This window comes from Amycolatopsis sp. NPDC023774 (assembly GCF_040639695.1).
GTDB lineage: Bacteria > Actinomycetota > Actinomycetes > Mycobacteriales > Pseudonocardiaceae > Amycolatopsis.
This window is the reverse complement of record NZ_JBFAAJ010000037.1, coordinates 1-55,554: the sequence shown is the minus strand read 5'-3', so window position 1 is coordinate 55,554 and position 55,554 is coordinate 1. Positions and strand designations below refer to the sequence as shown.

56 protein-coding genes and 2 pseudogenes (1 of these 58 only partly in view) are annotated in these 55,554 nt (G+C 71.3%); 27 read left to right on the top strand and 31 right to left on the bottom strand.

Annotated elements, in window-relative coordinates:
• Positions 1-1,288: the 5' portion of an L-aspartate oxidase gene (locus tag AB0F91_RS41020; RefSeq protein ID WP_360606869.1), read on the bottom strand. The gene continues 353 nt to the left of window position 1, outside the view; the window shows 1,288 of its 1,641 coding nt (coding positions 1-1,288); it begins with the start codon at positions 1,286-1,288; its stop codon lies off the left edge, out of view.
• A complete protein-coding gene (nadA, locus tag AB0F91_RS41015) occupies positions 1,285-2,325 on the bottom strand; it encodes a quinolinate synthase NadA (RefSeq protein ID WP_360606867.1) in 1,041 nt (346 codons plus the stop codon). Before nadA ends, AB0F91_RS41020 begins: the two co-directional genes overlap by 4 nt.
• 113 nt (positions 2,326-2,438) lie before the next feature.
• On the opposite strand from nadA, the gene AB0F91_RS41010 reads away from it, so the two are divergent.
• Together AB0F91_RS41010 and AB0F91_RS41005 are read left to right on the top strand one after the other, a co-directional pair.
• On the top strand, positions 2,439-3,074 hold the full coding sequence (locus tag AB0F91_RS41010) for an NUDIX domain-containing protein (protein ID WP_360606895.1): 636 nt from the start codon (positions 2,439-2,441) through the stop codon (positions 3,072-3,074).
• 39 nt (positions 3,075-3,113) lie between these two features.
• Positions 3,114-3,836, top strand: coding sequence for an LON peptidase substrate-binding domain-containing protein (locus AB0F91_RS41005; protein ID WP_360606865.1), 723 nt, complete (start codon positions 3,114-3,116; stop codon positions 3,834-3,836).
• A 4-nt stretch (positions 3,837-3,840) separates the two neighbouring features.
• On the opposite strand, the gene AB0F91_RS41000 is transcribed toward AB0F91_RS41005, so the two are convergent.
• From AB0F91_RS41000 to AB0F91_RS40965, 8 genes and pseudogenes are all read right to left on the bottom strand, one after another.
• On the bottom strand, positions 3,841-4,446 hold the full coding sequence (locus AB0F91_RS41000; RefSeq protein ID WP_360606863.1) for a DUF2567 domain-containing protein: 606 nt from the start codon (positions 4,444-4,446) through the stop codon (positions 3,841-3,843).
• A 56-nt stretch (positions 4,447-4,502) separates the two neighbouring features.
• Positions 4,503-4,721: a hypothetical protein gene (locus AB0F91_RS40995; protein ID WP_360606861.1), complete on the bottom strand. Its 219-nt coding sequence runs from the start codon at positions 4,719-4,721 to the stop codon at positions 4,503-4,505.
• Positions 4,708-5,739, bottom strand: a complete 1,032-nt coding sequence (gene bioB, locus AB0F91_RS40990) for a biotin synthase BioB (protein WP_360606859.1) — start codon at positions 5,737-5,739, stop codon at positions 4,708-4,710. The genes AB0F91_RS40995 and bioB overlap by 14 nt, the downstream gene beginning before the upstream one ends.
• Before the next feature lie 85 nt (positions 5,740-5,824).
• Positions 5,825-6,544 (bottom strand): dethiobiotin synthase, encoded by a 720-nt coding sequence (bioD, locus tag AB0F91_RS40985; protein ID WP_360606893.1) that lies wholly within the window; start codon positions 6,542-6,544, stop codon positions 5,825-5,827.
• Between the two features lie 97 nt (positions 6,545-6,641).
• Positions 6,642-7,771 (bottom strand): annotated as a pseudogene (locus AB0F91_RS40980) (SulP family inorganic anion transporter); the annotation flags it as partial.
• Positions 7,772-8,034: 263 nt separating this feature from the next.
• Positions 8,035-10,284: a bifunctional SulP family inorganic anion transporter/carbonic anhydrase gene (locus AB0F91_RS40975; protein WP_360606857.1), complete on the bottom strand. Its 2,250-nt coding sequence runs from the start codon at positions 10,282-10,284 to the stop codon at positions 8,035-8,037.
• 229 nt (positions 10,285-10,513) lie between these two features.
• Complete coding sequence (locus AB0F91_RS40970; RefSeq protein ID WP_360606855.1) at positions 10,514-11,800, bottom strand: adenosylmethionine--8-amino-7-oxononanoate transaminase; 1,287 nt, start codon at positions 11,798-11,800, stop codon at positions 10,514-10,516.
• A gap of 25 nt (positions 11,801-11,825) precedes the next feature.
• Complete coding sequence (locus AB0F91_RS40965; protein WP_360606891.1) at positions 11,826-12,995, bottom strand: cytochrome P450; 1,170 nt, start codon at positions 12,993-12,995, stop codon at positions 11,826-11,828.
• 132 nt (positions 12,996-13,127) lie between these two features.
• On the opposite strand from AB0F91_RS40965, the gene AB0F91_RS40960 reads away from it, so the two are divergent.
• Positions 13,128-13,754, top strand: coding sequence for a uridine kinase (locus tag AB0F91_RS40960; protein WP_360606853.1), 627 nt, complete (start codon positions 13,128-13,130; stop codon positions 13,752-13,754).
• On the opposite strand, the gene AB0F91_RS40955 is transcribed toward AB0F91_RS40960, so the two are convergent.
• The 4 genes from AB0F91_RS40955 to AB0F91_RS40940 all read right to left on the bottom strand — a co-directional run bounded on the left by AB0F91_RS40955 (position 13,755) and on the right by AB0F91_RS40940 (position 18,341).
• Positions 13,755-14,912: a glycosyltransferase family 4 protein gene (locus tag AB0F91_RS40955; RefSeq protein WP_360606851.1), complete on the bottom strand. Its 1,158-nt coding sequence runs from the start codon at positions 14,910-14,912 to the stop codon at positions 13,755-13,757.
• A 104-nt stretch (positions 14,913-15,016) separates the two neighbouring features.
• Entirely contained in the window at positions 15,017-16,078 is a 1,062-nt protein-coding gene (locus AB0F91_RS40950; protein WP_360606849.1) for an NlpC/P60 family protein, read from the bottom strand.
• Between the two features lie 425 nt (positions 16,079-16,503).
• Entirely contained in the window at positions 16,504-16,695 is a 192-nt protein-coding gene (locus AB0F91_RS40945; protein ID WP_360606889.1) for a hypothetical protein, read from the bottom strand.
• Positions 16,696-16,916: 221 nt separating this feature from the next.
• A complete protein-coding gene (locus tag AB0F91_RS40940) occupies positions 16,917-18,341 on the bottom strand; it encodes an NYN domain-containing protein (RefSeq protein ID WP_360606847.1) in 1,425 nt (474 codons plus the stop codon).
• A gap of 141 nt (positions 18,342-18,482) precedes the next feature.
• Here AB0F91_RS40940 and AB0F91_RS40935 point away from each other — a divergent pair, with 141 nt between their 5' ends.
• The gene (locus AB0F91_RS40935; protein ID WP_360606845.1) at positions 18,483-20,201 is read left to right on the top strand and encodes a DEDD exonuclease domain-containing protein; all 1,719 of its coding nucleotides are present in this window, start codon (positions 18,483-18,485) and stop codon (positions 20,199-20,201) included.
• A gap of 52 nt (positions 20,202-20,253) precedes the next feature.
• Positions 20,254-20,538 carry an Lrp/AsnC ligand binding domain-containing protein gene (locus AB0F91_RS40930; RefSeq protein ID WP_204090534.1) on the top strand — a complete coding sequence of 95 codons (285 nt, stop codon included), beginning with the start codon at positions 20,254-20,256 and terminating at the stop codon, positions 20,536-20,538.
• A gap of 69 nt (positions 20,539-20,607) precedes the next feature.
• Here the strand turns inward: AB0F91_RS40930 and AB0F91_RS40925 are convergent, their stop codons facing one another.
• The 4 genes from AB0F91_RS40925 to AB0F91_RS40910 are packed head-to-tail and all read right to left on the bottom strand — an operon-like array spanning position 20,608 to position 24,949.
• A complete protein-coding gene (locus AB0F91_RS40925; RefSeq protein WP_360606843.1) occupies positions 20,608-22,305 on the bottom strand; it encodes a cytochrome bc complex cytochrome b subunit in 1,698 nt (565 codons plus the stop codon).
• Positions 22,302-23,453, bottom strand: a complete 1,152-nt coding sequence (locus tag AB0F91_RS40920) for a ubiquinol-cytochrome c reductase iron-sulfur subunit (protein WP_360606841.1) — start codon at positions 23,451-23,453, stop codon at positions 22,302-22,304. The genes AB0F91_RS40925 and AB0F91_RS40920 overlap by 4 nt, the downstream gene beginning before the upstream one ends.
• Complete coding sequence (locus tag AB0F91_RS40915) at positions 23,450-24,268, bottom strand: c-type cytochrome (protein WP_360606839.1); 819 nt, start codon at positions 24,266-24,268, stop codon at positions 23,450-23,452. Before AB0F91_RS40915 ends, AB0F91_RS40920 begins: the two co-directional genes overlap by 4 nt.
• A gap of 54 nt (positions 24,269-24,322) precedes the next feature.
• Entirely contained in the window at positions 24,323-24,949 is a 627-nt protein-coding gene (locus tag AB0F91_RS40910) for a heme-copper oxidase subunit III (RefSeq protein ID WP_360606837.1), read from the bottom strand.
• Between the two features lie 95 nt (positions 24,950-25,044).
• On the opposite strand from AB0F91_RS40910, the gene AB0F91_RS40905 reads away from it, so the two are divergent.
• Genes AB0F91_RS40905 through trpD form a run of 3 tightly spaced genes read left to right on the top strand, consistent with a single transcriptional unit; the run spans position 25,045 to position 26,998 of the window.
• Positions 25,045-25,470, top strand: coding sequence for a hypothetical protein (locus AB0F91_RS40905; RefSeq protein WP_360606835.1), 426 nt, complete (start codon positions 25,045-25,047; stop codon positions 25,468-25,470).
• 60 nt (positions 25,471-25,530) lie between these two features.
• Positions 25,531-25,941, top strand: coding sequence for a hypothetical protein (locus AB0F91_RS40900; RefSeq protein WP_354863944.1), 411 nt, complete (start codon positions 25,531-25,533; stop codon positions 25,939-25,941).
• 7 nt (positions 25,942-25,948) lie between these two features.
• Positions 25,949-26,998 carry an anthranilate phosphoribosyltransferase gene (gene trpD / locus AB0F91_RS40895; RefSeq protein ID WP_360606833.1) on the top strand — a complete coding sequence of 350 codons (1,050 nt, stop codon included), beginning with the start codon at positions 25,949-25,951 and terminating at the stop codon, positions 26,996-26,998.
• A 34-nt stretch (positions 26,999-27,032) separates the two neighbouring features.
• Here the strand turns inward: trpD and AB0F91_RS40890 are convergent, their stop codons facing one another.
• Positions 27,033-28,004 carry a helix-turn-helix domain-containing protein gene (locus AB0F91_RS40890; RefSeq protein WP_360606831.1) on the bottom strand — a complete coding sequence of 324 codons (972 nt, stop codon included), beginning with the start codon at positions 28,002-28,004 and terminating at the stop codon, positions 27,033-27,035.
• An 82-nt stretch (positions 28,005-28,086) separates the two neighbouring features.
• Between AB0F91_RS40890 and AB0F91_RS40885 the strand changes: the two genes are divergently transcribed.
• Positions 28,087-29,031, top strand: a complete 945-nt coding sequence (locus tag AB0F91_RS40885) for a DMT family transporter (protein WP_360606829.1) — start codon at positions 28,087-28,089, stop codon at positions 29,029-29,031.
• On the opposite strand, the gene AB0F91_RS40880 is transcribed toward AB0F91_RS40885, so the two are convergent.
• Both AB0F91_RS40880 and AB0F91_RS40875 read right to left on the bottom strand, forming a co-directional pair.
• Positions 28,976-29,398, bottom strand: a complete 423-nt coding sequence (locus tag AB0F91_RS40880) for a cytochrome c oxidase subunit 4 (RefSeq protein ID WP_220237945.1) — start codon at positions 29,396-29,398, stop codon at positions 28,976-28,978. The genes AB0F91_RS40885 and AB0F91_RS40880 overlap by 56 nt on opposite strands.
• A 39-nt stretch (positions 29,399-29,437) precedes the next feature.
• On the bottom strand, positions 29,438-30,385 hold the full coding sequence (locus tag AB0F91_RS40875) for a cytochrome c oxidase subunit II (RefSeq protein WP_360606828.1): 948 nt from the start codon (positions 30,383-30,385) through the stop codon (positions 29,438-29,440).
• Between the two features lie 196 nt (positions 30,386-30,581).
• On the opposite strand from AB0F91_RS40875, the gene asnB reads away from it, so the two are divergent.
• The 3 genes from asnB (at position 30,582) to AB0F91_RS40860 (ending at position 33,275) form a co-directional block, all read left to right on the top strand.
• A complete protein-coding gene (gene asnB / locus AB0F91_RS40870) occupies positions 30,582-32,516 on the top strand; it encodes an asparagine synthase (glutamine-hydrolyzing) (protein WP_360606826.1) in 1,935 nt (644 codons plus the stop codon).
• Between the two features lie 100 nt (positions 32,517-32,616).
• Positions 32,617-32,859 carry a hypothetical protein gene (locus AB0F91_RS40865; RefSeq protein ID WP_360606824.1) on the top strand — a complete coding sequence of 81 codons (243 nt, stop codon included), beginning with the start codon at positions 32,617-32,619 and terminating at the stop codon, positions 32,857-32,859.
• Positions 32,856-33,275 (top strand): alpha/beta fold hydrolase, encoded by a 420-nt coding sequence (locus tag AB0F91_RS40860; RefSeq protein WP_360606823.1) that lies wholly within the window; start codon positions 32,856-32,858, stop codon positions 33,273-33,275. The genes AB0F91_RS40865 and AB0F91_RS40860 overlap by 4 nt, the downstream gene beginning before the upstream one ends.
• Positions 33,276-33,312: 37 nt before the next feature.
• Here AB0F91_RS40860 and AB0F91_RS40855 read toward each other — a convergent pair whose 3' ends face one another.
• Positions 33,313-34,305 carry a carbohydrate kinase family protein gene (locus AB0F91_RS40855; RefSeq protein WP_360606821.1) on the bottom strand — a complete coding sequence of 331 codons (993 nt, stop codon included), beginning with the start codon at positions 34,303-34,305 and terminating at the stop codon, positions 33,313-33,315.
• A gap of 144 nt (positions 34,306-34,449) precedes the next feature.
• Here AB0F91_RS40855 and AB0F91_RS40850 point away from each other — a divergent pair, with 144 nt between their 5' ends.
• On the top strand, positions 34,450-34,632 hold the full coding sequence (locus AB0F91_RS40850) for a hypothetical protein (RefSeq protein WP_360606819.1): 183 nt from the start codon (positions 34,450-34,452) through the stop codon (positions 34,630-34,632).
• Between the two features lie 96 nt (positions 34,633-34,728).
• On the opposite strand, the gene AB0F91_RS40845 is transcribed toward AB0F91_RS40850, so the two are convergent.
• Positions 34,729-35,106: an iron-sulfur cluster assembly accessory protein gene (locus AB0F91_RS40845; RefSeq protein WP_360606817.1), complete on the bottom strand. Its 378-nt coding sequence runs from the start codon at positions 35,104-35,106 to the stop codon at positions 34,729-34,731.
• A gap of 145 nt (positions 35,107-35,251) precedes the next feature.
• Between AB0F91_RS40845 and AB0F91_RS40840 the strand changes: the two genes are divergently transcribed.
• Positions 35,252-35,899, top strand: coding sequence for a DUF3043 domain-containing protein (locus AB0F91_RS40840; protein WP_360606815.1), 648 nt, complete (start codon positions 35,252-35,254; stop codon positions 35,897-35,899).
• 415 nt (positions 35,900-36,314) lie between these two features.
• Positions 36,315-37,310 carry an aldo/keto reductase family protein gene (locus AB0F91_RS40835; protein WP_360606813.1) on the top strand — a complete coding sequence of 332 codons (996 nt, stop codon included), beginning with the start codon at positions 36,315-36,317 and terminating at the stop codon, positions 37,308-37,310.
• 39 nt (positions 37,311-37,349) lie between these two features.
• Here AB0F91_RS40835 and AB0F91_RS40830 read toward each other — a convergent pair whose 3' ends face one another.
• Together AB0F91_RS40830 and AB0F91_RS40825 are read right to left on the bottom strand one after the other, a co-directional pair.
• The gene (locus AB0F91_RS40830) at positions 37,350-38,039 is read right to left on the bottom strand and encodes an IspD/TarI family cytidylyltransferase (protein ID WP_360606811.1); all 690 of its coding nucleotides are present in this window, start codon (positions 38,037-38,039) and stop codon (positions 37,350-37,352) included.
• An 11-nt stretch (positions 38,040-38,050) separates the two neighbouring features.
• Positions 38,051-38,620, bottom strand: a complete 570-nt coding sequence (locus AB0F91_RS40825; protein ID WP_360606809.1) for a dihydrofolate reductase family protein — start codon at positions 38,618-38,620, stop codon at positions 38,051-38,053.
• 152 nt (positions 38,621-38,772) lie between these two features.
• Here AB0F91_RS40825 and cobT point away from each other — a divergent pair, with 152 nt between their 5' ends.
• Positions 38,773-39,852, top strand: a complete 1,080-nt coding sequence (gene cobT / locus AB0F91_RS40820) for a nicotinate-nucleotide--dimethylbenzimidazole phosphoribosyltransferase (RefSeq protein WP_360606807.1) — start codon at positions 38,773-38,775, stop codon at positions 39,850-39,852.
• Positions 39,853-39,927: 75 nt separating this feature from the next.
• On the opposite strand, the gene AB0F91_RS40815 is transcribed toward cobT, so the two are convergent.
• Complete coding sequence (locus tag AB0F91_RS40815) at positions 39,928-41,031, bottom strand: branched-chain amino acid aminotransferase (protein ID WP_360606805.1); 1,104 nt, start codon at positions 41,029-41,031, stop codon at positions 39,928-39,930.
• Positions 41,032-41,143: 112 nt separating this feature from the next.
• Here AB0F91_RS40815 and AB0F91_RS40810 point away from each other — a divergent pair, with 112 nt between their 5' ends.
• The gene (locus AB0F91_RS40810; RefSeq protein WP_360606803.1) at positions 41,144-41,449 is read left to right on the top strand and encodes a hypothetical protein; all 306 of its coding nucleotides are present in this window, start codon (positions 41,144-41,146) and stop codon (positions 41,447-41,449) included.
• Positions 41,450-41,488: 39 nt separating this feature from the next.
• On the opposite strand, the gene AB0F91_RS40805 is transcribed toward AB0F91_RS40810, so the two are convergent.
• Together AB0F91_RS40805 and AB0F91_RS40800 are read right to left on the bottom strand one after the other, a co-directional pair.
• On the bottom strand, positions 41,489-42,121 hold the full coding sequence (locus tag AB0F91_RS40805) for a DUF402 domain-containing protein (RefSeq protein WP_360606801.1): 633 nt from the start codon (positions 42,119-42,121) through the stop codon (positions 41,489-41,491).
• Positions 42,108-42,965, bottom strand: a complete 858-nt coding sequence (locus tag AB0F91_RS40800; RefSeq protein WP_360606799.1) for a sulfatase — start codon at positions 42,963-42,965, stop codon at positions 42,108-42,110. The genes AB0F91_RS40805 and AB0F91_RS40800 overlap by 14 nt, the downstream gene beginning before the upstream one ends.
• A gap of 102 nt (positions 42,966-43,067) precedes the next feature.
• Here AB0F91_RS40800 and AB0F91_RS40795 point away from each other — a divergent pair, with 102 nt between their 5' ends.
• Both AB0F91_RS40795 and AB0F91_RS40790 read left to right on the top strand, forming a co-directional pair.
• The gene (locus AB0F91_RS40795) at positions 43,068-44,570 is read left to right on the top strand and encodes a leucyl aminopeptidase (RefSeq protein ID WP_360606797.1); all 1,503 of its coding nucleotides are present in this window, start codon (positions 43,068-43,070) and stop codon (positions 44,568-44,570) included.
• Between the two features lie 273 nt (positions 44,571-44,843).
• Positions 44,844-45,818 (top strand): SMI1/KNR4 family protein, encoded by a 975-nt coding sequence (locus AB0F91_RS40790; RefSeq protein WP_360606795.1) that lies wholly within the window; start codon positions 44,844-44,846, stop codon positions 45,816-45,818.
• Between the two features lie 12 nt (positions 45,819-45,830).
• Here AB0F91_RS40790 and AB0F91_RS40785 read toward each other — a convergent pair whose 3' ends face one another.
• Positions 45,831-46,175, bottom strand: coding sequence for an oxidoreductase (locus tag AB0F91_RS40785; protein WP_360606793.1), 345 nt, complete (start codon positions 46,173-46,175; stop codon positions 45,831-45,833).
• 182 nt (positions 46,176-46,357) lie between these two features.
• Between AB0F91_RS40785 and lpdA the strand changes: the two genes are divergently transcribed.
• The 5 genes from lpdA to lipB all read left to right on the top strand — a co-directional run bounded on the left by lpdA (position 46,358) and on the right by lipB (position 52,096).
• Entirely contained in the window at positions 46,358-47,731 is a 1,374-nt protein-coding gene (lpdA, locus tag AB0F91_RS40780; protein ID WP_360606791.1) for a dihydrolipoyl dehydrogenase, read from the top strand.
• Positions 47,732-47,787: 56 nt separating this feature from the next.
• Entirely contained in the window at positions 47,788-49,605 is a 1,818-nt protein-coding gene (gene sucB / locus AB0F91_RS40775; RefSeq protein ID WP_360606789.1) for a 2-oxoglutarate dehydrogenase, E2 component, dihydrolipoamide succinyltransferase, read from the top strand.
• Between the two features lie 240 nt (positions 49,606-49,845).
• Entirely contained in the window at positions 49,846-50,730 is an 885-nt protein-coding gene (locus AB0F91_RS40770; protein ID WP_360606787.1) for a TIGR01777 family oxidoreductase, read from the top strand.
• A complete protein-coding gene (locus AB0F91_RS40765; protein ID WP_360606785.1) occupies positions 50,727-51,356 on the top strand; it encodes a phosphatase PAP2 family protein in 630 nt (209 codons plus the stop codon). The genes AB0F91_RS40770 and AB0F91_RS40765 overlap by 4 nt, the downstream gene beginning before the upstream one ends.
• On the top strand, positions 51,353-52,096 hold the full coding sequence (lipB, locus tag AB0F91_RS40760) for a lipoyl(octanoyl) transferase LipB (protein ID WP_360606783.1): 744 nt from the start codon (positions 51,353-51,355) through the stop codon (positions 52,094-52,096). The genes AB0F91_RS40765 and lipB overlap by 4 nt, the downstream gene beginning before the upstream one ends.
• 53 nt (positions 52,097-52,149) lie before the next feature.
• Here the strand turns inward: lipB and AB0F91_RS40755 are convergent, their stop codons facing one another.
• Positions 52,150-53,082, bottom strand: a complete 933-nt coding sequence (locus AB0F91_RS40755; protein ID WP_360606781.1) for an LLM class F420-dependent oxidoreductase — start codon at positions 53,080-53,082, stop codon at positions 52,150-52,152.
• A 37-nt stretch (positions 53,083-53,119) separates the two neighbouring features.
• Positions 53,120-53,740: a TetR/AcrR family transcriptional regulator gene (locus tag AB0F91_RS40750; RefSeq protein WP_360606779.1), complete on the bottom strand. Its 621-nt coding sequence runs from the start codon at positions 53,738-53,740 to the stop codon at positions 53,120-53,122.
• A gap of 132 nt (positions 53,741-53,872) precedes the next feature.
• On the opposite strand from AB0F91_RS40750, the gene AB0F91_RS40745 reads away from it, so the two are divergent.
• The 3 genes and pseudogenes from AB0F91_RS40745 to AB0F91_RS40735 all read left to right on the top strand — a co-directional run.
• Positions 53,873-54,418, top strand: a complete 546-nt coding sequence (locus tag AB0F91_RS40745; RefSeq protein ID WP_360606777.1) for a hypothetical protein — start codon at positions 53,873-53,875, stop codon at positions 54,416-54,418.
• 35 nt (positions 54,419-54,453) lie between these two features.
• The gene (locus tag AB0F91_RS40740) at positions 54,454-55,404 is read left to right on the top strand and encodes an oxidoreductase (RefSeq protein WP_360606775.1); all 951 of its coding nucleotides are present in this window, start codon (positions 54,454-54,456) and stop codon (positions 55,402-55,404) included.
• Positions 55,405-55,441: 37 nt separating this feature from the next.
• A pseudogene (locus tag AB0F91_RS40735) lies at positions 55,442-55,554 on the top strand (lipoyl synthase); the annotation flags it as partial.

The following is a 55,554-nucleotide window of genomic DNA, read 5'->3' as shown; positions in this document are numbered from 1 at the left end:
GCAACCGCCCACGCGACGGATCCGGCAGCAACCCAGCGGCGAGGTCGGCGGCCACGGCCTGCGCCACGCGGTGCCCCACCACGAGGCCCTCCAGCAGGCTGTTGGACGCCAGGCGGTTGGCCCCGTGCAGCCCGGTGCGGGCCACCTCGCCTGCCGCATACAGCCCGGCAACGCTCGATCGTCCGTCCACAGTGGTCACCACGCCGCCGCACGCGAAATGCGCCGCAGGTGTCACCGGGATCGCGTCCACGGCCGGGTCGAGCCCCAGCGCCGCGCACGCCGCGTGCACGGTCGGGAACCGCTTCGCGAAGCCGGAAATGCCGGTGGCGTCAAGGAAAACGTGGTCGTCGACGCCGCCTGGTGCCAGCCCCATCCGGCGCGTGATCGCGGCCGACACGACGTCACGCGGAGCCAGGTCGCCCAGCGGGTGCACGCCGGCCATCACCGGCCGACCGGCGCCGTCGACGAGTGTGGCTCCCTCACCGCGCACGGCCTCGGTGACGAGCGGGCGCCGGCCACGCGCGCCCGGCGTGTAGAGCACGGTGGGGTGGAACTGCACGAACTCGACGTCGGCCACGGTCGCACCCGCCCGCAAGGCAAGGGCAAGACCGTCGCCGGTCGCGATCTCCGGGTTGGACGTCGCCTGGTAGAGCTGGCCGAACCCGCCGCTCGCCAGCAGCACGGCCGAGGACCGCACCACGCCGGGCACTCCGTGGCGGTCGAGCACGGTCACGCCCGCCACCTCACCCACGGGCGTGAGCAACGCGTCGACCGCGATGTGGTGCTGCAGCACCGGCACGCGCCGGTCGCCCGCCTGCGCCACCAGCGTGCGCTCCACCTCGGCACCCGTGGCGTCGCCACCCGCGTGGATCACACGGAACGCGCTGTGGCCGCCTTCTCGCGCCCGAGCCAATCCCTCGGCACCGGCGTCGAACTGCGCGCCACTGTCCCGCAGCCACGCCACGGCCGCCGGCCCGCCGTCGAGGATCGACCGTGCCGCGTCCTCGTCGCACAGGCCGGCGCCCGCGGTGAAGGTGTCTTCGGCGTGCTTCGCGACCGAGTCGTCGCGGTCGTGCTCGCCCTCCAGCACCACCGCGACGCCGCCCTGTGCCCAGCGCGTGTTGCCGTCGGACACCGCCGCCTTGGTCACCACGAGCACGTGCAACCCGAGCTCCTGAGCCCGCAGCGCGGCCGTCAGCCCGGCCACCCCGCTGCCCACGACGACGAGGTCCGCACGGGCTTCCCACACCGGGGTTTTCGCCTGCGAGGCGTTAACTGGGCTGGTCATTCGCCGCCGCCGGGCTTCCCGATTTCGATCATCCGCTGCACCGACGCCCGCGCCCGGGCGGCGGTCTCGAGGTCCACGTGGACCTCGTCCGCGCCTTCGCGCAGGCTCCGCAGCAGCGCGGCGGGGGTGATCATCTTCATGTACCGGCACGACGCCCGGTCGTTCACCGCGCGGAAGTCGATCTCCGGCGCGGCCTTGCGCAGCTGGTGGATCATGCCGATCTCGGTCGCCACCAGCACCGAGCGCGCCTTGGTGTCCCGAGCCGCGTGCACCATGTCGCCGGTGGACAGGATCTTCACGCGCTCCGGAGCCACCGCGCCCTCGCCCGCGAGGTAGAGCGCCGACGTCGCGCAGCCGCATTCGGGGTGGATGAACAGGTCGGCGTCGGGGCTCTCCTCGGCCCGCGCGGCGAGCTCGGCCCCGTTGATGCCGGCGTGCACGTGGCACTCGCCGGCCCAGATGTGCATGTTCTGCCGGCCCGTCACGCGCTTCACGTGCGCACCGAGGAACTGGTCGGGCAGGAAGAGGACTTCCTGGTCAGCGGGGATCGAAGCCACCACGTCGACCGCGTTCGACGACGTGCAGCAGATGTCCGTCTCCGCCTTCACCTCGGCGGTGGTGTTCACGTACGACACCACGACCGCGCCAGGGTGCTCGGCCTTCCAGGCCCGCAGCTCGGCGCCGGAGATGGAGTCGGCGAGCGAGCAGCCGGCCCGCGCGTCGGGGATGAGCACCGTCTTCTGCGGCGCCAGGATCTTCGCGGTCTCGGCCATGAAATGCACGCCGCAGAAGACGATCGTGGACGCGTCGCTGCTCGCCGCGATGCGGCTCAGCGCCAGCGAGTCGCCGGTGAAGTCGGCGATGTCCTGGATCTCGGGGACCTGGTAGTTGTGCGCCAGCAGCACCGCGTCGCGCTTGCGAGCGAGCTCGCGCACCTCCTCCGCCCAGTCCGCGTTCGCCTCCACCCCGCCGTACGGGGTCAGGTCCGGCTCACCGGCGTCCTGTCCGAGCGTGTCCTGGTCAACCGTAGTGGTCATGTGTGGCCCTCCTGGACCGTCGACGGGTTTTCGCCTTATAATCGAAAACCGTGCGGAGTCATCTTAACACCCAGACCCCTCTGGCCCACGAGGTTCTGTGCGCCGTCCTGCAAGTGCGCTCGGACACACTGCGCGTGCTCCTGTGGCGGCGCGCGCTCGATCCGCACCTGGGCCGGTGGTCGCTCCCGGGCGGGCGGCTGCGCCCCGACGAGGACGTCGAAACGTCCATCCGCCGGCAGCTCGCGGAGAAGGTGGACGTGCGCCAGCTCAAGCACGTTGAGCAGCTCTCGGTCTTCAGCGCGCCCGACCGCGTGCCGGGTCCGCGAGTGGTAGCCACGGCGTTCCTGGGCCTCGTGCCGTCGGACGTCGACCCGGAGGTGCCGGAGGACACGCAGTGGCACGACGTGACCGCACTGCCGCGCACCGCGTTCGACCACGAGGCGATCGTGCTGCGCGCCCGCGACCGGCTGCGCTCGAAACTCAGCTACACCAACCTCGGCTTCGCGCTGGCGCCCGAGCAGTTCACGATCTCCGCTCTGCGCGGGCTCTACTCCGCCGCCTTGGGCTACCGGGTGTCGGCGACCAACCTGCAACGCGTGCTCTCGCGTCGAGGACTCCTCGTGCCCACCGGGGACACCGCGTCACCCGGCCGGGCCGGCGGGCGTCCGGCGGCACTGTTCTCCTTCGCAGGCAAAGGGATGCAGATCACGGACCCGTTCGCAGTCCTCAAGCCGCCGCCGAAAAGGTGACGGACTGCGAGCGTGCCCGGGTACCCGTACGGTGGACGCGTGACCGAGCCGGAGCAGGAGCAGAACCCCAGCGGGACGGCGACACTGCCGTTGTTCCCGCTGCAGACCGTGCTGCTGCCCGGTACGCATCTGCCGTTGCACATCTTCGAACCGCGTTACCGGCAGCTCACCGCGGATCTCGTGGGCGGCACCGTGCCGGGGCGCGAGTTCGGTGTGGTCGCGCTGCGCGCCCCGCTCGTACGTGAGGTACGTGGTCTGGACCATGTGTACGACGTGGGCTGCAGCACCGTGCTGCGCGAAGCGAAGCGGCTGCCGGACGGGCGCTACGACGTGGTCACCAAGGCCGCCCGCCGCTTCCGCCTCCGCGAGCTCGACTGCACGTCGGCGCCTTACCTGATGGGTGTGGTCGACTGGCTGCCCGACGACGCCGTGCCCGCGAGCGCGGCCGAACCCGCGCAGCGCCTCGGCGAGGTCGCGCGCGCCGCCCACCGTCGGTACTGCGAGGCCGCCTGGCACGACGACGACTGGAGCACACCGGACGACGACGCCGACGTCAACGAACTCGCCTACCAGCTCGCCGCCGACTGCCTGCTGCCGCTGGAGGACCGCCAGCTGCTGCTGGAGGAGACGCACCCGTTGCGGCGCCTGCGCATCGTCTGCCGGCTGCTCACGCGCGAGGCGTGGTTTCTGGACACGCTCAGCGCCGTACCGCTGCCGCCGACCGAGTTCGCCGATTTCTCGAAGCCGGCGAACCTCAACTAATGCCTCAGCCGAGGCGACGGCCCAGGTCCTCGCGGCCGTTCCACGCCGCGAGCAGCGCGTAGACGAGCGAGGTCACCAACGGGGCCGCCAGCCAGATCCATCCGGACTCCAGCTGCGGCGCCGCCGAGATCACCGCGCCCAGCGCGGGCGCCGTGTCGATGGCGTACTTCGAGTTCACGAACGCCACGCCGATCTGCGTGCCGAGCCAGCCGGCGAGCGCGGCGCCCCCGGCGGCGGCCACGAAGACCACCGGGCCACGGCGTTCGCGCATCAGCCACGCGATCACGCCGATCAGCAGTCCCGTGGCCAGTGCCAGGAAGCCGTAGATGGCGAGGTCGTCGAAGCGGTGCCAGCTCTCCAGCTCCAGCGGCACGCGCTGGCCGTCGGCAGTGACCACGCGCTCACGCTGCGGCGGCGCCATCAGCGACCACAGCCAGCCGAGCGGGATGCCGAGCAGGCCCGCCGTCGACAGCACGCTCACGGCCGGCAGCAGGTCGGCCTTCACCACGACCTTGGGCCGCGCGCGGTGCGGTGGGAAGAGGTTCGGCACCGACCAGGCGTCGGCCACGGCGGACGACCGGTGTGCTGCCTTGCCCGCGGAATCGACCACCCCGGACTCCCTCCCTGCGTTTGTGCGGACCGAGCGTAACCGGTCAGCACCCGCGGTCAACCACTGGCGGTCTCGCCGTGCCTGCTGCACCGCGCCGTCCAGCCGACGGGCGTCACCTGCACCACCATCCGGCGGGCGCAGAACACGCAGAACCGCGGCGGTTCGAGCGCCGTGCGCGGGTTGTGGCAGACGTCGTGATCGGCGCCCCCGGGCGACGCCTGTCCACAGTGGACGCAGAAGGCGGGTACGTCGGGGTCTGGTTCAGAGGCTGTCACTGAGGGCCTTGACCGGCATTTTCAGCTCGTCGAGCATCTTCAGGTCCGCGCTCGCGGGCCGGCCGAGGTTCGTCAGGTAGTTGCCGACGATGATCGCGTTGATCCCGCCGAGCATGCCCTGCTCCGCGCCCAGGTCGCCCAGGGTCAGCTCGCGGCCGCCGGCGAAGCGCAGCATCGTGCGCGGCATGGCGAGGCGGAACGCGGCGACGGTGCGCAGCGCGTCCTTGCCCTCGACGATCTCGAAGTTCTCGTACGGTGTGCCCGGCTGCGGGATGAGGAAGTTCATCGGCACCTCGTGCGGGCTCAGCTCGGCGAGCTGCACGGCGAACTCCGCGCGCTGCTCGACCGTCTCCCCCATGCCGATGATCCCGCCGCAGCAGACCTCCATGCCGGCCTCGGCGACCATCCGCAGGGTGTCCCAGCGCTCTTCCCACGAGTGCGTGGTCACGACGTCGGGGAAGTGCGAGCGCGCCGTCTCGAGGTTGTGGTTGTAGCGGTGCACGCCCATTTCGACGAGCTCGTCGACCTGCTCCTGCGTGAGCATGCCCAGCGAGCACGCGATCTGGATGTCGTTGCCGTCGGCGCGGATCGCCTGTACGCCCTCGCGGACCTGCGAGAGCAGCCGCTTGTCCGGACCGCGCACGGCCGCGACGATGCAGAACTCGGTCGCGCCCGTCTCGGCGGTCTGGCGCGCGGCCTTGACCAGACCGGGGATATCGAGCCACGCCGAACGCACCGGCGACGGGAAGCGGCCCGACTGCGAGCAGAAGTGACAGTCCTCGGGGCAGCCGCCGGTCTTGAGGCTCACGATGCCCTCGACCTCGACCTCCGGGCCGCACCAGCGCATGCGCACCTCGTGCGCGAGCTGCAGCGCCTCGCCGAGCCGTTCGTCGGGCAGCCGGAGCACGGCCAGCACCTGTTCTTCAGACAATCCGACACCGCGCTCGAGCACCTGCTCACGCGCAACGGCCAGCACGTCCGAAATGTCCTGGGCCGGCTTTCCCGCCACTGCGGTCACGACGTCTCCTGTCTGTCGAACTTCTGCACGGGCGCGCTCTCCGCTCATGGTGCCGGAGAGCCCGCCGCACGGGCTGCGACGCCCGTCACTTGTTCACGGAAGCGGCCCGGGTGAAAGCCTCGGGATCGAACTCCCCGCCGAACCACGGCGAGAGCCCGGCGCGCGCCCGTTCCACGAACGTATCGTGATCCGTCGCCGCCAGCCCTCCGGGCAGCACCCCGAGCAGGGGTGCCCCGGCCGCGTTGGGCAGGTCGCGGAGGTTCTCCACGGACGCGAGGTCCGGCTCGGCCGGCCACGCGCCGACCACCACACCCGCGACGTTGAGGCCGCGCCGCGTGGCGACCTCCGCGGTGAGCGCCGTCGCGTTGAGCGTGCCGAGGCCCGGCTGGGCGACGATCACGATCGGCGCGCCCAGCGCCCACGCGACGTCGGCCAGCCCGCTGCCGTCGGCGTCGAAGCGCACCAGCAGGCCGCCGGCACCCTCCACGAGCGTGAGGTCGTGCTCGGCGTCGAGTGCGGAGGCGGCGGCCGCGATCTCGCCCGGGGCCAGCGTCGGCAGGCCGCTGCGCCGCGCCGCCGCCTCCGGGGAGAGCGGATCGGGGTACCGCCGCAGCTCACGCGTGGTCACGCCCTTGCCGGCCAGGCGCACGACCTCGTCGAGGTCACCCGCCTCGCCCGGCGCGACCCCGGTCTGGGCCGGCTTGAGCACCGCGACGCGCTGTCCTTGCCCGAGCGCCAGCGCCGCGATCGCCGCCGTGGTGATCGTCTTGCCGACCTCGGTCCCGGTCCCCGTCATCACCAGCATGGTCACGGGCCATCAACTTAGTCACCCGCACCCGGTGCGCACCATGTCCGGGTGGGATCACCCACGGTGTGGGGTGACAGGCGTCCCCGCCGCCACGGGCGGCGTGGTCGAGGTAGTCGGCCACGAGTTCGAGCGTCACGACCGTGCCGGGGCGGGACGGCGCCGAGCACCTTCGACAGGCGCGGCACGGACAGAAACGTGAGCACACCCTCCACGACCACGCGCCATTCGTCGCCGTCGCGCTCGGCGTGGACGCCGGACCACACCGTGCGGCGCAGCAAGAGGGCCACGGCCAGCACGATCCCGGCGAGCACGCCCGTGAGCAGGTCGAACACCACCACTCCCGCGAGGGTCACGAGGTAGAGCGCGAGATCGCCGTGGCGCAGGACTTGCCTGAGGTGGCCGGGGTTCACGAGCTTCAGGCCGACGTGCACGAGCAGGCCGGCGAGCGCGGCCAGGGGGATGTTCTCGATCAGGCCGGCGAGCGCGACCACGTACACCAGCACCCACACGCCGTGCAGGACGGCGGACGCGCGGGTCTGGGCGCCCGCGGCGACGTTGGTGGAGCTGCGCACGATCACGCCCGTCACGGGCAGTCCGCCGAGCGCGCCGGACACCAGGTTGGCCGCGCCCTGGCCCACGAGCTCGCCGTCGAGGGTTCGCGCGCGGACCGGTGTGCAGCTTGCCCACGGCGACGGCCGAGAGCAGGCTCTCGACGCTCGCGATCAACGCGATGGTCACCGCCGCGAGCACGACCTCGGTCCAGCCGTCGCCGGGCAACTGCGGCGCGAAGCGGATCTGCAGCAGGTCGCCGGGCAGCTCCACCCGCGGCAACGTCATGCCCGCGACGAGCGAGATCACCGTGGCCACCGCGATCGCGGCGAGCGGCCCCGGCACCTTGCGCACGGCGGCGGACAGGCCCGGCCAGACCACGAGGATCACGATGATGAGCAGCCCGATCACGGCCGCCGCGTCGTGGTGGGCCACGACCTGCGCGGGCAGCTCGACGATGTTCTCCAGGGCGGAGCTCTGCGCCTGCCCGCCGAGCACGACGTGGAGCTGGCCCAGCACGATCGTCACGCCGATGCCGGCGAGCATCCCGTGCACGATGGCCGGGGAGATCGCCAGCGCCGCCCGCGCGATGCGGCTCAGGCCCAACAGCACCTGCAGCGCACCGGCTAGCACGGTGATCAGGCACGCGACGGCCCACCCGAAGGTGGCGATCGTCGGCGTCCGGCCGAGCAGGACCGCCGCTCGGTGGCTCGACCGGTCAGCTTGCCCGGCCGAGTCCCGCTCCAGCCGGCCGGTGACGAATCGGCATCGAGGCGGCCGGCACCCGGCCCACCAACGCTGGCCCGGCCAGCGCCCAACCGGGCGCGACTGGGCTGCTCGACGCCCGGCCGGTCAGACTGCCCGACCAGGTCGGCACCGGTGCCGGGCTCGATCGGCGCCCGGCCAGGCGGGTTCACACCGGGCCGGGCGCCGGCGGATCAGTGCACTGTCGAGCCGGCCGGGACGAAGCCGCGGTGGGCGACGTCCAGCAAGGACACCTGGGCGGCGCCGACGTCGAAGTACATACCGGTGAGCGTCAGGGCGCCGGCGGCCAGGGCGTCGGCCACGACCGGGTGGGTGCGGAGGTGGTCGAGTTGCTGGACGACGTTGTGCAACGCCAGCTGGTCGCACTCGGCGAGCGGTCGCCGACCGTCGAGCAGCAGGGCCGGCTCCGAGGCGCGGCGGCGGAGTGTGGGTTCGCCGTGGCGCAGCCAGCTGCCGAGGCGGGTCAAGCCCGCGGGGGCCTGCCCGAGGAGCGCCTTCATCGCCCCACAGGAGGAGTGGCCGCACACGACGATCTCGGGCACCTTCAGCACGCCCACTGCGTATTCGACGGCCGCACCCACCGAGGAGTCGGTTCCGTCGCCCGCGGCGGGGACGAGGTTGCCGATGTTGCGCACGGCGAACAGGTCGCCCGGGCCCGACGTGGTGATCAGGTTGGGCACGATCCGCGCGTCGCCGCAGGTGATGAAGAGGGTGTGTGGCTGCTGGCCGTGCGCGAGGCCGCTGAGGGTGTCGCGCAGCAGCGGCGCGGTGCGGCGCTGGAACTCCGATGCGCCGCGGAACAGCGGCGAGCGCGGCCCAGGGACGGTCACGTGCTCGGCCTGCCACTGCGACCACGGCGCGAGCCACCGCGGCAGCACACGCACCGCGAGGCTGCGCCGCACCGTGGGCTCGCCGGAGCTGCCGCGGCCGTACCAGGGGTGCCCGATCTCGTCGACGGTCACCGCGCCGCCGGCCTTCACGTGCGCCTGCTGCCAGCCGCGCAGGCAGTCGAACGCCGCGTGGTCAAGGTAGTCCACGAGCAGCTCCAGCGTCACGTCGGCGCGCTCGGGCACGTCCGCGAGCACCTTCGTCAAGCGGGGCACGGAAAGGAACGTGAGCGCGCCCTCGATCACCACGCGCGTGCCGCGCTCGTCGGCCTCGACGTGCACGCCGGAGTGCACCATCCGTCGCAGCATGAACGCGAGCGCCAGCAGCACGCCGGCCGCGACGCCGGTCAGCAGGTTCACGAACACCGCGCCGACGAGCGTCACCGTGTACACCGCGAGGTCGCCGTGGCGCAGCACTTCCTTGAGCGCCGGGAGGTTCACGAGTTTCGCGCCCACGTACACGAGCAGCCCGGCCAGCGCGGCGAGCGGGATGTAGCGCAGCACGCCGGTGAGCAGCAGGCAGAATCCGAGGATCCAGCACGAGTGCAGCAGCGCCGACGCTCGGGTCTTCGCACCGGCCTCGTAGTTGGTCATGGTCCGCACGATCACGCCGGTCACGGGCAGGCCCCCGAGCGCGCCGGACGCGACGTTGCCGGCGCCCTGGCCGATGAGCTCGCGGTTGAGGTCCGTGCGACGGCCGCCGCGCAGCTTGTCGATCGACACCGCCGAAAGCAGACTCTCCAGGCTCGCGATCAGCGCGACCGTGACGGCCGCGAACGCCGCGCCGCTCCAGCCACCGGACGGCAGCTGCGGCACGAACCCGAACGAAGGCAACGCGACGGGCAGGTCCACGCGCGCCACCGTCATCCCGGAGGCGACGGACAGCCCCGTCGCGACCGTGACGGCCGCCAACGGGCCCGGTACCTTCCGCACCGGCGCCGGCAGCTTCGGCCACACCAGCAGGATCGCGACGGTGAGCACGCCGATCAGCACGGCCTGGTCGTGGTGGCCGACGAGCTGGCCGGGCAGCGCCGCGAGGTTTGCGAGCGCGGAGCCCTGGGCCCGGCCGCCGAGCACCACGTGGAGCTGGCCGAGCACGATCGTCACGCCGATGCCGGCCAGCAGGCCGTGGACGATCGCGGGTGAGATGGCCAGCGCGGCGCGGGCGAAGCGCAGGATCCCGAAGAGGATCTGCAGCAGGCCGGCACCGACGGTCACGGCGCAGGTGACGGCCCAGCCGTAGGTGGCGATGGTGTCGGCGAGCACCACGGTCAGGGCCGCGGACGGCCCGCTGACCTGCAGGGCCGACCCGCCGAGCAGGCTCGCGACCAGGCCGCCGACGACGGCGGAGACGAGGCCCGCGAGCAGTGGCGCGCCGACAGCGAGGGCGACACCGAGGGAGAGCGGCACGGCCACGAGGAAGACGACCAGCGAGGCCGGCACGTCGTGGCGCAGGATGTTCTGGAGGGTCTGGTCGGCCTTGGTGCGGCGCGACGGGGGTCCGGTGTCGTGTTCTCCGCGAACGATCTCGATCATGGCGACAGGAAAGCGGAAAAAGATCGAAAAGTCCGCTACGCGAACGATCTTCGGGTTCGCTTGTGAACCGGAAAACTAGGATGTTTCCGGCAAAGCTCACCAATAAGTCAGACGCTCACGAAGCGACCCAGACCTGATCGCGTGGAATCCCCCGAGTTCCGGCGACCTTGCGTGACTCACGGTATACAGCCCGCGCCTTATGACCGCAGTCACACTCAGTCGGGTGAATTCAGGCTTTTTCAGCCGCCGCGAGCATCGCGCCGGTGATCACGGCCAGGTCCGCGTCGTCCGTGACGTACGGCGGCATCGCGTACACGAGGTCGCGGAACGGCCGCAGCCACGCGCCCTGGCCCGTCACGATGTCGGTGGCCACACCGAGGTCGACCTCGTGGTCGAGCTGCAGCACGCCGATCGCGCCGAGCACCCGCACATCACGCACGTTCGGCAGGTCCCGCGCGGGCTCGAGGCCGCGCCGCAGCCCCGCCTCGATCCGGGTGACGTCCGCCCGCCACCGGCCGTCGGCGAGCAGCCCGAGCGACGCGTTGGCGACGGCGGACGCCAGCGGGTTGCCCATGAACGTCGGCCCGTGCGCCAGCACCGGCAGGTCTCCGCGCGCGATGCCGTCGGCGATCTCGGGCGTGCACAGCGCCGCGGCCATCGTGAGGTAGCCGCCGGTGAGCGCCTTGCCGAGGCACAGCACGTCGGGTGTCACGCCGGCGTGCTCGGCCGCGAACATCCGGCCCGTGCGCCCGAAGCCGGTGGCGATCTCGTCGAACACCAGCAGCACGTCGTGCTCGCGCGTGAGCTCGCGCAGCGCGCGCAGGTAACCGGGGTGGTGGAACCGCATCCCGCCGGCGCCCTGCACCACGGGTTCCACGATCACCGCCGCCAGCTCGTGCGCGTGCTCCTCCAGAGCGGCGGCAAGAGTGTCTACATAGGACTGATCGACGGGCGCGTCGAAGCCCGCCGGCGGCTCGGGCACGAACACCTGCTCCGGCAGGACTCCGCGCCACAGCGAGTGCATCCCGCCGTCGGGGTCGCAGACGCTCATGGGCGTGAACGTGTCGCCGTGATAGCCACCGCGCCACGTGAGCAGCCGCCGCTTGTCCGGCAACCCGCGCGAACGCTGGTACTGCAGGCACATCTTCACGGCGACCTCGACCGAGACCGAGCCGGAGTCGCACAGGAACACGTGCTCGAGGCCCTCGGGCGTGAGGTCGACGAGCGTCTTGGCGAGCGTGATCGCCGGCTCGTGGGTGAGACCGCCGAACATCACGTGGCTCATCCGCCCGGCCTGCTCGGCCAGCGCCGCGTCGAGCACCGGGTGCCGGTAGCCGTGTACCGCCGCCCACCACGACGACATGCCGTCGACGAGCTCGCGGCCGTCCGCGAGCTTCAGCCGCACCCCGCTCGCCTCGGAGACGAGCAGCGGCGCCACCCGTCCCGGCATGGGCGCGTACGGATGCCACACGTGCGCGGCGTCGAGGGCGAGCAGGTGGTCGGCGCTGGTGTCCACGCGCCGACCCTACGTGCCGTCCCGCTCAGCGGGGCAGCACGGGCAGCGTCTTGACTCCGTGCACCAGCGGACTCGTGCGGTAGACCAGGTCCTCTTCCGGCACGGCCAGCCGCAGCTGAGGGAACCGCTCGAGCAGCGCCGCGAGCGCGATCTCCGCCTCCATGCGCGCCAGCGGGGCGCCGACGCAGTAGTGGATGCCGTGGCCGAAGGCGAGGTGGCCGCCGGCCGCGCGCGTCACGTCGAGGTCGGCCGGGTCGGGGAAGCGCCCCGCGTCGCGGTTGGCGGCGAGCAGCGAGACCTGCACGAACTCGCCCGCCGGGATCTTGTGGTCACCGACCTCCACGTCCTCGACGGTGTAGCGGAGGGTGGCGATGTTGATGGGCCCGTCGAAACGCAGGAACTCCTCGACGGCGCCAGGCATCAGCGACGGGTCCGCCGTCAGCTTCGCGCGCTGCTCGGGCGCGCGAAGCAACGCCAGTACCGCGTTGCCGATCAGGTTCACGGTCGTCTCGTGGCCCGCGACGAGCAGCAAGAAGGCCATCGAGACGAGCTCTTCCTCGCTCAGCGAGTCGCCCTCGTCGGTCACGTGCACGAGCCCGGACAGCAGGTCCTCGCCGGGTTCGGCGCGCTTCTGCGCAACGAGCGCCACGAGGTAGGTGTGCATGGCGATCGCGGCCGCCTGCATCTCCTCGACGTCGCCCGCACCCAGCAGGATGTTGGACCAGCCGGTGAACTCGCCGCGGTCCGCCTCGCGCACCCCGAGCAGCTCGCAGATCACGGTGATCGGCACCGGCCCGGCGAACGCGGCCATGAGGTCGACCCTCTCGTGCTCGGCCATCGCGTCGAGCAGCTCGGTGGTGATCTGCTCGATGCGCGGACGCAGCCCGGCGATCGCGCGCGGGGTGAACGCCTTGTTCACGAGCTTGCGCAGCCGCGAGTGGTCCGGCGGGTCGGTGTTGAGCATGTGCGCACCGAGCAGCTGGCCGAAGTTCCGGTTGATGTTCTCGGCCCCGACCTTCGCGGCCATCAGGTCGTAGGCGCCGCGGTTGTCCTTGCTCAGCCGCGGGTCCGCGAGCAGCGCCCGCGCCTCGTCGTAACCGGTGACGAGGTAGGACGGGGTGCCGCGCGGCATCCGGATCGGGCACACGGCGCCCTGCTCGTGCAGGTGCTCCAGCGTCTCGTGCGTGTGCTGCATGAACTCGTCGTCGATCACGGGGATTTCTTCGACGGCCACTTCGCCCCCAAGGTCTCCGGCTGACTGGTCGTGCTCCCCAGTATGCCCACGCGCCCGCGTGCTGCCTGTGGCCCGAGGGCAGGATGGTTTTCCGTGCGCTACCGACCCATCTCCCCCGAAGTCCTGGCCGCCGAGCTGACCGAGCGCGTCGCGGCGCTGCCGCACCGCCGGCTGGCGGTCGCCGTGGACGGCGCCGACCAGGCCACCGACACCGCGGGTCTCGCGGAGGCGCTCGTGGACCCGTTGCGACTGCTGGGCCGCGCCGCGGTACGCGTGCCCGCGAGCGGGTTCCTGCGCCCGGCGTCGCTGCGCTTCGAGCACGGCAAGCGCAACCCCGACGCGCGCTACACCGACTGGCTCGACCTCGGCGCCCTGCGCCGGGAAGTCCTCGACCCGCTCGCCGGCGAAGGCAGCGGCCAAGTGCTGCCGGCGCTGTGGGACACCGAGCGCGACCGCGCGACGCGGATGGCGCGCGTGCCGGTGCCCGAGGGCGGCGTGGTCCTCGTCAACGGCGAGTTCCTGCTCGGTGCCGGCCTCGCGTTCGACCTCGTGGTGCACCTGTGGCTCTCCCCCGCCGCGCTGCGCCGCCGCCTGCCCGACGACGACGCGTGGGCGCTGCCCGCGTACGAGCGCTACGAGTCGGAGGTCGATCCGGGCGCGCTCGCGGACGTCACCGTCCGCGTCGACGACCCGCGCCACCCGGCGGTCTACGAGCCGTAGCTAACGCACGGCGGCGACGGGATCGCCGTCCAGCAGGCCGGACAGGCGCTGGGCCATCGTGTCCCACCGCCAGTTCTCCGTGACCCACGCGCGCCCCGCCTCGCCCATCCGGCGGGCCCGCACGGGGTCGGCCAGCAGGGCCTCGAGGGTGTCGCGCAGCTGGCCGACGTCCCGGCCGTCCACGACGTGGCCGGTCACCTCGTCGAGCACCGCCTCGGGCGCGCCGCCCGACGTGCCGGCCACCACGGGCAGCCCGGTCGCCGACGCCTCCAGGTAGACGATTCCCAGCGCCTCCACGTCGAGCCCCTTGCCGCGAGTGCGCGCCGGCATCGCGAAGACGTCGCCCGCGTTGTAGTGCGCGGGCAGCTCGGCCCACGGCACGGAGCCGGTGATGACCACGTTGTCGGCCACGTCGAGCTCGGCGACGAGCTCCGTGAGCCGCTTGCGGTACGGACCGCCGCCGACGAGCAGCAGCACGACGTCCGGTACGCGCTTGCGCAGCTCCGGCAACGTGCGGATGAGCATGTCCTGGCCCTTGCGCGGCACGAGCCGCGAAACGCAGACGACCGTCGGCCGGTCGCCCAGGCCGTGGCGGGCGCGGATCTGCTCGCGCGCCCCCGTGTCGGGCGCGAACAGCGTGGTGTCCACGCCGGACGGCAGCATCTCGAGCCCCGCCATCGGCCCGAACGCCGCGCCGAAGCGGCGGCGCGTGTACTTGCTGACGTAGGTGAGCACGTCGACCGTGTCGCCGATGCGCCGCAGCGCCTGGCGCGAACCCGGCAGCATCGACCAGCCCACCTCGTGCCCGTGCGTGGAGGCCACGACCCGCCTCGCGCCGGCCTGGCGCAGCGGGCGCCCCAGCAGCGCCAGCGGCGCCGCCGCGCCGAACCACACGGCTTCACAGTCGCGGCCCCGCATGATCTGCTTCGCGCGGCGCAGCACGTCGGGCGTCGGCAGCATCAGCGACGTCGGGTGCCGCACGACCTCGAAGGGCGCTTCGGCGTCGAAGTCGACGTGCGAGCCGGCTTTCCCTTCCCACGACGGCGCGTAGACCACCAGGTCGTCGGCCGGGAGCCGCGTGGCCAGCGAGTTGAGGTAGTTCTGGATCCCTCCGGGCCGCGGCGGGAAGTCGTTGGTCACGAGCAGCGTCCTCAGCACACGGGCAGGCTATCGGGCCCGGTCGCCGGCGCTGTGGCCCACCGACGACCACGGGGCGGTACCGCGTCTGCGGTACCGCCCCGTGGGCAGGGAAGGATTGCTGCTCAGCTGGGGCGGCGGGCGCCCACGTACTGGCTCTGCAGCGGCGAGATCTTCACGACGTCGCCGGTGGTCGGAGCGTGCACCATCTTGCCGTCGCCGATGTACATGCCCACGTGGGAGACCGGGGTGTAGTAGAACACCAGGTCACCCGGCTGCAGCTGGCTGCGCGGGATCGGAGTGCCGAAGGTCGACTGTTCCCGGCTCGAGCGCGGCAGCGAGATGCCCGCCTGCTTGTAGGCCCACTGCATCAGGCCCGAGCAGTCGAACGTGCTCGGCCCGGTGGCGCCCCACACGTAGGCGTCACCGAGTCGGCTCAGCGCCGCGTCCACGGCCGCCTGGGCCTCGGGCCCGGGCGCCTTGATGTTCATCGGCGGGGCGCTGCCCTTGTCGCCGCGCAGAGCCTGGTCCAGTGTGGACAGTTCGGGCTCGGTTTTCTTGAGCTGCGCGATCTGGTCGTTGAGCGTCTTCTGCTTGGCCTTGATGTCGTTCGCCAGCTTGGCGGCCGCGTCACGGGCGTCCGTCGCGCGCTTGGCGGCGTCGGCAGCCTGCTTCGTGGCGTCCTGGGCCTGCTTCACGGCACCGGCGAGCGCGTCGAGCGCGGCGTCCTTCTGGGACGCAATCTGGTCCAGCGCGGAAGAGCGCTCGAGGAACTCCTGCGTCGACGTGCCCGCGAGCAGCGCCGAGAGCTTGTTCATCTGCACGCCACTGAGGAACGAGGCGCCGGCGAACTTGTCGACGTCGACGCGGTAGAGCTTCTCGTTGTTCTCGGCCTGCTGCGCGGACTTCTTCGCGTTTTCGACGTCGGTGTTGGCCTTGTCGAGGTCCTTCTGGCGGGCCGCTTGGTCGTCCTGGGCCTTGAGGAGGTCCTCATTGGCCTTCTCGGCCTGCGAGGCGAGGTCGCGGTACTTCGCGAGGGCGTCCGAACCGGAGTCGGGCGGGGTCTGGAGGGCGGGGATGGGAGCTGCGATGGCCGTGGCCGAGGGCTGGGCGACGGTGACCATGGCGATCACCGAGGCTGCCGCGAGGGCACCTGACACCACGCGCTTGACTGGATGCGACTGCACGGTCGCGCGTGTCTCCTTTGCTGTCGGGCCGCCGTCGGAACCTCGTGACGCCGAAGAGGTCGGGGGCCCTCTTTCGTGCGTCCACCCCGCGCGTTCCGGCCGCGTTTCACTGCAACAGCCTCACGCGCACGGTGTGGTTCCGGTGTTGGCTCCCCGACAAAGCCTTTTCCGGCGGCGATCCCGCGTCGCCGTCTTGCCGACGGCTGCTGGCCGCGAGATCTCGGACAGGTTACGAAAAGACCGTCACCGCGTCCACCGGGCCCCACATAAAAACTCTCCGTAGTTCGCCGAAACACCATCGGACCAGCGAGGGAGGGTTTGTGTGACGGCAGTCATACGCTGTGGTGTCAGAATGGCGTGAAATTGCTACCGACCGTTCACCCGATCCGATCGACCACTCGTCGCGCCGTTATCACCCACAATTGTCAGGCGGGCTTACGTTCGGGCTCCGGAACCAAGCGCAGCCGGGGCACCATCCCCGCCTCGGCGAGTGCGTCGACGGCTCGCCGTTCGTCCGCGTCCCACGCCAGGGCGACCGGCGGGCCGAGCAGCACACTCACCACGCAGTCGTGGCACGCGTGGCCCCGCACGGCGCAGCGGTCGCAGTCGACGACCAGCGTGTCGAGGTCCGCCGGATCGACGTCGCCGACGTCGACAGCACTGAGGTCGAACTCACTGACATCGACGCTGTCGAGGTCGCGGTCGGGCGGGTGGTTCGTGTTCTCGGTCACGGGAGGCTCCTCACCGCAAGTCGGCTGTCGTGCTTCCTGCGACGCACGGTAGGAGCCACCACCGACAGTTTCCGCCCCGCCGGCCCCAGCCGTCCCCCGGACGGGTTTCAGACGCGACTCAGGCGGCTGACCAGCACCGCCGAGGGAGCCGAGTGCGCACCGGTGGCGCGGACCGAGTCGGCGACCGCCCGGTCGGACGTCGCCACGACCATCGGCCGGCCCTTCGGCTCGGCCGCCACCAGCGAGCGGATCACGTCGTCGGCCAGCACGCCGCGGTCGGAGAACAGCACCCGCACACCGCGCGGCACCGACGCCGGCACGGACAGCACCCCCGCCCCGTCGAACACCACCGTGACCTCGGCACTCGTGCGTGCGGCTAGGGCGGAAAGCTGGTGGATGAGCCGGTCGCGCTGGTCGGCCAGCGCCAGCTCGGGGTAGCCGGTCTTGGTCACGTTGTAGCCGTCGACGATGAGGTGCACGTTGGGCAGCGCGAGGTAGCGGTCGAGCGCCCCGACGTCCTGCACGCGCCCGCCCGGGCCGAGCCCCGACGTGGCACCGCGCACCATGTCGGCGGGCCGCGCGCCGCGGTCGCCCAGCATCAGCTCGCGGCGCAGTCCGGTCACGGCGCCGTCGATCGTGTCGACGAGCAGCGCCAGACGCACCTCATCGGCTTCCCGGGCCTCACGGGCCGACTGACGGGCGATCTCGGCGTCGGCGACCGCTCGCTCGGCCCGCGCGCGCTCGGCCGCCACGCGGCGACGCTCGCGGTCCAGCTGCGCGGTCAGCGCGTCGATCTCCTCGGCCCTCGCGGTGGCGCCGCGCGCGAACTCGGCGCGGGCCTCCTCGGCGGCGTCACGGGCCTGCCGCAGCTGCACGCCCTGCTCGCGCAGCCGGCGAAGCAGCTTCTCGACTTCGGCCTCGCGTTCGCCGCGGGCGGCCTCCACGGTGCCGCGCGCCTGGTCCAGTTCCCCCCGCAGCACGGCCAGCTCCGCCTCGAGCTTCTGGTTGCGCGCGAGCGCGGCGTCGCGTTCGGCCCGCAGCGCCGTCTCTTCCGCGTTCTTCGCGACGAGCCGCACGCGCCCGGCCGCGCCCGATTCGCCCAGTAGCACCGCGGCGGCCGCGCCGACGACGGAATCGGGGGCGTTGGGGTCCAGCGCGTCGGTGCGGTGCTCGCGCAGCCACTCAATCACGGCGGTGCGGAACTGCGCGGAGTCGCCCAGCGCGGCCAGCAACGCCGCGCCGCCCAGCTTCGCGCGCTTCGCGGGCGCGAACTTCGCGACGGGACGCAACTGCCGCGGCACGTCGGTGGGCGGCAGCTTCGCGACGGCGGTGGCGGCCAGCTCGACGATGCGCTCGCGCACGGCGTCGGGCAGGCCCGCCCAGGAAGCGGGCTCGGGCACCGGCGCGTCCGCCTCGGTGAGCTCGGCCGCGTCGGTCCCGGCTGACGCGGTGGCCGCGTCAGCCCGCGCCGGCACGACCGAGGGGCCGACGGCCTCCTCGGGTGCGACCGGATCCACGGGCTGGGGATGCATTGGTCCAGGGTAGGCCCCGGGGCCGGATCGCGCGCCGTTGGTCACCGGACGTGAGAACCCCCCACCAGGCACCCGCGCCACACCCGTCACACGGATCGTGCCGTCCGGGATTGTCGGTGGGCGGTCCTAAGGTGCGCGATCATGGACACCCGACCGCGGCCCGGCCAGGCACAGCTGGCCTTCGACGAGCTCGGCACCCCGTTGCGGGACACCACGTTCGTCGTCTTCGACCTCGAGACCACGGGCACGAAGCCGGGGCCGGACGCGATCACCGAGATCGGGGCCGTGAAGGTGCGCGGCGGTGAAGTGGTGGCCGAGTTCGCGACGCTGGTGAACCCGGGTTCACCGATCCCGCCGCAGGTGGTGGAGCTCACCGGCATCACGCAGGCGATGGTCTACGACGCGCCGCGCATCGAGCGCGTGCTGCCCCCGTTCCTCGAGTTCATCTCCGGTGCCGTGCTCGTGGCCCACAACTCGGGGTTCGACACGGGCTTCATGCGGGCCGCGTGCGAAGGCCACGGCTACGTCTGGCCGCGCGCCACGGTGATCTGCACGGTGAAGCTCGCCCGGCGCGTGATCCCGCGTGAGGAGGCCCGCAGCTATCGCCTGTCCAACCTGGCCATGCTGCTCGGTTCCCGCACCCGGCCCACGCACCGCGCACTAGACGACGCCCGCGCGACCGTCGACGTCCTCCACGCGCTGCTGGAGCGGGTCGGCAACGTGGGCGTGCACACGGTCGAAGAGCTCGTGGACTACCTGCCCGAGGTGACCACCGCGCAGCGGCGCAAACGCCACCTGGCGGCCGACCTGCCATCACGGCCCGGCGTGTACCTGTTCCGCGGTCCCCGCGAGGAGGTCCTCTACGTCGGCACCGCGCGAGACCTGCGCCGGCGCGTGCGGCAGTACTTCACGGGGTCGGAGAGCCGCGGGCGCATCCGCGAGATGGTGGCGCTGGCCGAGCGCGTGGAGGCCATCGAGTGTGCCCACTCGCTGGAGGCCGAGATCCGCGAGCTGCGGCTCATTGCGGCCCACCGGCCGATGTACAACCGCCGCTCGAAGAACCCGCACCACGCGTGGTGGGTCGGGCTCACCGACGAGGCCTTCCCGCGCCTGTCCGTGGTCCGCCTCCCGCGCGAAGGCACGCTCGGCCCGTTCCGCAGCCAGGCCGACGCACGCACCGCCGCCGACACGCTCGCGGGCGCCGCCGGGCTGCGCACCTGCACCCTGCGCATCTCGGCCCGCGGCGGCTCGGCCACGCCGTGCGTGCTCGCCGAGCTGGGCCGCTGCGGCGCGCCGTGCGCCGGCCGCCAGAGCGTGGCCGACTACTCCCCCGCCGTCACGGCCGCACGCGACCTGATCTCCGGCCAGGACGGCCGTCCCCTCAAGCTGGCCGCCGCCCAGCTCGACCGGCTGTCGGAGGGCCGGCACTACGAGCAGGCCGCCCGGCACCGCGACGAGCTGGCCGACCTCGTGCGGGCCGTCGGCCGGTCCCACCGGCAGGCCGCGCTCGCGGACATCGCCGAGCTCATCGCCGCCCACCCGGACGGCAACGGCGGCTGGGAGCTCTCCGTGATCCGTCACGGCCGGCTGGCGTCCGCCGGCGTCGCCCGCCGCGGCGTGCCGCCGATGCCGGTGGTGGAACACCTCGTCGCGGCCGCGGAAACCGTGCTGCCGGGCGAAGGTCCATTGCGCGGCGCGTCGGGGGAAGAGGTGGCGGTGCTGCTGCGCTGGCTCGCCCGCCCCGGCGTGCGGCTCGTGCGCACCACGCGCCCGTGGGCCGAACCCACGGCCGTCGCGGGGTGGCGCGGGTGGCTCGATCTCGTGGCGGGTGCGCGGACGCTGGAGCGGGTGGCGGGGTGACGAAGGCTACGATCAGCGCTCGTCGGGTACCGCCAGGGAGTGGAGGAACGCTGTGATCACGGCGATCGTGCTGATCAACGTAGAGGCCGAGGAGATCCCGCAGGCCGCGCAGGCGATCGCGGACCTCGAAGGGGTCAACGAGGTCTACTCGTGCGCCGGTGACGTCGACCTGATCGCCACCGTGCGCGTGAAGGCCCACGAAGACCTGGCCGACCTCATCCCCGGCCGTATCGGCAAGGTGCGCGGCGTGCTGGACACCGTCACGCACATCGCGTTCCGTTCGTACTCGCGGGCCGACACGGACTCCGCGTTCGAGATCGGCGTCGAAGGCGCCTGATACCTGCGAACGGCGAAGGCCCCTCCGACCCGAGACGGGTGGAGGGGCCTTCGCCGTTTGATCGGGAACTCAGTGCCCGGAGCCGCGCGAATCCGACGGCTGGGCGCTGGTCAGCTGCGGGCTGCCCAGCTTGGAGGTGTCGCCCTCGGCGGCCTGGCCGCGCCCGTCGCCATTGCCTTCGTGGGCGGCGCGCTCCAGAGCGGCCGACTCTTCCGGCGGGTCCGGGGTCCAGAGCGAACCGGGGACGGCGTGCCCGGCGGTGCCGAGCTTGTTCATCTTCTTCGGCACCGCGGCGCCCTGGTACTCGAGCGGGATCGCGTGGCCGTGGCTGTCCACGCCGCCCAGCGGCTGGTGGACCTCGATGAACTCACCGTGCGGCAGGCGCTTGATGATGCCCGTCTCCACGCCGTGCTCCAGCACCTCGCGGTCGGCCCGCTGCAGACCCAGGCAGATCCGGTAGGTGAGGTAGTACGCGATCGGCGGCACGATCAGCACGCCGATGCGGCCGGCCCAGGTGGTGGCGTTCAGGGAGATGTCGAACTGGTCGGCGATGATGTCGTTGAAGCCCGACAGCTCGATGACCAGGAAGAACCCGAGCGCCATCATGCCCAGCGCGGTGCGGACCGGTGCGTCACGCGGCCGCTGGAGCAGGTTGTGCGCCGCGTTGTCCTTCGACAGCTTCCGCTCCAGGAACGGGTACGCCAGCAGGAGCCCGATCAGCACCGGCATCCCGATCGCACCGGGGAAGAACACCGCCGGGATCGTGTAGTTCCCGAGGTACACCTCCCATGCGGGCCAGATGCGCAGCATGCCGTCGGCCCAGGCCATGTACCAGTCCGGTTGCGAGCCGGCCGACACCATCGACGGGTTGTACGGACCGAAGTTCCACACCGGGTTGATCTGGAACAGGCCCGACATCAGCGCGATGACACCGGTGACCAGCGTGAAGAACGCGCCGCCCTTGAGGGCGAAGTACGGCACGATGCGCACGCCGACGACGTTCGTCTCCTTGCGCCGCACGCCCGGGAACTGCGTGTGCTTCTGGTACCAGACCAGCCCCACGTGCACACCGATCAGCGCGAGCATGATGCCCGGGATCAGCAGGATGTGCAGCGTGTACAAGCGCGGGATGATCTGGTCGCCCGGGAACTCGCCACCGAACAGCGCCCAGTGGATCCAGGTGCCGATGACCGGCACGGAAAGCACGATGCCCGACAGAGTCGCGCGGATACCAGTACCCGAGAGCAGGTCGTCGGGGAGCGAGTAGCCGAAGAAGCCCTCGAACATGCCCAGGACCAGCAGCAGGCCACCGAGGACCCAGTTCGCCTCTCGCGGCTTGCGGAACGCGCCGGTGAAGAAGACCCGGAACATGTGGATCATCATCGAGGCGACGAAGATCAGCGCGGCCCAGTGGTGCAGCTGCCGCACGAACAGGCCGCCGCGCACGTCGAACGAGATGTCCAGCGTGGTGCGGAACGCCTGCGACATCTCGACGCCCTGCAGGTTCTGGAAGCTCCCGTGGTAGGTGACTTCCTGCATGGAGGGGTCGAAGAACAACGTCAGGTACACACCCGACAGCAGGATGATGATGAAGCTGTAGAGCGCGACCTCACCCAGCAGGAACGACCAGTGCGTGGGGAAGACCTTGTTGAACTGGTGACGCAGGCCCTTGGCCAGCTTGTACCGCTGGTCCGCGTTGTCCGCGGCCTCGCCGAGGTGTTGCTCGAGCGCGCTCGTGCCCTTCGTGGGCGTGGTGAGTGAACTCATGACTTACGCTCCCAAAAGGCCGGACCGATGGCCTCGATGAAGTCGCCCCGTGCGATCAAGTATCCCTCTGCGTCAACCGTGATGGGCAGCTGTGCCAGCGGCCGCGTCGCCGGGCCGAAGATGGGCTTGGCGTAGTGCAGGGCGTCGAACTGCGACTGGTGGCACGGGCAGAGGATGCGGTTCGTGCGCTGCTCGTACAGGGAGGTCGGGCAGCCGACGTGGCTGCAGATCTTCGTGTACGCGTAGTAGTCGCCGAAGTTGAAGTCCTCCTGGCCCTTCCGCTTCACCACGCGCGCGGCGTCGGTGGGGCGCAGCCGGATGAGCATCACCGGGTTGTCGACGCGGGTCAGCGCGGCGGCCAGCGCCTCGCGGTTGCCCGCCTCGGTCTTGCGGTACGGGAACACCGTCTCCATGGCACCGGCGTCGAGGTCCTCGACGCGCAGGAGCGTGACGCCCTTCTCGACGTCCTCGTCCAGGCTGCCGGTGTTGCGGCGCAGGTACACGACCTCACCCGGGTGCTGCGGCTGCCAGCCGGTGTGCCACAGCGAGTTCTCGTTGTCGGTGTCCTTCCACGGGTCCTTGATGAAGGACGCCAGCGGCAGGGCCGCGACCGCGAGACCCAGGACACCGGCACTCGCGCCGGCGGTGCGCTTGATCAGCGACCGGCGGGCGATGGTGCTGCGGCTCCCGGCGTCGGCCAGGTGCGCGAGGATCGTGGCGCGGTCCACCTCGGCCGACGGGCCGTCGCTGCGCTGCTGGACCGCGTTCTCCTGCGGCACGAACTTCTTCGTGTACAGGATCACGCCGATGCCCAGCGCCAGCACCGCGACGCCGAGCGTGACGCCCAGAGCCGGGGTGTAGAGGCTGTAAGTGGCGTGCCCGCTCGCGTCGCTCGGGTCCTTGTACTCCCACCAGTGCGGCCACGCGATGACCACGACGAACGCCAGGCCCGCGAGCGCGGACAGGGCGAACCAGAACGCCACGACCCGCTGCGCGCGGCGTTCGGCGCGGGTGTTCTTGACCGGCCACGGTTCCGGATAGTCGACGATCTCGACGCCGTCCAGCTGACCGCCCAGCTTGAGCAGCTGATCGCGGTCCATCTCAGCCAGTTCCGCCTCCGAGGGCGGCTGGGGCCCTTCGGCACTCATGCCTTCGATCCAATCCACAGCGTAATGCCGACGAGTGCGGCAATTCCGACGACGAACGCGATGAGGCCTTCGGAGGCGGGACCGAACCCGCCGAGACCGTTGCCACCCGGGTTGTTGTTGCCGTCCGACACCGACTTTACATAAGCGACGATGTCTTTCTTCTCCTCCGGATTGAGCTGCCGGTCGGAGAATTTCGGCATGTTCTGCGGACCCGTGAGCATCGCGTCGTAGATCTGCTCTTCGGTGGCCGGGTCGAGATTCGGCGCGTACTTGCCTGCCGAGAGCGCGCCACCGCGACCGGTGAAGTTGTGACACGACGCGCAGTTGAGGCGGAACAGCTCGCCACCGCGGGCCGGGTCACTGCCGCGCAGGGCGGCACCGGTTTCTTCGGGGCGCTGCACGCCACCGCCGTGGGCCTGCACGAAGGCGCCGACGGCGTCGATCTCGCTCGGCGTGAGCTTCGGCGGCTTGCGCGCGATCTGCGCCTCCTGGCGCGCGGCGGGCATGCGGCCGGACGAGGTCTGGAAGTACACGGCCGCGTCGCCGACGCCGATGAGGCTCGGACCGCGGTCCTGCACGCCCTCGAGGTTCTTGCCGTGGCACTCGATGCAGGTGTTGTTGTAGACCTGCTCACCCTGCCGCAGCAGAGCCGGGTCACCCTGGGCCTGCGCGGTCTGGGGCTCGGGCGCGAACACGGCGTACAGGGCGCCGGCTCCCACCAGCGCGACACCGAGTGCGAGCAGGCCGGCGAAACGCCTGCGCAGCTTCGAACGCGCGCGGAACCGGCGCTCCGGGGACTTCTTGCTGGTGGTCATCTTGCGGCAACCCTTGCTGTCAGTTCAGGCCGATGGTGGTGGCGGCGGGCGGGATCAGGGGAGGATGTAGATCACCGCGAAGAGGCCCACCCACACGATGTCGACGAAGTGCCAGTAGTACGACACGACGATCGCCGAGGTGGCCTGCGCGGGCGTGAACTTGCTGAGCTTGGTGCGGATCAACAGGTACACGAACGCGATGAGCCCGCCGATCACGTGCAAGCCGTGGAAACCGGTGGCGAGGTAGAACACCGTGCCGAACGGGCCGGACGGGATCGTCAGCCCTTCCTCCACCAGGTTGTGGTACTCGTTGGCCTGGCCCGCGACGAAGATCGCGCCCATGATCAACGTGACGATGTACCAGCGCCGGAGCCCGTAGACGTCCCCACGCTCCGCGGCGAACACGCCAAACTGGCACGTCAGCGAGGACAGCACCAGGATCACCGTGAACGGGATCGCGTACGGGATGTTGAGGTGGAATTCTTCGCCGTGCAGGGGCGGCGGCCAAGGCGCGCCGGCCGCGTTCTGCGCCTTGACGGTGAAGAACATGGCGAACAGTCCGGCGAAGAACATCAGTTCGCTGGACAGCCACACGACTGTGCCGACGCTGACCATGTTCGGCCGGTTCAGCGAGTGGACCCGCTGGCTGATGGTGGGAGCTGCCGTTGTCACGGATCGCATTATGTCCTCCCGCGCGGGCACCCCGCCCTTCGGGTCCACGGCGGGTCGTGGGAGCTTCGCATCACACCCGAACCCGGCACAGGCAGGAGCTACTCGTGAGTTTGCTCGGTCGGCTTCGTGACCTGGCCCGAAAGCGCGAAAGTCCCGGTCTGACGCCTGATGCGCCCGGTTTGGTGGTCGTCGCGGAGGCGTTCGACCCCGCCCTGGCGGACTCGGCCGTGCTCGCGAATTCACCCGGCTGGGTCGCTTCCGCGCCGGCCGTCTTCGTCCACCACCTGAGCCTGCCGCCCGATCGCGTGGCCGAGGCGGCCGCGATCCTCGCGCAGGACGGGTGGGAGCTGCGAGAGCGAGGGCCCGACGGCGACCGCGTGCTGGTCCACGCCCTGCGGGTGCAGGTGCTCGACGCCCTGCACTGCGCCCAGGAACGCTCGCGGATGGCAGGTCTGGCGCAGCGCCTCGGCGGCGACGCGCTCGGCTGGGACGCGCGGCAACCGGGTGAGTCGCCCACCGCGTCCGCGTGAGATGCATCTCGGCCGATACGATCGCGAAGTTCCACCCGTGACGAGACGGAGGCGTGCTCAATGGGCGAGCAGACGAAGCGGATCCTGGTGTTCAGCCACAAGGCCGAGGTCCGCGACGCGATCATCAACGCCGTCGGCCGGCGGCCCGCCGCCGACCTGGGCCGCGTGGAGTACGTCGAGGCGGCCGGGATCGCCGACGTGCTGTCCGAGGTGGACGCCGGCACCGTCGACCTCGCGATCCTCGACGGCGAGGCCCAGCCCACCGGTGGCATCGGCCTGACCCGCCAGCTCAAGAACGAGATCACCGACTGCCCGCCGATCGTGGTGGCCGTGCGGCGCAAGGACGACCGCTGGCTCGCCACCTGGTCGCAGGCCGACGCCGTGCTGGTGCACCCGCTCGACCCGCTGACCGCGGCGGAGACCGTCGCCGGCGTGCTGCGCGCCGGCCGCGTGCCCGCCGTCAACGGCTGAGCCGGGGATGGGCACCACCCCGGTCCCCCACACCTGGTCCGGCCTGCTGACGCAGCTGATCGGGCGCTCCGACCTGTCCGCCGACGACACGGCCTGGGCCATGGACCAGATCATGTCCGGGGAAGCCTCGCAGGCCCAGATCGCCGGGTTCGCGATCGCGTTGCGCGCCAAGGGCGAGACGCCGGAGGAGATCTCCGGCATGGCCGAGGCGATGCTGGCGCACGCGCGCCGCATCGAGCTGGACGCGCCCGCTGTCGACATCGTCGGCACGGGCGGCGACCGGTCCAATTCGGTCAACATCTCCACGATGGCGACGATCGTCACAGCGGCCGCGGGCGTGCCGGTCGCCAAGCACGGCAACCGCAGCGCTTCGTCGAAGTCGGGCGCGGCCGACGTGCTGGAAACGCTCGGTGTCGCGATCGACCTGCCGCCGGACAAGGTGCACCGGTCGTTGCGGGAGATCGGCATCGGCTTCTGCTTCGCGCCCACGTTCCACCCGGCGTACCGGCACACCGGCCCGCCGCGACGCGAGCTGGGCGTGCCGACGACGTTCAACCTGCTCGGCCCGCTCACCAACCCGGCGCAGCCGCGCAGCGCGCTGATCGGCTGCGCGTACGCGGACAAGACGCGCTTGCTGGCGGAAGTGTTCGCACAGCGCGGTTTCTCGGTGCTCGTGGCCCGCGGCGACGACGGCCTCGACGAGATCACCACCACCACGACCACGTCGGTCTGGGTGGTTTCGGACGGCACCGTGACCGAACGCAGCTTCGACCCCAGTGCGCTCGGCATCCCGCGCGCCACGGCCGAGGAGCTGCGCGGCGGCGACGCGACGGCCAACGCGGAGGTGGTGCGCCAGCTCGTGGCCGGCAAGACCGGCCCGGTGCGCGACGCCGTGGTGCTCAACGCGGCGGCCGCGCTCGCCGCGTTCCGGGGGTTCTCCGGCTCGCTGGAGGAGGACCTGGCCACCGGGCTGGAGCAGGCCAACCGCGCCATCGACTCCGGCGCGGCGGCGGCTCTGCTGGAGCGCTGGATCGCGTTCTCCCCCGTTTCCCGCTGACCCGAGCGAAGCGAGGGCGGCCGGAGAGAAGCGCTCAGGAGCCCTGGAAGGCCGCGCGGTAGGCGCTTGGGGTGGTTGCCCGCAGGCGAGTGAACTGGTGGCGCAGCGCGGCCGCTGAGGCGTAGCCGCAGGCCGTCGCGATGTCCTCGACGGACAGCCGGCCCTCCTCCAGCAGCGCCTGCGCGCGGTCGAGCCGGCGTTCGGTGAGCCAGCGGTGCGGGGTGGTGCCCGTGGCAGCGGAGAAGCGACGCAGGAACGTCCGCTCCCCCAGCCCGCTGCGTCGCGCGAGTTCCGCGACGGTGAACGGCCGGTCCAGCCGCCGTTCCACCCACTCCAGCGCCTCGGCGACCACGGCGTCGTCCGGCGCGGCGGTGGCGGGCAGCGGAGCCTCGACGAACTGCGCCTGCCCGCCGGCGCGGTGCGGAGCCGCGACCATCCGCCGCGCGAGCGTGGTGGCCGCCGCGACACCGCGCAGCCGCCGCACGAGGTGCAGGCACAGGTCCACGGCCGCGACGGTGCCCGCGCTGGTCGACACGCCGTCGTCGTCCGCGTAGAGCGCCTGCGGGTCCACGAGCGCCTTCGGGAAGAGCCGGCGGAAGTCCTGTTCGTACACCCAGTGCACGGTGCAGCGGCGGCCGTCGAGCAGGCCCGCATAGCCGAGGGAGAACACGCCGGCGCAGAAACCGGCAACCCACGCGCCGCGCTCCCGGGCGTCGCGGAGGACTTCCAGAACCGGTTCCGGCGGCGCGACCGTGCGTGGTTCGCACGTCGGCACGATCAGCAGATCGGCCGACGCGGCGAAGTCCAATCCGGACAGCCCGGTCAGTCCGAAGCCGGACCAGGTGTCCACTGTGTGGTTTTCGGGTCCCTGCGGCGAGCACACGCCGAACTCCCAGCCCTCGATGCCGTCCGCGCTGCGGTCGGTGCCGAACACCTCACACGCGACGCCCAGCTCGAACGGCGAGACCCGGTCGGCCAGCACCACCGCGACCCGGTGCACGTCCATGCACCCCAGCGTGTCACAAGTTTTGCGGTCGTTGTCATCTCTGACACTGGTCGCGCGGGGACCGCGGGCCGAATCTGTGCCTATGAAAAACCCCGAAACCCGCCCGCTCCTGCAGTGGTCGGCCGCCATGGCCCTGTCGGGCACGATCGGCGCGGTCGTGCTGGAAAGCGGTGCCGCCGCGCCCGCCGTCGCCTTCGCCCGCTGTCTGGTCGGCGGTGTCCTGCTCGTGGTGTGGTGCCTCGCGCGCGGCCATCTGCGCAGCTGGCGACCGTCCCTACGCGACCTGCTGCTCGCCGCACTGGGCGGCGCGCTGCTGGTGGCGAACTGGGTGCTGCTGTTCACGTCGTACGCGCTGTCGTCGATCGGCGTGAGCACGGTCGTCTACCACACGCAGCCGCTCATCCTGGTCGGTCTGGCGGCGGCGTTCCTCGGTGAAAAAGTCGGGAAGACGCACCTGGCGCGGGCGGGCGTCGCGTTCGCCGGCGTGGTGGTGATTTCCCTCTCGGCCCACGGCGACGACGGACAACCGGTGCGATTCGCGGGGATCGCACTCGCGCTGGGCGCGGCGGTACTCTACGCCGGCACGTCGTTCGTGGCGAAGCAGCTCACCCACGTGCGCCCGCACCTGCTCGCGGCAGTGCAGCTGGTGGTGGGAACGGTGCTGCTGGCCCCGGCGCTGGTGTTCACGCCGCTACCGCACTCGGTTCCGGGACTGCTGTGGCTGGTGCTGCTCGGCACCGTGCACACGGCGGTGATGTACGTGCTGATGTACGCGAGCATCGGCAAGCTGCCCACCACGACGGTGGCGCTGCTGTCCTACCTGTACCCGGTGGTCGCGGTGGTGGTGGACGTGCTGGCGTTCGGCCACCGGCTGTCCTGGCCGGAGGGCCTGGGAATGCTGGCGGTGCTCGCCGCCGCGCTGGCACCCCAGCGCGGCGGCAGGCCCCGGTCACGAACGACCGGGGAAAGCGTCACTCGTGGTTCGGACCCGTGTGGTACTCGAACACCAGCCCGCCCACGGCGATGAGCAGGGCGACGAGCGCCATGACCAGCAGCCAGATGTGGAAGAACGCGAGCGCGAGACCACCCAGCGCGGCCGAGGCCGCCATGGCGATCGGCCAGTAGCTGCCCGGGCTGAAGAAGCCGAGCTCGCCCGCACCGTCACTGATCTCGGCGTCCTCGCGGTCCTCGGGGCGCGGTTCGATCCGGCGGGACACGAACTGCATGTAGCTGCCCGCGAGGAACGCGAGACCACCGGTCAGGAAGAGCGAGACGATGCCGACGGGCTCGGCCTTCTGGTCGGTCGCGTAGAGGGCGGTCATGACCCAGTAGATGACGGCCATGACGACGGCGAACGCCGCCACCATGTAGAAAATCCGGGCTTCGACCTTCATGGGACTTTCTCCCCTACTCCTCTGGTTCGCCGGAACCGGTCAGTTGGACGCGGTGCGCGCGGTGCGGTCGGTGTTGAACGGCTGCGTGGTCACCGCGTGCGGGGTGCACAGCTCACCGCAGTTCATCGCCGCCAGCGCCTCGGAAGCCGTGTTCGGCTGGCCCGTCTTCGGGTTCGTTTCCGTACGCAGCTTGATGTACTGGTCGTACTTGTCCGGCGAGAGCGCGCGGACCTCGAAGTTCATCACCGAGTGGTACGTGCCGCAGAGCTCGGCGCACCGGCCGACGAAGGAGCCTTCGCGGTCGATCGAGTTCTGGAAGGAGCTGTCCTGGTTGTTCTTCTCGGGGTCCGGGAAGACGTCGCGCTTGAAGTGGAACTCCGGGACCCAGAACGAGTGGATGACGTCGGTGGACCGCAGGCGGTACTCGATCGTCTTGTTCGTGGGGAGCACCAGCAGCGGGATCTCGCCGGAGGAACCGACGGTGCTGACCTGGCTGCCGTCCGGGCGCTTCGCGTTCGCGTCGTCGTACTTGAACTCCCAGTTCCACTGGAAGGCCACCACGTCGACGGTCACGTCCGGGTTGGGCTTCTTGTCCAGGACGTCGCTCTCGGTCGTCGCCGTGAAGAAGAACAGGACGCAGACCATGATCGTCGGAACGACGACCGTGAAGATCTCGAGCGGAATGTTGTACTGGAACTGACGCGGGAGGTCCTCGGGACCCTCGACCGCGGAGTTCTTCTTCTTCCGGTGGAACGTCGCGGTCCAGAAGATCAGGGCCCAGACGATGACACCGACGGCGAGCGCCGCGATGACCGTCCACGTCCAGAGGTTCCGCATCTCGTCGGCCTGCGGGGTGACCCCCACCGGCCAGCCGAAGCGAAGGATCTCGTCCCCGGAGCAACCCGTCGCGGTCAGCGCCACCAGCACGGCCAGCGCGGCGACCCGGCCGACCCGCTTACCCCCGTGGGTGCGCGCTGGTTTTCCCACTGCGCCTCGCCCTTTCACCCAGAGCCTCCTCGACCGATCTTCGTGACAGGCGGAGCCTAGCCGAGTTCACGGTTCCCGCTGTCCAAGGGGTGACCACAACGCGCGCGCGTCCACCCGATGCGGTCCGCGGTGCACGGTTCGCGGCATACTGTGCCCTTCCCCGGACCGGCGAAGACCCTGAGGTGTGTGAGTACGCGTGTGCGGCCTGCTTGGATTGATCTGCGGCACCGAGACCGACGCGGCGAACGCCCGTGAAGCCGTGGGCACGGCGATGCGCTGCCAGCGCCACCGCGGCCCCGACGAGCAGGACACCTGGGCCGACGCCGAGGTCGTCTACGGCTTCAACCGGCTGGCGTTCATCGACGTCGACCACGCCCACCAGCCGCTGCACTGGGGTCCGCCGGAGGCGCCGGGCCGCTACACCATGAACTTCAACGGCGAGATCTACAACTACCGCGAGCTGCGCGACGAGCTCGCTGAAAAGTTCGGCGCGAAGTTCGAGACCGAGGGCGACGGCGAGGCCATCGTCGCGGCCTACCACTACCTCGGCGCCGACGCGGTGAAGAAGCTGCGCGGCATGTTCGCCTTCATGATCTGGGACTCGGCCGAGAAGGTCGTGTTCGGCGCGCGGGACCCGTTCGGCATCAAGCCGCTGTTCTACGCCGCCGGCCCCGGCGGGGTGGCGTTCTCCAGCGAGAAGAAGAGCCTGCTGGAGCTCACCGACACGCTCGGCCTGGCCCAGGAGCTGGACCGCAAGGCCCTGCAGCACTACCTGGTGCTGCAGTACGTGCCGGAGCCCGAGTCGCTGCACACGGCGGTGCGCCGCGTCGAGTCGGGCACGTCGTTCCGCGTGGTGCCGGGCGGGCAGGTCGAGTTCACCCGCTACTTCCACCCGCAGTTCGCGGCGAAGCCGGTGAACGGCGCCGCCGAGGCCGAAGCGCTGTACGAGCGCATCGCGGATGTGATGCGCGACTCGGTGGGCAAGCACATGATCTCCGACCCGGACGTGACGGTCGGCGCGTTCCTGTCCGGCGGAATCGACTCCACGGCCACGGCGACGCTGGCCAAGGAGCACAACCCGAACCTCATCGCGTTCACCACCGGGTTCGAGCGCGAGGGTTACTCCGAAGTGGACGTGGCCGCCGAGTCGGCCGCAGCAATTGGCGTGAAGCACGTGGTGCGCACGGTTTCGGCCGACGAGATGATGGAGGCGCTGCCGCTCATCGTCTGGTACCTCGACGACCCGGTGGCCGACCCGGCACTGGTGCCCCTGTGGTTCATCGCGCGCGAGGCCCGCAAGCACGTGAAGGCCGTGCTGTCGGGCGAGGGCGCCGACGAGCTGTTCGGCGGTTACACGATCTACAACGAGCCGATTTCGCTGGCACCGTTCGAGAAGGTGCCCGGCGGTGTGCGCAAGCTCATCGGCAAGGTGTCCACGAAGATCCCGGAAGGCACGCGCGGCAAGGACTTGCTGCGCCGCGGCGCGCTGCCGCTGGAGGACCGCTACTACGGCAACGCCCGCAACTTCCGCGACGACCAGCTGCGCAACGTGCTGCGGACCTATCAGGACGGTGTGGGCTTCAAGGACGTCACCGCGCCCTGGTACGACGTCTCGCGCGGCTGGGACCCGGTGGCGCGCATGCAGCACGTGGACCTGTTCACCTGGCTGCGCGGCGACATCCTCGTGAAGGCCGACAAGGTCACCATGGCCAACTCGCTGGAGCTGCGCGTGCCGTTCCTCGACGCCGAGGTGTTCAAGGTCGCCGCTTCCATTCCCCTGGACCAGAAACTCGCGCACGGCACCACGAAGTACGCGCTGCGCCAAGCACTCGCGAAGATCATCCCCGCCCACGTGCTCAACCGCCGCAAGCTCGGCTTCCCCGTGCCGATCCGCCTGTGGCTGCGCAACGAGATGTACGACTGGGCGCGCGGCATCATCAACGACTCGAAGACCGACGAGCTGCTCGACAAGCCCACCGTGCTGCGCTTGCTGGAGGAGCACAAGGCCGGCCAGCTCGATCGCAGCCGCCAGATCTGGGCCCTGCTGGTGTTCATGCTGTGGCACGGCATCTTCGTCGAGCACCGCATCAAGCCGGAGATCCCGGAGCCGGTCTACCCCGTGAAGCTCTGACGCGCTGACCGCGAAGCTCTGAAGGCAAGCCACCCGCCGCGAACTCCGCGGCGGGTGAGCTGTTTTCCGACCACAATCTCCTGCCCTGGACTTCGTACTGGTGCACGGCACCACGCAAGCACCCCGCGGCTGGGGCCGGCTGGTGACGGAACTCACGGCGGCCGGGCACGGCGTTGTCGCCGTGGACTTGCTTGCCGAGGGGCCGACCCACGACGTGGCCGGATTCGCGCACGTGGCCCGGCGGCAGGTCAGGGCGTCGAGTCCCGTGGTCGGCGCGCACTCCGGCAGTGGGGTGCTCCTGTCGGCGATCGGCTCGGCGCCGAGCGCCGCGCACCTGGTGTGACTCGCGCGTACGTCCCCGCGTTCGGCACCGGCGGCAGCCTGCGCGACGAGGTCACGGCCGATGTCGCGGAGCTGTTCCACACCGAGTGGCAGGGCGTGGACCCCACGGCCGACCTCGCGGCCGCGGACCACTTCCTGTTCCACGACTGCCCGCCCGGCGTGCGCTCTTGGGCCCACGGCACGTTGCGGCTGTTCCACCCCGCGGTGCTGCCGACGCAGCCAGCGGGTTCACGGCCGGCGATCCCGTCAACGGTGATCGTGCCGGCGGAGGACCGCACGCTCCGCAGCTCGTGGATGCGAGCCGCGGCCCGGCTCCGGCTGGGTGTCGAAGCTCACGATGTTCCGGGCGGGCACTGTCCGCACGTGTCGCAGCCGGCCGCGGTCGCGGAGATACTGGGGGAACTCGTCCGGCACTGATCGGTGGCCGCCCGGCTCAGAGCGGCCACCACCGAGGTCAGGCCGCCGGCAGCACCGTGGCGATCTCGTCCGCCGCTTCCGGGCCGAACGCGTCGCCGAGGCGGGCCAGGGCGTCGGCGCGGTCGAAGTTCCACTCCTGCGTGCCGACGGTCTCCAGGACCAGCACCGCGATGAGCGAGCCGAGCTGCGCGGCGCGCTCCAGCTCCAAGCCGCCGTCGAGCGCGGCGAGGAAGCCGGCGCGGAAGCCGTCGCCGACGCCCGTCGGGTCGGCCTTGCCGCGCTCCGGGACGGCGCCGATCTGCAGGGCGAGGCCGTCGCGGCCGACGATCTCCACGCCCTTCTCGCCCAGAGTCGTGATGCGCATGCCCACGCGCTCCAGCACGTCGGCCTCGGTCCAGCCCGACTTCTGGAGCAGCAGCTCCCACTCGTAGTCGTTGCTGAACAGGTACTTGGCGCCCGCGATGAAGTCGCGCACCTGGGCGCCGTCCATCCGGGCCAGCTGCTGCGACGGGTCGACGGCGAAGGTGTAGCCGCGCTGACGGCACTCCTGGGCGTGGCGGACCATGCCCTCGGGGTCGTCCGGGCTGATCAGCACGAGGCTCAGCTCGCCGGCGCGGTCGGCGATGGGCTTGAGCTCGATGTTGCGCGACTCGGCCATGGCGCCGGCGTAGAAAGTCGCGATCTGGCACAGATCCTCGTCGGTGGTGCACACGAAGCGTGCGGTGTGCGCGACCTCGGACACGAGCACCCCTGAGGTGTCGACGCCGTGGCGCTCCAGCCACGACGCGTAGTCGGCCCAGTCGGAGCCCACGGCACCCACGAGCACGGGGTTCACGCCCAGCACGCCGAGACCGAAGGCGATGTTGGCGCCGATGCCGCCGCGCCGGACCACGAGATCGTCGGCCAGGAAGCTCAGGGACACCCGGTGGAGCTGTTCCTTGACCAGCTGCTCGGCGAACCTGCCGGGGAAGTGCATCAGGTGATCGGTTGCGATGCTGCCGGACACGGCGATCCTGGCCTTGTCTGCCACCGGTTCTCCTCTGGGTGTCTCGTTCGTGCGGCTCTGGCGTGTCACCCGCAGGTCATGACCCGTCCGGGTAGTTCCCGCGCCTCGGCCGACACTACCGGCTGGTACCGCTTTCCCGGTCGCTGAAGGATCAATAGCGTTACGGAAGTGAACACGGCCACTGAACCGGAAGACCTCGGCGAGCTGATCGCCGACTGCGCCCACATCCCGTCCGCGCTTCGCAGCGAGGGACTCACCACCGACCGGATGCCGCACCCGCGGGCCGCGCGGCCGTGGAAGGTCGACGACGCGTGCCACGCGCAGGTCGCCGACCTCGACGCCTACGTCTGAGACCCCGTTGCGCCCCGAGCTCCGAACACGAAGAGGGCCCCAGCCGAGTCGGCTGGGGCCCTCTTCGTGTCTGTACTTGCCGACTGAGCGCGCGGCTCAGTGGAAGCTGTCACCGCACGCGCACGAGCCGGTCGCGTTCGGGTTGTCGATCGTGAAGCCCTGCTTCTCGATCGAGTCGACGAAGTCGATCACAGCCTCGGACACGTACGGAGCGCTCATCCGGTCGACCGCCACACGCAGACCGTCGAAGTCGCGGAAAAGGTCACCGTCGAGCTCGCGCTCGTCGAAGAACAGCTGGTAGCGCAGGCCCGCGCAGCCACCGGGCTGGACGGCGATGCGCAGGTGCATGTCGTCGCGGCCCTCCTGCTCGAGCAGGGCCTTCGCCTTGACCGCCGCGGCTTCGGTCAAGGTCACGCCGTGGGTCTCCTCGGCGGTCTCGGCCTGCGCCGCACCGGTCTGCTCAGCGGTCGTCATGGCACTCCCTCTAGGTCGAACTCACTGCGGGTACTTCTCGTCCGAAACAGTTCAACTCTCCGGGTACCCGATCTGTTCCCCCTCCATGGTTGCACATCGCACGACCTGCCGAACATCGTCGTGACGCCTGCAATACCCTGGTGAGGTGAGGTTCCTGCGCCGAAGCACCACCGAGACCCCCGCCGACGACGTCGACGGCGGGGTCGTCGAGTCCGAATCGACCACGGCCAAGGCGTATACGCCGGGCAAGGGCCGGGCGACGCCGAAGCGCCGGGAGGCCGAAGGCCGCAAGCGGGGCCCCGTCGCCCCGCCGCCCACCTCGATGCGCGAGGCGATGAAGCGCAACCGGCAGCTCCGCAAGGAGAACCCGGTCAGCAAGGAGGACCGCCGCGCCGCCGCGAAGGAGCGCCGCGAACGCATGATGTCGGGTGACGACAAGTACCTGCCCGTGCGCGACCGCGGCCCGGTCAAGGCGTACGTGCGCGACCTCGTCGACTCCCGGCGAAACATCCTGGGCCTGTTCATGCCGCTCGCGATCCTCGTGTTCCTCGCGCTGCTGATCCCGGTGCCCGCGGCGCAGCAGTACATCACCCTCATCTGCATGGCGATGCTGCTGGTCATGGCCATCGAGGGCGTGGTCAACGGCCGCAAGATCTCCCGCTTGGCCCGCGAGCGGTTCCCGAAGGAGCCCACCCGCGGCGTCGGCTGGTACGCCTTCGTGCGCGCGAGCCAGATCCGCAAGCTGCGGGTCCCGAAGCCACGCCTGCGCCCGGGCGACCCGATCCCCGGCTGAGCGCTTTCGTGACGGCCGCCACACCTTCGCGGGTGAGGCGGTCGTTGTCGTTTCCGCTGCTTGCCGGTGACCTGGCCGCTCCGGGCCCCGGAAGGTCCGGGGCGCGAAACCCCGGGCCGCCTGCCGGTCCACGGCACGGGAACGGCACAGCGAGTCTCGGTCGACTGCATCGTCATCTCGGCCGCGTCGAAGTGCACGGGTGGGCGAAGCCGAGCACCGGACGCAGGATCACACCGGTCTACCCGGGGAAACCGGGCCCCTCGACGGGCGCCGCGGTGCCGGGTACCTGCGCCGAGCACCCGATGAGCACCGGACCGCGCCTGGCCCGCCGGCGGCGACCACCCGTGAGCACCACCACCGCCCGGTCGGGGAGGTTCGTTAGCAACGCGAACAACCTCCGCCTAGGCTGAACGGCATGGAGTTTCGACGACTCGGCCGCAGCGGCCTCAACATCAGTGAGATCTCCTACGGCAACTGGCTCACCCACGGGTCCCAGGTCGAAGAGGAGCAGGCCCAGGCCTGCATCAAGGCGGCGCTCGACGTCGGCATCACGACCTTCGACACGGCTGACGTGTACGCCAACACGGCGGCGGAGTCCGTGCTCGGGCGGGGCCTAAAGGGCGAGCGCCGGGAGAGCCTCGAGATCTTCACGAAGGTGTTCTGGCCCACCGGGCCGAAGGGCCAGAACGACAAGGGCCTCTCGCGCAAGCACATCATGGAGTCGGCCACCGCGTCCCTGCAGCGGCTCGGCACCGACTACCTCGACCTCTACCAGGCGCACCGCTTCGACCACAACACCCCGCTGGAAGAGACGATGGTCGCCTTCGCCGACCTCGTCCGCCAGGGCAAGGTGCTCTACATCGGTGTCTCGGAGTGGTCGGCCGACCAGATCACGCAGGGCGCGGCGCTCGCGCGTGAGCTGAAGGTGCCGTTCATCTCCAACCAGCCGCAGTACTCCATGCTGTGGCGCGTCATCGAGTCGCAGGTCGTGCCGGCGTCCGAGCGCGAGGGGCTGAGCCAGATCGTCTGGTCGCCGATCGCACAGGGCGTGCTCACCGGCAAGTACAAGGCGGGCCAGCCGCTGCCGGAGGGTTCGCGCGCGACCGACCAGAACGGCGGCGCGAACATGGTCAAGCGTTTCCTCAACGACGAGACGCTGACCGCCGTCGCCAAGCTGGAGCCGCTGGCCGCGCAGGCCGGGCTGAGCATGGCGCAGCTGGCCGTGGCGTGGGTCCTGCAGAACCCGAACGTCGCCTCGGCGATCATCGGCGCCTCCCGCCCGGAGCAGGTGCACGAGAACGTCAAGGCCGCCGGTGTGAAGCTCGACGCCGACCTGCTGACGGCGATCGACGAGGCCCTCGAGTCCGTAGTCGAGCGCGACGCGTCGCTGACCCGCAGCCCTTCGCTGTGATCTCCGCCGCTGGGCGGGCCCGGTTTCGCCGGCGTCCGCTCAGCGGGAGAGCAACCGCTCGGCCACCGCGAGGTCGTGCGGATAGGTGATCTTCAGGTTCTCCGCACCGCCGGGCACCCAGTGCACCGGCAGCGCCGAGAACCGTTCCATGCACGAAGCCGTGTCCGTGCCCAGGAAGCCCTCGGTCTCGGCCTGTTCGTAGGCCGCCAGCAGCGGCTCGGCGCGGAAGCCCTGCGGCGTCTGCACGCGGATCGCGCCCGGCAGCGGCGCGGCGACCGAACCGTCAGCGGCCATCGCGACCACGTCGTCGGCGGCCAGTCCCGGCACGGCGCCGCCGAACTCGCGGGTCCGGGCGAGGACCTCACTGATCAACGCCGGGGTCGCGAGCGGGCGGGCGGCGTCGTGGATGAGGACGGCGTCGACGGCGCCCGACCCGATGCGCGGAGCGAGGTGGCGCAGGGCGTTCAGTTCGGACCCCTGCCGCGTCGTGCCCCCCGTGACGATCTCGACCTTCCCCGGGTGCGCGGCCAGCACCTCGTCGGCGAGCTCGGCGTCCTGCTCGCGGATCACGAGCACCAGCACACCGACCTCGGGCACCGCGGCGAACGCGGCCAGCGACCACGCGACGACCCGGCGGCCCGCCATCGGCAGGTACACCTTGTTGAGCGCCGCCCCGACCCTCGTGCCGGCGCCGCTGGCCAGCACGACCCCTGCCGCTGTCGTCTCCACGGTCGGCGACCCTACTGGGCCGCGTTCACCGGGGTGTAGCTGAGGATCACCATCCCGTTGCCGAGCACTTCGCTGCCGTTGAACGTGAAGTTCGTCTTCGCGGTGTCGCGGTAAAGCAGCTCGTCGGGCTTGGCCGCACCGGAGATCACGGGGTGCAGCCACACGCGCAGCTCGTCGAGCAGGCCGTTGGCCAGCAGTAGCCGGGTGACGTCGCCGAAGCCGTACTGCAGGATGTCGCGGTCGGTGCGCTCCTTGACCTCGCGCACCGCGGCCACGGCGTCGCCACCGGCACCGCCGAGCACGTGGCTGTTCGTCCACTGGGGATCGGACAGCGACGAGGAGACGACGTACTTCGCGATCGAGTTCATGCGGTCGGCGAACAGGTCGGTGCCGGACCGCTGCGGCCACGCGGCGGAGAACCCGTCGTAGGTCTTGCGGCCCATGATGAGGGCGTCGCTGCGGTCGAGCTGGGCCTGCGCGGCGGCGGTGGCCTCCTCGCTGAAGTAGTCCCAGTGCCAGGCGGCCATGTTGGTGATGTCGCCGTCGAGCGTCATGAACGTGGCGTTGACGATCCTGCCCATCGGGTGCTCCCCTGCCGTCCGGTTCCGCCCCGCTGGGCGGCTCTCGAAGACACGTCGAACGGTAGCGCCGCCGTTCGACACGGTCGCGGAAGGTTTTTCTCGAGCGGCCGGTAGGTTGATCCGTGAGGACTCCCGCGAGAGAAAGGCCTGGCGTGGACGCGGACACCAGCATCGAGTTCGGCGAGATCGAACCACCCAGCGACCAGGCCCGGTCGGCGGCGATCGCCCTGCACGGCAAGCTCGTGAAGCCCGCGGGATCCCTGGGGCGGCTCGAGGAGCTCGGCGTGTGGATCGCGTCGTGCCAGGGCCAGGCGCCGCCGCGGCCGTTCACGCGGCCCCGGGTCGTGGTGTTCGCCGGCGACCACGGCATCGCGCAGAAGGGCGTGTCCGCCTATCCGCCGGAGGTGACGTCGCAGCTCGTCGGCACGATGCTGACCGGCGGCGCGGCCATCAACGTGCTCGCCGCCGCGGCCGGCGCCAGCGTGCGCGTGGTCGACATGGCCGTGGACACCGAAGAGTCGGCCATGCGCTCCATCGGCGAGTACAAGGTCCGCCGCGGCTCCGGCTCGATCGACGTCGAGGACGCCCTGACCGACGCCGAGGCCCACGCCGCCGTACTGGCCGGCATGAGGGTCGCCGACGCCGAGGTGGACGGCGGCGCCGACCTCCTCATCGCGGGTGACCTGGGCATCGGCAACAGCACTCCGGCGTCCGTGCTGGTCGCCGCGCTCACCGGCACCGAGCCCGTGGCCGTGGTCGGGCGCGGTTCGGGCATCGACGACAACGCGTGGATGCGCAAGGCCACCGCCGTGCGCGACGCGCTGCGCCGCGCCCGCGTGGTCCTCGCCGACCCGCTCGCCCTGCTGCGCACCTCCAGCGGCGCCGACATCGCCGCCATGGCGGGCTTCCTGGCCCAGGCGGCCGTGCGCCGCACGCCCGTGGTCCTCGACGGTCTCGTCGTCTGCGCGGCGGCGATGGTCGCTGAGGAACTCGCGCCCGGTGCGCGCCGCTGGTGGATGTCCGGCCAGCTCACCGGCGAGCCCGCCCACGCTCTCGCGCTGGAACACCTCGACCTCGGCGGGCTGCTCGACCTCGATGTCCGCCTCGGCGAGGGCACCGGCGCCGTCACCGCGCTGCCGCTGCTGATGATGGCCGCGCGAGTGCTCGCGGAGATGACCACGCACGAGCAGTCCGGCGTGTCCGGCCCGCTCACGCCGGTGCCGGCTTCCTGAAGCCGGCCAAGAAGTCAGCCCACGAGAAGGGCCGCCCGGACGAACCCGGGCGACCCTTCTCGTGTCCACAGTGGATCAGTTCAGCGGACGCATCCAGCCGTCGGGGAAGGCCAGGTCGCCTTCCTGCATGCCGACCAGTTCCTCGCGCAGCTTCATGGTGATCGGACCCGGCTGCCCGTCGCCGATCGTGAACTCGCCGCCGGCGTGCTTCACATGACCGACGGGCGTGATCACGGCCGCGGTACCGCAGGCGAAGACCTCGGTCAGCTCACCGGAAGCGGTGGCCTTTTCCCACTCGTCGGTGGAGATCCGGCGCTCCTCGACGCGGTACCCCGCGGTCTCGGCCAGCTGCAGCAGCGACTTGCGGGTGATGCCCGGCAGCAGCGAGCCGGACAGCTCCGGCGTGACCACGCGGGCGTCGGAACCCGAGCCGAAGACGAAGAACAGGTTCATCCCGCCCATCTCCTCAACCCAGCGGCGCTCCACGGCGTCGAGCCACACGACCTGGTCGCAGCCCTGCTCCACGGCCTGCGCCTGCGCCACGAACGACGCCGCGTAGTTGCCCGCGCACTTCGCGGCGCCAGTGCCACCGGGTGCCGCCCGGACGTACTCCGTGGACAGCCACACGTTGACCGGCTTCACGCCACCGGCGAAGTACGAGCCGGCGGGCGAGGCGATGAGCGTGTACAGGTACTCACTGGCCGGCTTGTTCACGCCGAGGCCGGTCGAGGTGGAGATCATGAACGGCCGCAGGTACAAGGAGTCACCCTTGCGGGTGGGCACCCAGCGCTCGTCCACCGCGATGAGCTCGCGCAGCGACTCGAGGAAGATCGCAGAAGGCAGCTGCGGCATCGCCAGACGCTCGGCCGAGGCCTGGAAGCGCTCGGCGTTGGCGTCCGGCCGGAACGCGGCCACCGTGCCGTCGGCCTGGCGGTAGGCCTTGAGGCCTTCGAAGATCGCCTGGCCGTAGTGCAGCACCGACGTGGCCGGGTCGAGCGAGAACGGTTCGTACGGCCCGACCTTGGCGTCGTGCCAGCCGAGTTCCTCGCTCCAGCGCACCGTGACCATGTGGTCGGTGAAGTACAGACCGAACCCGGGCTTGTCGAGTACCTCGGCGACGCGCTCGGGAGTCGCGGGGTTCGGGTGCGGGACTCGGGAGAAGTGCGTCGCTGTCGTCATGGCCCAACTTTAGCGCTTGGTCGGATGCGCGTTAGTCGGAAGACCACCTGTTTCACACGCCGCGTACCCGCGTGGCCGGTGCGTGAGCGGCGGATGGCCCTACGATGGCAGGGTGACATTCCCAGCGACCTCGCAGCCGGGCCGGGCCGCCAAGGCGGGCGGGGGCTCCGACGTGAAGACCTTCGCCACCGCGGTCCTGCTGACCTTCGGCGCCGGCCTGCTCGCCATGGTCGGCTGGGCACTGCTGGGTAGCGGCTTCGGCGCGTTCCTCGGCATCGTGGCGGCCGGCTTCGGCATCTACTGGTGGCGCAGCCTGCACGGCACGGTGTTCGCGCCCGACCTGCCCACGCGGTCGGTGATCATCCTGCTGGTGGTGAACGTCGTGCTCGCCGCGATCCTGCTCCTCACCGCGACCTGAGCCCTGATTCGAGAGGCTCAGCTCCCAGCGTCACAGCAGTCACAGCAGCGCGGCCGGCAGTGCCGGCGCGGGCCACGACGGGTCCGGCCGGAAGTCCGTGTGCGTGCCGTCGAACGGGAACGCGCCGGCGTCGGCCAGCGCCCCGATCCGCTCGCCCTCCGCTCGCAGCCGGTCGAGCTGCTCGGCCGTGAGCCGGCCGACGGCGAGCGCTTCCTCGGCTTCGTCCTCGTCGTCCCAGCGCCAACCGGCACCCGGCGTCACCACCACGTCGAGCACGCCGTCGACGCGGTCCGGCCCGCTCGCGGTGCGCCCGAGCGGGATCTCGAGGTTCACGTACCAGTCGCGGAACGTGCCGTCCGGCTCGAAGAACCACCACACCGAAGACCACCGGCCCTCGGGGATCATCCGCAGCGTCGAGGTGCCGCGCCACGTGTCGGGCACCGGCACGCGCGGCACGCGGAAGCGCTCTTGCAGCGGGGCTTCGCGCATCGTGCGGCCGTCCTCGAGCCGGCTGCCGACGATCGGCGTGCCTACCGGGAGCCAGCCGAACAGCACCTGCCCGTCGTCGGAGACCACGCGCAGCGGGTGGTGCTGGCCGATGCTGCCGTCGGGTCGCAGGAACCGCTCGACGACGGTCTCCCCCGGCTCCCAAAGGTGATCACTCTCGGGCATGGGCGTCACGGTAGCGGCGGGCGCGCAGCACCAGTTCCAGCACGGTGCCGAGCCCGGCCACGACCAGCACGGCGTACGGCGTCGCGAACAACGCCGCGGCGAGCGTGACCACGGCTCCCGCGGCGGCGAGCCAACCCTGGTCCGGCGCGTACCGCTCGCGCGCGTCGGTGTATGTGGTGAGCGCAGCGGGGACCGTCGCGAGCACGACGACCACGGTCAGCAGTGGCTGCAGCTGGCCCGCGTCGGCGGCGTAGAGGAGGTCGCGGATCGACGTGGCCGAGAGCCCGAGCCGGTCCGGCCCGAGCTGCACGAGCGCGACGATCGTGACCAGCACCGCGAGCCCGCCGAGCGTCAGCGCGCGAGGGGTGCCGCGGTCCGAGGCGACCGGCAGCAGGAACGGCAGCGTGACCACTGCCGCCACGATGACACCGGCGACGTCCGGCGCGGCGATCGGCGAGGTCGTCACGACCGGAGCCACCACGGCGCACAGCACGATCAGCACCACCGCGGCGGCGATCAGGACGATCGTGAGCCAGCGGACCACGGCGGCGGGCAACCGCAGGCCGGTGAAATCGGCCACGGCGACCACGACCACGAGCCCGGCCGCCGCGTACGCGGGTTGCGCCGGAACGACGTACGCGCCGAAGACGATCGCCTGCACGGCCACCAGCGCCAGCCGCGTGATCCCTCCGGTCCAGCGCTCGGCCTGTGTGTCGCCGAGGGCGGGAAGCCGGGCCGTGACACCGGCGGCGATCGCCGCGAGAACGACTCCCGCCAGCACCCAGTAGCCGGCCCCGGCGGCCCCCACCGCCAGCACCACGAGGAGCCCGCCCCCGAGTCGCACGATGGTCCCCTCCCGACGTCCGGCCGCGCTTGTCATTAGCATGGCTCACGATCCGTCCGGGCACGTCGCCCGGTACCACCGCGACAGCGCGAGGAGCCAGAAGTGACCGTGCCGAAGCTTGCCCTCACCGAGAACACCGAGGCGGCGCTCGCCAAAACCCGCGCCGACGTGGTCGTGATCGGCACTCTCCAGGGCGAGGACGGCCCGGTGCTCGCCGCGGGCGCCGCGGTCGCCGACGCCGCGTTCGACGGCAAGCTCGCCGAGGTGCTCGCCACGCTCGGCGCCACCGGCAAGGCCGAGCAGGTCGTGAAGGTGCCGACGCTGGGCAAGCTCGCCGCCGGCGTTGTGCTGGCCGTGGGCCTGGGCAAGGCGGCCGACGGTGCCGTGACGGCCGAGCAGGTCCGCCGCGCCGCCGGTGCCGCGGCGCGGGCGCTGGCCGGCACGGAACGCGCGTTCGTCACGCTCTCGGCGCTCGATCTGCAGGCCGCCGTGGAGGGCACCGCGCTCGGCGCGTACACCTTCACCGAGTACCGCTCCTCGAAGGGCGACGCACCGCTGGCCAAGGCCGACTTCGTCAACCCGGAGGGCGGCACCGCGCGCGAGCACAAGGCGACGCTGAAGGCCGCCACCGCGATCGCGGAGTCGGTGATCATCACCCGCGACCTGATCAACACCCCGCCCAACGACCTGTTCCCGGCCTCGTTCGCCGACCGCGCGAAGAAGCTCGCCGAGGACAACGGCCTCGACTTCGAGGTGCTCGACGAGAAGCAGCTCAAGCGCAAGGGCTTCGGCGGCATCCTGGGTGTCGGCGGCGGTTCCGCGCGTCCGCCGCGCCTGCTGCGCGTGGGCTGGAAGCCGGCCAAGGCGAGCAAGCGCGTGGCGCTGGTCGGCAAGGGCATCACGTTCGACTCGGGCGGCATCTCGATCAAGCCGGCCGCGGGCATGGACCACATGACCTCGGACATGTCGGGTGCCGCCGCCGTGCTGGCCTCGGTCGTGCTGGCCGCGAAGCTGAAGTACCCGCTCGAGGTCACCGCGCACATCCCGCTGGCGGAGAACCTGCCCTCGGGCAGCTCCTACCGCCCGGGCGACGTGCTGACCATGTACGGCGGCAAGACCGTCGAGGTCCTCAACACCGACGCCGAGGGCCGCCTGGTCCTGGCCGACGCGATGGTGCGCGCCGCCGAGGAGAACCCCGACTACCTCATCGAGACCGCCACCCTCACCGGCGCCCAGGTCGTGGCGCTCGGCAACCGCACCGCCGGCGTGATGGGCTCCGACGAGTTCCGCGACCGCGTCGCGGGCATCATGCAGGCCACCGGCGAGGGCGGCTGGGCCATGCCGCTGCCCGAGGAGCTGCGCGCCGACCTCGACTCCCGCCTGGCCGACCTGGCCAACGTCACCGGCCACCGCTGGGGCGGCATGCTCGCCGCCGGCCTGTTCCTCAAGGAGTTCGTCGCCGAGGGCCTGCCGTGGGCCCACATCGACGTCGCGGGCCCCGCCTTCAACACCGGCGGCCCCTGGGGCTACACCGGCAAGGGCGGCACGGGCGTCCCCGTCCGCACCATCGCCGCCGTCCTGGCCGACATCGCCGACCGCGGCTGACGGTTCCGCTCGGCTTACGAAGGCCCCTGCCACACGTTTCGGCAGGGGCCTTCGGCGTTCGAGTTCGGCCCCACGGCCTGGACCAGTGAGCGATCGCACCGGCCCTCGGCGGCCCCACCCACGACCAGGCAGGTTCACACTGGCGGCTTGGTCATCAGCGCGAGCCCAGGCCACGCCGGCGCCGACCGCGGCTGACGGTTCCGCTCGGCTTACGAAGGCCCCTGCCACACGTTTCGGCAGGGGCCTTCGGCGTTCGTGTGAGACGCTCGCGGCATGGACGCCGATGCCTACCTCGAAGCCGCGGTCCGGGACGTGCTCACCGGGGACGAGGCGGCGCTCGACCGGCGCGTCGGGCACGCCGCGCTCGTGCTCGCCGCAGCGGGTGCGGGGACGGCCGCGGATCGGCTCGTCGCGCACTGGCGCGCGGTGACGGAGCGGCCCGCGACGCGCCTCGCCGACGACGCCGTGCGGGCGCGCGCGTGGGCGATGCTGTTCGAGGCGCGCGGCGGCCGTCCACAGTGGGCGGACGAGCTGGTTCCGCTCGACCTCGACGCGGAAGAGCTGGCGCACCGAGCATTTCTGACGCGGAAAGTGTCCGATCTGGACGGAGTGTTCGACGGCTCACCGATCGCCGGGGTGGTGTCGGCGCTGACGCCCGGGCGACCCGATCGCGTCCGCGCCGCGCTCGCCGAAGGCGACCTCGACCAGTGGGCGAAGCTCACCGGAAACCACCCGGCCCCGGACGTCGCCGCCCTGGCCGCGACGCGCGCGCTGGCCCCACGGCTCGTCGCCGGCGCCGATCCGATGGCGCTCGGCCCGGACTGGCCCGACCAGTGCGCCGGCGCGCTGATCGCCGCGTTGCGTGAGCGCTACCCGACGCATCCGGACAGCTGGCCGGAGCTCGTCGGCGCGATCATGCGCGAACGTGGCCAGACCGCGCCGCCACCCGCGTCCGAACAAGACGTCGAAGAGGCCCTACTCCAGCTCGGCACGACACTCCCCGCCGACTACCGTGAGTTCCTCCGCACGGCCAACGGCCTGCCCGACGACGTCACCTTCCCGCGCCTGCTGCCCGCGCAGGAACTCCGCGCCGACAACGGTGTGGTCATCGTCTCCGATCCCGCGCTCGTGCTGCTGACCGCGACCGGCCACGCCGTGCAGGTCGACCTCGCGTTCGGCAGCACCGCGCACCCGTCGTTCCGCGCGCTGCTGGAGCACCACCTCAGCCTGCTGGAGGCGAGCGCCTAGCCGGAGGAACCCCTAGACCTGACCGCGCTTCTTCCGCTCCGTGTACTCCCGCATGCGCTTGGGATAACCGACCCGCGACACTTCGTACACGGGAATCGACCGCTTCTCGCCGAAGTGCAGCGCCGCCTGGAGGCTGCCGATGCGCCGGCGGGTCCATTCGCCGTCGTGGGCGATGAGGACCACAGTGGCTTCCGTCACGGTGGTGCGGGGCTCGACATACGCCTCGACGCCACGCCGCGATGCGGCCCATTCCTCCAGGTGACGGGTGTCCTCGGAGGTGGCCTTGCGCATCGTTCCCTGACGTCTGCCGCCTCGGCCGCGCCGACGCAGCGAGTCGAAGATCCCCACTCCGACCACCTCTCTTCCTGCAGGAGTACGAACTCCATTATTCCCACGATCAGGTGTGGTCGGTGTCGCACGGCCGGGTTGGTCGGCCGGATCGGCGTAGTGACAAGATGGCTGGTGTCGCGCGCGCGGTTATACCGGGGCTGCGCGACGACCGAGCTTCACCCCTACACCGCTGCCGAGGAGTTATTGAAGTGAGCGACACCTCCGCCGACCTTGTGATCCTGGGAGGCGGATCGGGCGGCTACGCCGCGGCTTTCCGCGCGGCCGAGCTGGGCCTTTCCGTCACGCTGATCGAGAAGGACAAGCTGGGCGGGACCTGCCTGCACCGCGGGTGCATCCCGACCAAGGCCCTGCTGCACGCAGCCGAAGTCGCCGACGAGACTCGCGAGGCCGAATCGGTCGGGGTCAGGGCCGTGTTCGAAGGCATCGACATCGCCGGGGTCAACAAGTACAAGGACGGGATCGTCTCCCGCCTGTACAAGGGCCTGCAGGGCCTGGCCAAGGCGCACAAGGTGAACCTCGTCGAGGGCACCGGCACGTTCGTCGGCGGCACGACCGTCGAGGTCGACGGCACCCGCTACACGGGCAAGAACGTCATCCTCGCCACCGGTTCGTACTCGCGTACCCTGCCCGGCCTGGAGCTCGGCGGCCGGATCATCGCCAGCGAGCAGGCGCTCGCACTCGACTGGGTGCCGAAGAAGGTCGTGGTGCTCGGCGGCGGCGTGATCGGCGTGGAGTTCGCGAGCGTCTGGGCCTCCTTCGGCGTCGACGTCACCGTGGTCGAGGCCCTGCCGCGCCTGGTGCCCGCCGAGGACGAGTTCGCGTCCAAGCAGCTCGAGCGCGCGTTCCGCCGCCGCAAGATCGCCTTCAAGACGGGCGTGCGGTTCACCGGCGCGAAGCAGGACGACAACGGCGTGAGCGTGTCGCTGGAGTCCGGCGAGACCATCGAGGCCGACCTGCTGCTGGTCGCCGTCGGCCGCGGCCCGAACTCCGCGGGCCACGGCTACGAGGAGGCCGGCGTCAAGATCGACCGCGGCTTCGTCCTCACCGACGACCGCCTGCGCACGAACCTGCCGAACGTCTACGCCGTCGGCGACATCGTGCCGGGCCTGCAGCTGGCCCACCGTGGCTTCCAGCAGGGCATCTTCGTCGCCGAGGAGATCGCAGGGCTCGCCCCGCGCGAGATCGACGAGAAGGGCATCCCGCGCGTCACCTACTCGCACCCCGAGGTCGCCTCGGTCGGGCTCACCGAGTCGCAGGCCAAGGAGAAGTACGGCAACGACGTCACCACCTACACCTACGACCTCGGCGGCAACGGCAAGAGCCAGATCCTCAAGACCTCCGGTGGCGTGAAGCTGGTCAAGGCGCCCGACGGCCCGGTCGTCGGCGTGCACATGGTGGGCGACCGCGTCGGCGAGCTGATCGGCGAAGCGCAGCTGGTCTACAACTGGGAGGCGTTCCCGGAGGACGTCGCCCCCCTCATCCACGCGCACCCCACCCAGACCGAGGCCCTCGGTGAAGCGTTCCTCGCCCTCGCGGGCAAGCCGCTGCACGTGCACAGCTGACGTCTCACCAGCACAATCCAAACCTACGTCTTACAGATCAAGGGAGTCAGCGAACGATGGCCTACTCCGTCACGTTGCCGGAGCTCGGTGAGAGCGTCACTGAAGGCACCGTCACCCGGTGGTTGAAGCAGGAAGGCGACACCGTCGAGGTCGACGAGCCGTTGCTCGAGATCTCCACCGACAAGGTCGACACCGAGGTCCCGTCCCCCGTGGCCGGCACGCTGGTGAAGATCAGCGCCGGTGAGGACGAGACCGTCGAGGTCGGCGGCGAGCTTGCGGTGATCGACGACGGCACCGGCGGCGTCCCCGCCGCTGCCGAGCCGGCCGCACCCGCGCAGGAAGCCGCTCCGGAGCCGCAGGCGGCGCCCGAGCCCGAGCCCGAGCCGACGCCGGCGCCCGCCGCGCAGGCTCCTCAGGCCGAGGCCCCGTCGCGTCCGGACACCGCGCCGGCGGCCGGTGGTCAGGGCACCGAGGTGAAGCTGCCCGAGCTGGGCGAGAGCGTCACCGAGGGCACCGTGACCCGCTGGCTGAAGCAGGTCGGCGACTCGGTCGAGGTCGACGAGCCGCTGCTCGAGATCTCCACGGACAAGGTCGACACCGAGGTGCCGTCGCCGGTCGCCGGCACGGTGCTCGAGATCCGCGCCGGTGAGGACGAGACCGTCGAGGTCGGCGGGGTCCTCGCGGTGATCGGGGACGCGGGTGCGGCTCCGGCCGCCGCCCCGGCGCCTTCCGCTCCGGCCCCGGCGGCTCAGGCCGCTCCGGCTGCCCCGGCTCCCGCCCCGGTCCAGGAGAGCAAGCCGGCGCCTGCCGCTCCCGCCGCTGCTCCGGCGCCTGCCGCTGCTCCTGCTCCGGCGCCTGCCGCCGCTGCCCCGGCCGCCAGGGCCGAGGACAACGGTTCGGCCGACGGCCCGTACGTCACGCCGCTGGTGCGCAAGCTCGCGTCCGAGCACGACATCGACCTGTCGACCCTGACCGGCAGCGGTGTGGGCGGCCGCATCCGCAAGCAGGACGTACTCGCGGCGGCCGAGGCCAAGCAGAAGGCGGCCGCCCCGGCGCCCGCGGCTGCTGCGCCGGCCCCTGCCGCGCAGGCCCCGGCTCCCGCCGCGGCTGCCCCGTCGGCTCCGGCCGCCGTCTCGCCGGACATCGCCGCCCTGCGCGGCACGGTGCAGAAGGCCAGCCGGATCCGGCAGATCACGGCCACCAAGACCCGCGAGTCGCTGCAGGTTTCCGCGCAGCTCACGCAGGTGCACGAGGTGGACGTGACGAAGATCGCCAAGCTGCGCCAGCGCGCGAAGGCGGCGTTCCGCGAGCGCGAGGGTGTGAACCTCACGTTCCTGCCGTTCTTCGCGAAGGCCACCGTCGAGGCGCTCAAGCAGCACCCGAACGTCAACGCGTCCTACAACGAGGACACGAAGGAGATCACCTACCACGGCGCCGTGCACCTGGGCATCGCGGTGGACACCGAGCGCGGCCTGCTGTCGGTCGTGATCCACGACGCCGGTGAGCTGAGCCTGGCCGGTCTCGCGCACCGCATCGCCGACCTGGCGGCGCGGGCCCGGGCCAACCACATCAAGCCGGACGAGCTGACCGGCGGCACCTTCACCATCACGAACATCGGCAGCAACGGCGCCCTGTTCGACACGCCGATCATCGTGCAGCCGCAGTCCGGCATGCTCGGCACCGGCGCTGTCGTGAAGCGCCCGGTCGTCGTGTCCGACGCCGAGGGCAACGACACGATCGCCGTCCGCTCGATGGTGTTCCTGCCGCTGACCTACGACCACCGCCTGGTCGACGGCGCCGACGCCGGCCGCTTCCTCACGACGATCAAGCAGCGTCTGGAAGAGGGCAAGTTCGAGGACGAGCTCGGCCTCTGACGCGGTAAACGGTCTGTCGAAGGCCCCGCGCTCCCTGAGGGAGTGTGGGGCCTTCGCCGTCTTCGGCTGTCCGATGTAGACGATCGACCGCGGTCCACCGTGGCGGAACCGGGGTCCGACCCGGGACACCGGAGGTGCCGCGGTCATCCCCGTCCTGTCCATTACGGACAGTCCCGCGCGCGGGCGCCGACAACGGGGCCGGGGGTGCGGAACACGCTCGGATAGGACACGATCTGAGGCATGCGGGTACTCATCGCGGGGTCCGGCGGGCTCATCGGCACGGCACTGGCGGCGCGGCTGCGCTCGGCCGGCCACGACGTGCGCCGCCTCGTGCGGCGCACCGCGCAGGCGGCGGACGAACACGGCTGGGATCCGCCGTCGGCGCGGATCGACGAAGGCGCGTTCGACGGTGTCGACGCCGTCGTGAACCTCTGTGGCGCACCCCTGCTGCCGGGCCGCTGGAGCGCGATGCGCAAGCAGGTGCTGCTCGACAGCCGCGTCGAGCCCACGGAGGTGCTCGCCGAAGCCGTGGCCGCACACGGGGTGAAGGTGCTGGTGAACGCCTCGGCCGTCGGCTTCTACGGCAACACGGGTTCGCACGTGGTCGACGAAACCGCCGGCGCGGGCACGGGGTTTCTGGCGGAGCTCTGCACGGCGTGGGAAGGCGCGACTGCGGCCGCGAAAACGGCCGGCGCCCGCGTGGTGCTCGTGCGCACCGGCCTCGTGCTCGCGCGCACCGGCGGCCTGCTCGACGTGCTGCGGCCGCTGTTCGGCTTCGCCCTCGGCGGCCGCCTCGGCGATGGCCGTCAGTTCATGCCCTGGATCTCGCTCGACGACGAAGTCGGTGCCCTCGTCCACGCGCTGGAGCACGAACGGCTGGCCGGCCCGGTCAACCTCGCCGGCCCTGCACCCGTAACCAACGCCGAGTTCACGAAAGCCCTCGGCCACGCGTTGCACCGGCCCGCGCCGTGGTGGGTTCCGGGGATCGCGCTGAAGCTCGCGCTCGGGCAAGCCGGCGAGGAAATGGCGTTGTACGGGCAGCGCGCCGTCCCGCGGCGGCTGGAGCAAACGGGGTACGAGTTCCGCCACCGCACTCTGGAGAGCGCGCTGGCCGCCGCGACATGACCGTGCCGCGCGTGCGCTGGGTCGTGACGGGCGTGGTGTTGTTCGCCGCGTTCCTCGCGCTGGGCCTGCTCGTCGACCGGCAGCCGCTGCAGCTCGACACAGAGGTCGCGAACGCGTTGCGCGGCCAGGACACGCAGCCCGCCGGGCTGGTCGCGGGCGTCGTCACCAACGTCCTCGGGCCGGCGCTGCCGTGGGTTCTCGGAGTGGCTCTGCTGGCGCTGGTTCTGCGGGACCGCGCGAACCTGTCGCTGTGCGTGCGGCTGGCCGTGGTGCTGGTGCTGTGCCGGCTGACGAGCCTCGCGTTCAAACCCGTGTTCCTGCGCCAGCGTCCGCGCGAGTACCCGGATCTGAGCTACCCCAGCGGCCACGTGGTCGCAGTGGCCTCGACCGGCCTGGTCGTGGTGCTGGTGTGCGGCTGGCTCGCGCCGCGGTTCGTCCGCTGGGCGGTGGGGCTCGCGGTGGCCGCGACCGTCGTGGCGGCGGCCTGCCGGGTCGTGCTCGGTGTGCATTGGGTCACGGACACCGTCGGCTCCGCGCTCGCGGTGCTGGGCATGGGCCTGGTGTCGGCGACGGCACTGCGGCTCGTGCCCTTTCGCGCGCCAGACGGGCGTAGCCTCGACGAGTGAGTTCTTCGACCGATTCCTGCCGTGCCGCCACCGAACCCGTCGTAGTCCGGGAGCTCGGCACGATCGACTACACCGAGGCCTGGGACCTGCAGCGGGAGATCCTCACCGCGCGCGCCGACGAGACCGGGCCGGACACCCTGCTGCTGCTGGAGCACCCGTCGGTCTACACCGCGGGCAAGCGCACGGAGCCCGAGGACCGGCCGGCCGACGGCACGCCGGTGATCGACGTGGACCGCGGCGGCAAGATCACGTGGCACGGGCCCGGGCAGCTCGTCGGCTACCCGATCCTGCAGCTCGCCGACCCGATCGATGTCATGCACTACGTGCGCCGCCTCGAGGAGGCGCTGATCGTGGTGTGCGAGCAGCTCGGCGTGCGCACCGGCCGGGTCGAGGGCCGCAGCGGCGTGTGGATCCCGGCCGACGACCGCGGGATCGAGCGCAAGATCGCCGCCATCGGTATCCGTGTGCAGCGCGGTGTGACCATGCACGGCTTCGAGCTGAACTGCAACGCCGACCTCGGCGCGTTCGACTCGATCGTGCCGTGCGGCATCCGCGACGCCGGCGTCACCTCGCTCTCCTACGAGCTGGAGCGCGACGTCACCGTGGCCGAGGTGCTGCCCATGGCGCGCGACGCCGTGCTGGCCGCGCTCGAAGGCGAGCTGGTCGTGCGTGACGACCGCTGGCTGCCGCGCCCGGAAGCGCCTTCGGCGCCGGGCGTCACCTTCGCCCTGCAGAACTGAGAACTCGCCGTCGGCGGCGCTCGCTTGAACGAGCGCCGCCGACGGCGAGTGAGTCACAGCTGCGGTGCCACGTCCGAGGCGATGAACTCGAGGTGGTCCAGGTCCTGCAGGTCGAGCACCTGCAGGTAGAGCCGCGTGATGCCCGTCTTCTCGCGCCACTGCCCGATGCGGTCGACGACCTCCGCCGCGGTGCCGGCCAGGCCGGACTCGCGCAGCTCACCCAGGTCACGGCCGATGGCCCCGGCCCGGCGCGCCACTTCGGCGTCGTCGCGGCCGATCGCGACGGTGAGCGCCACCGAACGCAGGATCTCCTTCGGGTCGCGGCCCACGGCCTCGGCCGCGGCGGCGACGCGCTCGAACTGCGCCAGCGCGGCTTCCGGGCTCGCGAACGGCAGGTTGAACTCGTCGGCGAAGCGCGCGGCCAGCTCGGGCGTGCGCTTCTTGCCCCCGCCGCCGATGATCACGGGCGGCGCGGGCGACTGCGCCGGCTTCGGCAGCGCGGGCGAATCGGCGACGGTGTAGTGCTCACCGGAGAAGGAGAACTTCTCGCCCACCGGCGTCTTCCACAGACCGGTGATGATCTCCAGCTGCTCCGCGTAGCGGTCGAAGCGCTCCTTAAGCGGCGGCAACGTGAGGGCGTAAGCGGTGTGCTCGGCGTCGAACCAGCCCGCGCCGAGACCGAACTCCACGCGCCCGCCCGACATCTGGTCGACCTGCGCCACGGAGATCGCAAGCGGGCCGGGGTGGCGGAACGTGGCCGCGGTGACGAGCGTGCCGAGCCGGATCCGCTCGGTCTCGCGGGCGAGCCCGGCCAGGGTGATCCACGCGTCGGTGGGCCCGGGCAAGCCGTCGCCGTCGCCCATCTTCAGGTAGTGGTCGCTGCGGAAGAACGCATCGAAACCGGCGGCCTCGGTCGCCTTGGCGACGCGCAGGAGGTCGTCGTACGTGGCGCCCTGCTGGGGCTCCGTGAAGATCCTCAAGTCCATCGCGCCAGCGTAGCCACGGCGCTGTTCAAGCCTCCGATCAGCTCGCGGCCGGTCGCTCCCCCGCCTCGCCGGGTTGACGCAGGCGCAGCAGCATCCGCACGATCACGTCCTCGATCTGCTCACCGATCTTCTTCGGGTCGGCCGCGCTCGCGATCTCCGTGGCCGCACTGGACAGCGCGCCGAACAGGAGCCGGGCCGTGATGTCGACCGGCACGGGCTCGACCTCGCCGGCGTCCACGAGCGACTGCAGGCCCGCGCGTACGAGGCCGAAGCTGCACTGCTCCTCGGCCTCGCGCCAGCGTTCCCAGCCCATCACCACCGGCGCCTCGTGGATCGCGATGCGCTGGTAGGCCGGGTCGAGGCAGCTCTTGATGAACGCGTTGAGCGCGCCCATCGCCCGTTCCCACGGCGTGCCGGGGCCCGTCATGATCTTCTCGAGCCGGTCGTAAACCAGGCTTTCCACGGAGTCGAACGCGGCTTCGAACAGGGCCTGTTTGCCGCTGAAGTGGTGGTACAGCGCGCCCTTCGTCACGCGGGCGCGTTTGGCCACCTCGTCGAGTGAGGTACCCGCGTAACCGCGTTTCGTGAACAGTTCGACGGCGCTGTCGACCAGTGCGGATCGTGTGGACTCCGAGTAGTCGAGTCGTCTGGACCTCATTGTCGGCACCCTCACAACCTTACGCCGGACGGCGATCTCCATACCCATGGTATGTTCACCGCGGCAGGTCCGTACCGGGAGTATGCCGCAAACCCGCGGTACGACCCGGGTCACGGAAGGGGAGCCCACACGATGAGCTGGACTGACTTCTACCGACGCCGGGAGATCCTCGAGGCGGCCGTGCGCCACGCGCAGCGCACCCCCGGTGAGCCGCTCGCACTCGCCGAGATCCCCGGCGCCACCGACGTTTTCGGCTGTGAAGAGAACCTGCTGCTGGCGCTGCAGTACAAGTGGACGCAGGTGCTCGGGGGGCACCTGCGCGCCGAGCTGGCCGACCCGGAGGACGCCGCGGCCGACGGCGTCGGCGACCAGGTCGACACCGTTTCCCGCGCGTGGCGGCGCGCGCAGTCCGAGCACGAGACGCTGCGCGCGGTGCTCGACGGCGCACTGACCCGCCACCCCTCGCTGGTCGACCTGCACGAGGGCGAACTGCGGATGCTGGCGCTCACGGCGGGACTGGCCGCGCCCGGTGAGCCAACAGAGGAGATCACCCGCGTCGGCTACGCCTTCGAGTCGCTGCTGCGCACCGGCGGCGACCGCTCGGACCGCGCGGCCCGCCCGATGCGACGGCGCAGCCCCATGGGACACCTGATGCGCCTGCTCGCACCCAGCGCGTGACCGCGTAGTTGGCGACGTATAGTTAGGTGAACCCCATGACCCCACGCTGGACCGAGGCCGAGCTGGCCGACCAGACCGGCCGGACCGTCCTGATCACCGGTGCCAACTCGGGGCTCGGCCTGCGCACGGCGGAAGTCCTCGCCGGCCACGGTGCGCGGGTGCTGCTCGCGTGCCGCTCGGCCGAGCGCGGTGCCGCCGCCCTCGAACGCGTCCGCGCCGTGGCCGCCGGTGCCGCGCCCGAGCTCGTGCCGCTGGATCTGGCCGATCTCGCGTCGGTGCGCAAGGCGGCGACGTCGGTGCGCGAGCTGACCGGCGACGCGCTCGACGTGCTCGTGAACAACGCCGGCGTGATGGCCACCGCGAAGGGCAAGACCACCGACGGCTTCGAGCTGCAGTTCGGCACCAACCACCTCGGCCACGCCGCGCTCACGTGGCTGCTGATGCCGGCCCTGCGCGGAGGCAGCGGTGCCCGCGTGGTCACGCTGTCGAGCCTCGCGGCCACCGGGGCGCGCATCCGCCTGGACGACCTCAACTTCCGGGAGCACTCGTACAACGCGGCGGCCGCCTACGGGCAGTCGAAGCTCGCGAACCAGGTGTTCGCGCTGGAGCTGGACCGCCGGCTGCGCGCGGCCGGTTCCTCGGTGATCAGCGTCGCCGCGCACCCCGGCTACACCGCGACCGGTCTCGGCGACGCCATGGCGCGCTCCTACCGCAACCCGGTGGTACGCGGCACGATCATGGGGTTCAGCCGCCTCGGCGAGGCGCTGCTCGCCCAGCAGGCCGACCGGGGCACCCTTCCGCAGCTGTACGCGGCCACGCAGCCGGACGTCGAAGGCGGTGACTACTTCGGCCCCGACCAGCTGTTCGGCGCCCGGGGCTGGCCCACGAAGGTGCGCCCGCTCGCCGCCGCCCGCGACCTCGCGACGGCGACCGCATTGTGGGACTTGACGGCTCGCTTGACGAACGTCACGCCCGACCCGCAGTAGGCGATTCGCCCGGCACCCCGGGCGTAGTGTGGTGGACGTGACTGCTGCGCCTGAAGGGCGGAAGTTGCTGCGGCTTGAGGTCCGCAACAGCGAGACGCCTATTGAGAAGAAGCCGTCGTGGATCAGGACGAAGGTGCGGATGGGGCCGGA

Bases quoted from the DNA above. Each gene is read 5' to 3' on its own strand.
- nadA (WP_360606867.1), bottom strand. From the start codon at position 2,325: ATGACCACTACGGTTGACCAGGACACGCTCGGACAGGACGCCGGTGAG.
- bioD (WP_360606893.1), bottom strand. From the start codon at position 6,544: ATGCTGGTGATGACGGGGACCGGGACCGAGGTCGGCAAGACGATCACC.
- AB0F91_RS40975 (WP_360606857.1), bottom strand. From the start codon at position 10,284: ATGATCGAGATCGTTCGCGGAGAACACGACACCGGACCCCCGTCGCGC.
- AB0F91_RS40965 (WP_360606891.1), bottom strand. From the start codon at position 12,995: ATGCAGCACACGCACGAGACGCTGGAGCACCTGCACGAGCAGGGCGCC.
- AB0F91_RS40940 (WP_360606847.1), bottom strand. From the start codon at position 18,341: ATGCATCCCCAGCCCGTGGATCCGGTCGCACCCGAGGAGGCCGTCGGC.
- AB0F91_RS40935 (WP_360606845.1), top strand. From the start codon at position 18,483: ATGGACACCCGACCGCGGCCCGGCCAGGCACAGCTGGCCTTCGACGAG.
- AB0F91_RS40925 (WP_360606843.1), bottom strand. From the start codon at position 22,305: ATGAGTTCACTCACCACGCCCACGAAGGGCACGAGCGCGCTCGAGCAA.
- AB0F91_RS40920 (WP_360606841.1), bottom strand. From the start codon at position 23,453: ATGAGTGCCGAAGGGCCCCAGCCGCCCTCGGAGGCGGAACTGGCTGAG.
- AB0F91_RS40915 (WP_360606839.1), bottom strand. From the start codon at position 24,268: ATGACCACCAGCAAGAAGTCCCCGGAGCGCCGGTTCCGCGCGCGTTCG.
- AB0F91_RS40910 (WP_360606837.1), bottom strand. From the start codon at position 24,949: ATGCGATCCGTGACAACGGCAGCTCCCACCATCAGCCAGCGGGTCCAC.
- AB0F91_RS40900 (WP_354863944.1), top strand. From the start codon at position 25,531: ATGGGCGAGCAGACGAAGCGGATCCTGGTGTTCAGCCACAAGGCCGAG.
- trpD (WP_360606833.1), top strand. From the start codon at position 25,949: ATGGGCACCACCCCGGTCCCCCACACCTGGTCCGGCCTGCTGACGCAG.
- AB0F91_RS40890 (WP_360606831.1), bottom strand. From the start codon at position 28,004: ATGGACGTGCACCGGGTCGCGGTGGTGCTGGCCGACCGGGTCTCGCCG.
- AB0F91_RS40885 (WP_360606829.1), top strand. From the start codon at position 28,087: ATGAAAAACCCCGAAACCCGCCCGCTCCTGCAGTGGTCGGCCGCCATG.
- AB0F91_RS40880 (WP_220237945.1), bottom strand. From the start codon at position 29,398: ATGAAGGTCGAAGCCCGGATTTTCTACATGGTGGCGGCGTTCGCCGTC.
- AB0F91_RS40845 (WP_360606817.1), bottom strand. From the start codon at position 35,106: ATGACGACCGCTGAGCAGACCGGTGCGGCGCAGGCCGAGACCGCCGAG.
- AB0F91_RS40835 (WP_360606813.1), top strand. From the start codon at position 36,315: ATGGAGTTTCGACGACTCGGCCGCAGCGGCCTCAACATCAGTGAGATC.
- AB0F91_RS40825 (WP_360606809.1), bottom strand. From the start codon at position 38,620: ATGGGCAGGATCGTCAACGCCACGTTCATGACGCTCGACGGCGACATC.
- AB0F91_RS40815 (WP_360606805.1), bottom strand. From the start codon at position 41,031: ATGACGACAGCGACGCACTTCTCCCGAGTCCCGCACCCGAACCCCGCG.
- AB0F91_RS40805 (WP_360606801.1), bottom strand. From the start codon at position 42,121: ATGCCCGAGAGTGATCACCTTTGGGAGCCGGGGGAGACCGTCGTCGAG.
- AB0F91_RS40790 (WP_360606795.1), top strand. From the start codon at position 44,844: ATGGACGCCGATGCCTACCTCGAAGCCGCGGTCCGGGACGTGCTCACC.
- sucB (WP_360606789.1), top strand. From the start codon at position 47,788: ATGGCCTACTCCGTCACGTTGCCGGAGCTCGGTGAGAGCGTCACTGAA.
- AB0F91_RS40770 (WP_360606787.1), top strand. From the start codon at position 49,846: ATGCGGGTACTCATCGCGGGGTCCGGCGGGCTCATCGGCACGGCACTG.
- AB0F91_RS40765 (WP_360606785.1), top strand. From the start codon at position 50,727: ATGACCGTGCCGCGCGTGCGCTGGGTCGTGACGGGCGTGGTGTTGTTC.
- AB0F91_RS40755 (WP_360606781.1), bottom strand. From the start codon at position 53,082: ATGGACTTGAGGATCTTCACGGAGCCCCAGCAGGGCGCCACGTACGAC.
- AB0F91_RS40750 (WP_360606779.1), bottom strand. From the start codon at position 53,740: ATGAGGTCCAGACGACTCGACTACTCGGAGTCCACACGATCCGCACTG.
- AB0F91_RS40745 (WP_360606777.1), top strand. From the start codon at position 53,873: ATGAGCTGGACTGACTTCTACCGACGCCGGGAGATCCTCGAGGCGGCC.
- AB0F91_RS40740 (WP_360606775.1), top strand. From the start codon at position 54,454: ATGACCCCACGCTGGACCGAGGCCGAGCTGGCCGACCAGACCGGCCGG.